General features: G+C 39.9%; 42 protein-coding genes (1 of these 42 cut by a window edge). 20 read left to right on the forward strand and 22 right to left on the reverse strand.

What is annotated here, in order from left to right; translation table 11 throughout:
• The 3 genes from DVR12_RS22925 to DVR12_RS22935 form a co-directional block, all read left to right on the forward strand.
• Positions 1–1,859: the 3' portion of a hypothetical protein gene (locus tag DVR12_RS22925; RefSeq protein WP_116978145.1), read on the forward strand. Its footprint begins 733 nt before the window's first position; 1,859 of the gene's 2,592 nt are visible here — the last part of the coding sequence; the start codon falls outside the window, past its left edge; it ends in the stop codon at positions 1,857–1,859.
• A 288-nt stretch (positions 1,860–2,147) separates the two neighbouring features.
• A complete protein-coding gene (locus DVR12_RS22930) occupies positions 2,148–3,170 on the forward strand; it encodes a helix-hairpin-helix domain-containing protein (RefSeq protein ID WP_116978146.1) in 1,023 nt (340 codons plus the stop codon).
• Between the two features lie 698 nt (positions 3,171–3,868).
• Positions 3,869–4,324, forward strand: coding sequence for a hypothetical protein (locus DVR12_RS22935; RefSeq protein ID WP_116978147.1), 456 nt, complete (start codon positions 3,869–3,871; stop codon positions 4,322–4,324).
• Positions 4,325–4,381: 57 nt separating this feature from the next.
• Here DVR12_RS22935 and DVR12_RS22940 read toward each other — a convergent pair whose 3' ends face one another.
• From DVR12_RS22940 to DVR12_RS22950, 3 genes are all read right to left on the reverse strand, one after another.
• Entirely contained in the window at positions 4,382–4,801 is a 420-nt protein-coding gene (locus DVR12_RS22940; protein ID WP_116978148.1) for an SH3 domain-containing protein, read from the reverse strand.
• 27 nt (positions 4,802–4,828) lie between these two features.
• Positions 4,829–5,320, reverse strand: a complete 492-nt coding sequence (locus DVR12_RS22945) for a BON domain-containing protein (protein WP_116978149.1) — start codon at positions 5,318–5,320, stop codon at positions 4,829–4,831.
• A gap of 202 nt (positions 5,321–5,522) precedes the next feature.
• Positions 5,523–5,996, reverse strand: coding sequence for a hypothetical protein (locus DVR12_RS22950; protein ID WP_116978150.1), 474 nt, complete (start codon positions 5,994–5,996; stop codon positions 5,523–5,525).
• A 234-nt stretch (positions 5,997–6,230) separates the two neighbouring features.
• On the opposite strand from DVR12_RS22950, the gene DVR12_RS22960 reads away from it, so the two are divergent.
• From DVR12_RS22960 to DVR12_RS22975, 4 genes are all read left to right on the forward strand, one after another.
• Positions 6,231–8,765: a hypothetical protein gene (locus tag DVR12_RS22960; protein ID WP_116978152.1), complete on the forward strand. Its 2,535-nt coding sequence runs from the start codon at positions 6,231–6,233 to the stop codon at positions 8,763–8,765.
• Between the two features lie 4 nt (positions 8,766–8,769).
• Positions 8,770–13,242 carry a TonB-dependent receptor plug domain-containing protein gene (locus tag DVR12_RS22965; RefSeq protein ID WP_158563347.1) on the forward strand — a complete coding sequence of 1,491 codons (4,473 nt, stop codon included), beginning with the start codon at positions 8,770–8,772 and terminating at the stop codon, positions 13,240–13,242.
• A 90-nt stretch (positions 13,243–13,332) separates the two neighbouring features.
• Complete coding sequence (locus DVR12_RS22970) at positions 13,333–14,574, forward strand: alpha/beta fold hydrolase (protein ID WP_158563348.1); 1,242 nt, start codon at positions 13,333–13,335, stop codon at positions 14,572–14,574.
• A 74-nt stretch (positions 14,575–14,648) separates the two neighbouring features.
• The gene (locus DVR12_RS22975) at positions 14,649–15,671 is read left to right on the forward strand and encodes a sterol desaturase family protein (protein WP_116978155.1); all 1,023 of its coding nucleotides are present in this window, start codon (positions 14,649–14,651) and stop codon (positions 15,669–15,671) included.
• 108 nt (positions 15,672–15,779) lie between these two features.
• Here the strand turns inward: DVR12_RS22975 and fabF are convergent, their stop codons facing one another.
• The 3 genes from fabF to DVR12_RS22990 form a co-directional block, all read right to left on the reverse strand.
• Positions 15,780–17,021 carry a beta-ketoacyl-ACP synthase II gene (fabF, locus tag DVR12_RS22980; protein WP_116978156.1) on the reverse strand — a complete coding sequence of 414 codons (1,242 nt, stop codon included), beginning with the start codon at positions 17,019–17,021 and terminating at the stop codon, positions 15,780–15,782.
• A gap of 11 nt (positions 17,022–17,032) precedes the next feature.
• Positions 17,033–17,587 carry a TetR/AcrR family transcriptional regulator gene (locus tag DVR12_RS22985; RefSeq protein WP_116978157.1) on the reverse strand — a complete coding sequence of 185 codons (555 nt, stop codon included), beginning with the start codon at positions 17,585–17,587 and terminating at the stop codon, positions 17,033–17,035.
• 106 nt (positions 17,588–17,693) lie between these two features.
• A complete protein-coding gene (locus tag DVR12_RS22990) occupies positions 17,694–20,915 on the reverse strand; it encodes an AsmA family protein (protein WP_116978158.1) in 3,222 nt (1,073 codons plus the stop codon).
• Positions 20,916–21,029: 114 nt separating this feature from the next.
• Between DVR12_RS22990 and DVR12_RS22995 the strand changes: the two genes are divergently transcribed.
• Complete coding sequence (locus tag DVR12_RS22995) at positions 21,030–22,013, forward strand: glycoside hydrolase family 43 protein (RefSeq protein WP_116978159.1); 984 nt, start codon at positions 21,030–21,032, stop codon at positions 22,011–22,013.
• 141 nt (positions 22,014–22,154) lie between these two features.
• On the opposite strand, the gene DVR12_RS23000 is transcribed toward DVR12_RS22995, so the two are convergent.
• The 5 genes from DVR12_RS23000 to DVR12_RS23020 all read right to left on the reverse strand — a co-directional run bounded on the left by DVR12_RS23000 (position 22,155) and on the right by DVR12_RS23020 (position 26,651).
• Positions 22,155–23,126: a helix-turn-helix transcriptional regulator gene (locus DVR12_RS23000; RefSeq protein WP_116978160.1), complete on the reverse strand. Its 972-nt coding sequence runs from the start codon at positions 23,124–23,126 to the stop codon at positions 22,155–22,157.
• 17 nt (positions 23,127–23,143) lie between these two features.
• Complete coding sequence (locus DVR12_RS23005) at positions 23,144–24,220, reverse strand: FecR family protein (protein ID WP_158563349.1); 1,077 nt, start codon at positions 24,218–24,220, stop codon at positions 23,144–23,146.
• Positions 24,221–24,290: 70 nt separating this feature from the next.
• Positions 24,291–24,848, reverse strand: coding sequence for an RNA polymerase sigma factor (locus DVR12_RS23010; protein ID WP_116978162.1), 558 nt, complete (start codon positions 24,846–24,848; stop codon positions 24,291–24,293).
• 329 nt (positions 24,849–25,177) lie between these two features.
• Complete coding sequence (locus tag DVR12_RS28045) at positions 25,178–25,306, reverse strand: hypothetical protein (RefSeq protein ID WP_262511930.1); 129 nt, start codon at positions 25,304–25,306, stop codon at positions 25,178–25,180.
• A gap of 16 nt (positions 25,307–25,322) precedes the next feature.
• Complete coding sequence (locus DVR12_RS23020) at positions 25,323–26,651, reverse strand: DEAD/DEAH box helicase (RefSeq protein WP_116978164.1); 1,329 nt, start codon at positions 26,649–26,651, stop codon at positions 25,323–25,325.
• A gap of 127 nt (positions 26,652–26,778) precedes the next feature.
• On the opposite strand from DVR12_RS23020, the gene DVR12_RS23025 reads away from it, so the two are divergent.
• A complete protein-coding gene (locus tag DVR12_RS23025; RefSeq protein ID WP_116978165.1) occupies positions 26,779–27,705 on the forward strand; it encodes an NADP-dependent oxidoreductase in 927 nt (308 codons plus the stop codon).
• On the opposite strand, the gene DVR12_RS23030 is transcribed toward DVR12_RS23025, so the two are convergent.
• Positions 27,702–28,118, reverse strand: a complete 417-nt coding sequence (locus DVR12_RS23030; protein ID WP_233522448.1) for a winged helix-turn-helix transcriptional regulator — start codon at positions 28,116–28,118, stop codon at positions 27,702–27,704. The two genes, DVR12_RS23025 and DVR12_RS23030, sit on opposite strands and share 4 nt — an antisense overlap.
• Before the next feature lie 94 nt (positions 28,119–28,212).
• On the opposite strand from DVR12_RS23030, the gene DVR12_RS23035 reads away from it, so the two are divergent.
• The gene (locus tag DVR12_RS23035) at positions 28,213–28,920 is read left to right on the forward strand and encodes a DsbA family oxidoreductase (RefSeq protein ID WP_116978166.1); all 708 of its coding nucleotides are present in this window, start codon (positions 28,213–28,215) and stop codon (positions 28,918–28,920) included.
• A 66-nt stretch (positions 28,921–28,986) separates the two neighbouring features.
• Here the strand turns inward: DVR12_RS23035 and DVR12_RS23040 are convergent, their stop codons facing one another.
• Both DVR12_RS23040 and DVR12_RS23045 read right to left on the reverse strand, forming a co-directional pair.
• Positions 28,987–29,790: a class I SAM-dependent methyltransferase gene (locus DVR12_RS23040; protein ID WP_116978167.1), complete on the reverse strand. Its 804-nt coding sequence runs from the start codon at positions 29,788–29,790 to the stop codon at positions 28,987–28,989.
• 72 nt (positions 29,791–29,862) lie between these two features.
• The gene (locus DVR12_RS23045; protein ID WP_116978168.1) at positions 29,863–31,344 is read right to left on the reverse strand and encodes a sodium:solute symporter; all 1,482 of its coding nucleotides are present in this window, start codon (positions 31,342–31,344) and stop codon (positions 29,863–29,865) included.
• A gap of 213 nt (positions 31,345–31,557) precedes the next feature.
• Between DVR12_RS23045 and DVR12_RS23050 the strand changes: the two genes are divergently transcribed.
• Positions 31,558–32,493, forward strand: coding sequence for a bifunctional helix-turn-helix transcriptional regulator/GNAT family N-acetyltransferase (locus DVR12_RS23050; protein ID WP_116978169.1), 936 nt, complete (start codon positions 31,558–31,560; stop codon positions 32,491–32,493).
• Here the strand turns inward: DVR12_RS23050 and DVR12_RS23055 are convergent.
• Positions 32,490–32,948, reverse strand: a complete 459-nt coding sequence (locus tag DVR12_RS23055; RefSeq protein ID WP_116978170.1) for a DinB family protein — start codon at positions 32,946–32,948, stop codon at positions 32,490–32,492. The two genes, DVR12_RS23050 and DVR12_RS23055, sit on opposite strands and share 4 nt — an antisense overlap.
• 196 nt (positions 32,949–33,144) lie before the next feature.
• Between DVR12_RS23055 and DVR12_RS23060 the strand changes: the two genes are divergently transcribed.
• On the forward strand, positions 33,145–34,782 hold the full coding sequence (locus DVR12_RS23060; RefSeq protein ID WP_116978171.1) for an acyl-CoA carboxylase subunit beta: 1,638 nt from the start codon (positions 33,145–33,147) through the stop codon (positions 34,780–34,782).
• A gap of 61 nt (positions 34,783–34,843) precedes the next feature.
• Complete coding sequence (gene rnhA, locus DVR12_RS23065; protein ID WP_116978172.1) at positions 34,844–35,308, forward strand: ribonuclease HI; 465 nt, start codon at positions 34,844–34,846, stop codon at positions 35,306–35,308.
• Positions 35,309–35,521: 213 nt separating this feature from the next.
• Here the strand turns inward: rnhA and katG are convergent, their stop codons facing one another.
• Positions 35,522–37,801, reverse strand: coding sequence for a catalase/peroxidase HPI (gene katG / locus DVR12_RS23070; RefSeq protein ID WP_116978173.1), 2,280 nt, complete (start codon positions 37,799–37,801; stop codon positions 35,522–35,524).
• A 377-nt stretch (positions 37,802–38,178) separates the two neighbouring features.
• On the opposite strand from katG, the gene DVR12_RS23075 reads away from it, so the two are divergent.
• The 4 genes from DVR12_RS23075 (at position 38,179) to DVR12_RS23090 (ending at position 45,561) form a co-directional block, all read left to right on the forward strand.
• The gene (locus tag DVR12_RS23075) at positions 38,179–38,727 is read left to right on the forward strand and encodes a hypothetical protein (protein ID WP_116978174.1); all 549 of its coding nucleotides are present in this window, start codon (positions 38,179–38,181) and stop codon (positions 38,725–38,727) included.
• A 96-nt stretch (positions 38,728–38,823) separates the two neighbouring features.
• Positions 38,824–40,539 carry an aspartate-alanine antiporter gene (gene aspT / locus DVR12_RS23080; RefSeq protein WP_116978175.1) on the forward strand — a complete coding sequence of 572 codons (1,716 nt, stop codon included), beginning with the start codon at positions 38,824–38,826 and terminating at the stop codon, positions 40,537–40,539.
• A gap of 433 nt (positions 40,540–40,972) precedes the next feature.
• Complete coding sequence (locus DVR12_RS23085; protein ID WP_116978265.1) at positions 40,973–44,059, forward strand: SusC/RagA family TonB-linked outer membrane protein; 3,087 nt, start codon at positions 40,973–40,975, stop codon at positions 44,057–44,059.
• A gap of 11 nt (positions 44,060–44,070) precedes the next feature.
• The gene (locus tag DVR12_RS23090; protein ID WP_199417181.1) at positions 44,071–45,561 is read left to right on the forward strand and encodes a RagB/SusD family nutrient uptake outer membrane protein; all 1,491 of its coding nucleotides are present in this window, start codon (positions 44,071–44,073) and stop codon (positions 45,559–45,561) included.
• Between the two features lie 189 nt (positions 45,562–45,750).
• Here DVR12_RS23090 and DVR12_RS23095 read toward each other — a convergent pair whose 3' ends face one another.
• A complete protein-coding gene (locus tag DVR12_RS23095; RefSeq protein WP_147323528.1) occupies positions 45,751–46,599 on the reverse strand; it encodes an AraC family transcriptional regulator in 849 nt (282 codons plus the stop codon).
• Between the two features lie 107 nt (positions 46,600–46,706).
• Between DVR12_RS23095 and DVR12_RS23100 the strand changes: the two genes are divergently transcribed.
• The gene (locus tag DVR12_RS23100) at positions 46,707–51,155 is read left to right on the forward strand and encodes a beta-L-arabinofuranosidase domain-containing protein (protein WP_116978178.1); all 4,449 of its coding nucleotides are present in this window, start codon (positions 46,707–46,709) and stop codon (positions 51,153–51,155) included.
• Here DVR12_RS23100 and DVR12_RS23105 read toward each other — a convergent pair.
• The gene (locus DVR12_RS23105) at positions 51,145–51,729 is read right to left on the reverse strand and encodes a methyltransferase family protein (RefSeq protein ID WP_116978179.1); all 585 of its coding nucleotides are present in this window, start codon (positions 51,727–51,729) and stop codon (positions 51,145–51,147) included. The genes DVR12_RS23100 and DVR12_RS23105 overlap by 11 nt on opposite strands.
• A 97-nt stretch (positions 51,730–51,826) precedes the next feature.
• On the opposite strand from DVR12_RS23105, the gene trxA reads away from it, so the two are divergent.
• A complete protein-coding gene (gene trxA / locus DVR12_RS23110; protein ID WP_116978180.1) occupies positions 51,827–52,123 on the forward strand; it encodes a thioredoxin in 297 nt (98 codons plus the stop codon).
• Between the two features lie 73 nt (positions 52,124–52,196).
• Positions 52,197–53,291, forward strand: coding sequence for a glycosyltransferase family 4 protein (locus tag DVR12_RS23115; protein ID WP_116978181.1), 1,095 nt, complete (start codon positions 52,197–52,199; stop codon positions 53,289–53,291).
• A gap of 467 nt (positions 53,292–53,758) precedes the next feature.
• Here the strand turns inward: DVR12_RS23115 and DVR12_RS23120 are convergent, their stop codons facing one another.
• From DVR12_RS23120 to fbaA, 4 genes are all read right to left on the reverse strand, one after another.
• Positions 53,759–54,907 carry a tetratricopeptide repeat protein gene (locus DVR12_RS23120; RefSeq protein ID WP_147323529.1) on the reverse strand — a complete coding sequence of 383 codons (1,149 nt, stop codon included), beginning with the start codon at positions 54,905–54,907 and terminating at the stop codon, positions 53,759–53,761.
• Between the two features lie 10 nt (positions 54,908–54,917).
• Positions 54,918–55,355, reverse strand: a complete 438-nt coding sequence (smpB, locus tag DVR12_RS23125) for an SsrA-binding protein SmpB (protein ID WP_116978183.1) — start codon at positions 55,353–55,355, stop codon at positions 54,918–54,920.
• Positions 55,356–55,449: 94 nt separating this feature from the next.
• A complete protein-coding gene (gene accD, locus DVR12_RS23130; protein WP_116978184.1) occupies positions 55,450–56,298 on the reverse strand; it encodes an acetyl-CoA carboxylase, carboxyltransferase subunit beta in 849 nt (282 codons plus the stop codon).
• Positions 56,299–56,535: 237 nt separating this feature from the next.
• A complete protein-coding gene (gene fbaA, locus DVR12_RS23135; RefSeq protein ID WP_116978185.1) occupies positions 56,536–57,603 on the reverse strand; it encodes a class II fructose-bisphosphate aldolase in 1,068 nt (355 codons plus the stop codon).
• Positions 57,604–57,671: the final 68 nt, after the last annotated feature.

Below are 57,671 nucleotides of genomic sequence, written 5' to 3' on the forward strand. Positions count from 1 at the left end.
TATTTACACATGATAGCCTCGCATCTAAGGCATTTGATGAAAAGCAGCAATTTGTTAGATGGCGCTATGTGAATAATGACAGTAAAGTAGTTAGGCAGGTAGTACTGGGAAATATCTATACTCCAACTATTGCTTCCATTTTTTATCCGATTATAGGTGTACAGGTAACCAATACTCCAACAACTTTCAGACGTGCATTCGGGTCTTATACTTTAAGTGATTATACTGAACCAGGTTGGGTTGTAGAGCTATATGTTAATAATGGACTTGTAGATTATACTACAGCTGATGCAGGTGGTTTTTTTACCTTCCAGGTACCTATGGTATACGGTAACTCAATGGTTCGCTTACGATTTTATGGTCCCTGGGGGGAAGAAAGATTTAAAGAACAATATATTACTGTTCCCTTCAACTTCACTCCTAAGAAAGAGCTGGAGTATGTGGCCAGCGCAGGGATTGTGGAAGATGACAGGAGAAGTCGGTTTGCCAGAGCCCAGGCAAGCTACGGATTAGCCAATAGTATGACTGTGGGAGGTGGAATGGAATATCTTTCTTCCATTGCCGACAGAAAAGGAATGCCTTTCATATCGGCCTCCGCAAGACTTACCCCTAGCCTTATTCTCTCGGCTGAATATGTGCCGGATGTAATTGCACGTGGAATATTGTCTTTCAGAATGCCGGCCAATTTCCAGCTGGAAGGCTATTACAGTAACTATCGTAAAGGGCAGCAAGCCATCATTTACAATTACCTGGAAGAAAGAAAAGTAGTGCTGTCAAAACCCATATCCGGAAGAAGGTTTACCATTTTCAACCGCTTAACTTTTGATCAGCTGGTATTACCTGGTCCAAATTACAGCATTGCAGAATGGCTGATTTCAGGTGCCATAAATAAGTTGGGAGTTAATATCAGTACTTATGGTTTGACGGTTGGTAGCGAAAGCCCCTTTATTTATTCCAACTTTGCAGTTACCTATCGTATACCTGGCGACGTTATAATTACGCCTCAGGTTCAGTACCAGTATACAAATAGCAGCTTCATCGCAACCAGGCTGGATGTAGGCAGGTATATTTTTAAACATGGTTACCTGAATGCCTCCTATGAGAGGAACTTTAAAAGTGAAATAACAAACGTAGGAATTGGGTTGCGTTATGATTTCTCTTTTGCTCAAATTGGCTTTTCCGGCTGGAGAGGAACTAATATGAATACCTATGTAGAATCGGCAAGAGGTAGTTTTGTTTACGATGGAAGCTCGAAAAACGGTAGTTTTAATAATCGTTATAGTGTAGGCACCGGTGGCATAGTTCTTATTCCATTCCTGGATCTCAACAGAAATGGAAAACGTGATAAGGGTGAACCAAGGGTGCAGGGATTAAGAGCACTTTGCAATGGTGGTAATATTATTCCCGACTCAAAGGATACTTTAATAAGGATCCTTAATCTGCTACCGTATGAACGATATTATGTAGAACTGAATACCAGTAGTTTCGATAACCTGGCCTGGCGCCTGTCCAAAACCTCAATGAGTATTTTCATCGACCCTAATCAGCTGAAAGCGGTTGATGTACCACTATTGGTAATGGGCGAAGTATCTGGTAAAGTAGAAGCACCTTTACAAACCCGCCTTACCGTTTACATTTATAATGAAGACGGAACAATTGCAGGGGAAACTCAAACAGAACCTGATGGTTCCTTTAATTATCTGGGGCTTGCACCTGGTAATTTTACCGCCAGATTAGATGTTCAGCAGTTGGAAAAACTGGAACTGGTTCCTGAGAGGGATAAACTAACTTTTACGATTAAACTAAAAACAGAAGGCGATGTCGTAAATTCATTAGTATTTAAATTAGATAAAAAATAATATATTTACCCTTGATATACTGAAACATTTTTGAACTATCAGTGCAGCGAACTATACCGAAAATGCCATCTGACAAACATGCCAGGAACCTATTAATCCTGATTAAAGCCCTGTTGAATTCCTCAATCTGCAGTCAACTTATCACATTTATTGGTATCAATAAATATCATTACTGTAGGTCATGATAAATTTATCCTATGCACTTATCGTTAGGAAATCCTATAGTAGAATCATAAAAACTATAATCAATAGAACAGACAACATACAAATATTCAAACGATCTGTAACATGAACTTTAAAAAGACAGCGGGATTAGTATTAAGTATTTTTTTAGGAATCTTTCCTTTATTAAATCTGTTAGCTGCCTCAATTTTTACCTTCTTTAGTAAGAAGAAAGTCTGGGCGCTTACCTTTTTAATTGTTGCAGTACTAACGTTTATATGTTCAAGAATATCAACCTTCCATTCCACCAATGAAAAATCTGCGAAACGACTGTTTGTACTGGCCTTCCAATCTAATCTCAGAAATGTAAGAATTACCAGTAAGACCGCCCTGAATGCCGGTGATTTGGAAAAGGCGCTGAACGATGTACTGGTACTGACTTCCGAACAGGTTATTAAGATGGATAATAAGGTAGGTGGACTCCTTGCCAACGCAAAAAACGGTAGCCTAAACAAAAAGGAGGTGGAAGCCTTTCAGGAGCTGAACGCAAAATTGCATAGTTATTATCTGAGTAATATACCATTCCGTAATGGAACTGGTAAATATGATTTTACAATTATTGAGGCTGAGGATAAAGATTCATTTATATCTAACAGCTCCGCTAAGTTTTTGGAAAAATATATAGATGCGGAAACGGGAACATTAGAATCGATTTTTGGCTTTTTCTATTTCTTTGGTTATGCTTTTGGACTTGTTGGATCAATACATTTTGGAAAGAAGTTGTTTACCTCAAGTGGTGAAAAAACGTTTGATGAACCTATGATTCAAGCATCTGGTAATACCAGTTATAGTCCTGAAAATGCAAACTATCATAGCAGGGAAGATATACAGGTAGGAGTGCCTGATCAACCTGGCATGATCATCAACATAAATATTGCTGATGAATCAGCTTTAGTAGCATTACCAGGCATCAATCGAATTTTAGCGAAGAGTATAGTTAGTGAAAGAAATTTAAATGGTTATTATAAAAACCTGAGTGATTTAAAAAATCGTATGAGTCTTTCGCTGGAGCAGTATAGTAAGTTATTGCCATTAACTGAATTTTATATTGAACCGGCAGGTGGAAATAAACCTGGTAGAGTAGTTTAATTTTAAATAAATAGGAATACATATACTTGAATTTTTTTCTGTAAAGATCTAGAATCCCTTGCTGGCGAACCAGGAAGTGGATTAGTGCCGCTCCTGTAAAAGAGTAACAAGCATGGCTTTGCAGTCATGCTTTTTTAATGATTTTTTTAACAACCGGTTGCAATTAAAATCCTGAATCGTTGAGCTAAGAAATATTTTTATTGATAGTTTATACATCAAGCCGCTTATATATTTAAAACTGGTTTCAATTTTTTCTTTCAATCAGTCTTGCATTGTGGATTGGAAATAATTTATTCTGATTAAATGAATTTTTTTTAAAAGAAAAATGAATTAGGTGGAAGGGTATTTGGAATGGATAGATAAATTAAGTTGTTGTGAAACTGTTTGTGGTGGCATGTTTGATGGGAATTGTATTATTTTTTTATATTGATTTTCATTTTTCCAAATCAGTTTTTTCTGAATTTTTTATATTGATATTTTTAGTTAGCACTGCAATCACTATGCAGTGATTTTGATGAGGTTAATTAATTTAATTGGTTGATTTGCAAAAAAAATAGAAAATAATTTGCTTGTTATTTTGTGGAATATATTTATCTTCAATCCTCGTTTGAAAAAATTTGGACCCCTGCCTTCCTGAATTAATTTTTTAACTATTAAAGACTGTTTGGTTACTATTTTTTAACGATTAAACCTCGTGTATGAAATTCAACTTTAGATGCATTGGCTGCCTGTTTGTGTTTTTGCTGGCTGCTGGTATGCATTGCACGTATGCTCAAAGTGAAACTAAGAATCTGTCTACATTGGCAGAAAAGGACTATTGTTACAACGAGAAGAACCCTGGAAGTAATAAGATGATCTGTGACGAATCGGGCATTCAATCAGAAATGCATAATCCATCAGAATTTACGACAATTGATAACCAGCAATTCCAGCCGATGAACAAATCGTCCAAACCTAGTGCTCATCATTCGGGACCTGTTGTTATGGAACAAAGAGCCAGTTCAAGTATTTTGTTACAACAAAATGCAATTCTGGACAAGTATGTTTACCTGAACAGATCAACCAGGGACACGGTCACTGTCTTTGTAGATATCTACAGCAGAGGATCATTGATGATGCCGGTGGGAGTAAAGTATTCCGGCGAGCAGAATTAAAGAGAAAGGGATATAGGTTGATGCCTATATCCCTTTTTAATTTTTATCGAATTGTAATCAGACAGGTTGTAAATATTGAGCATAAGCATATCCTTCAGCCCCACCATCTGTACGAATCAGCCACCATTGCTCATTCATTTTACTGATTAATGTAACTATCTCTCCATGCGCTGCTTTCCCAACAATCGGTTGGTCGGTTCCCGGACCCTTACGAATATTAAGATTAGACGATTCTGTTACAACTTTCAATTTAGCTCCGGATACTGCCGTGGCCACCTGAATATCCATTACAACATCTCCTGTAAGAAAATTGGGATCTATCTTACCATAAATATCCCATAATTTATCCTTTACATCACCGCTTGGCGCTGTACCATTAATGTGCAATACCCCATCCTGTTCTGCAACTTGCAGATTGGATACACCAGATGTCTGCGCAGTATCTATCAACTCTTTATATTTATCCTGTAACGCCATAAATGTTTTAGTTTAAAATGGATTAACTTATTTTACTTTTAAACCTTTTGCATCCACCTTTTTAGGATGCAATGCATCTAATGCCATCTTTAAGGTTTTCCAACGACTAGCTTTTTCTTCTCCGGTAACAGTTAACACACCATCATTCACGTCTACTTTTACTCCCGGAAAATCTTTCACTACATCTGCGACCGCCATTCTGAGTGAATCGTCCGCAGTTACCGCAACAGGTGCTGTTGGTGGAGGAGCTGGCGGGGCAACCATAATGTTGTTGGTAACACTCTTTACGTCTTTTACAGACTTAGCCGCATTCTCTGCAGCCATCTTCTCGTCATCAGTGCTTACAGTACCAGATAATGTTACTACACCGTCTTTTACATCGGCTGTAACTCCCGGAATCGATTGAACAGCTGTACTAACAGTATTCATAATCTCCGAATCTTTCGGTTTGCTCTTACAAGCAATCATGAAAAATAGCCCAATGGCCATGATGGAAGTGGTCAGGTGCCTGAGGTTCATAGTTGTACTGAGGTTTTAAAGATGAAAAATTACTATTTAAGTTAAGTATCTTTTTCCATCCTGCAATCAAACAGCAGCCACTTATTTGTGAATTAATATTAGTGGACCGAATCATGAAAAGATAACTGTAAGTAATATACGTGGTAACAAAAAAGAGCAGGAACTACCTGCTCTTAATATTTTGAAATGGTAGAGTATGCTATTACTTCCTGATTAACAGTACCCTTCCTCTTTGTAAAATAGGGGCAGACGGAATACTACTTACCAATTTAAGACCTTCCGGTACAGTACTTAAATAATTATTATTGATCTCATCCAGGTTCCAGGTCTCTGTCAATTGTCGCAAGCTATCTAATATCAATAACTTCTTTTCCCTTGGATAATATTCCCAAAAGCACTTCCTCGTTTTTAAACTTAAATCTATTGGCGCAGTAACAGGAGAGGTAGGAATATCTACTTTGGTAACAAATCCCGAATGATCTTTATTCAACACATAATTAATCCTGCCATTAGATTTAATACTATCGATATTTATTGCCGTCCAACTTCCATTTACTTCCATCTGTACACATGCCGAATAGGAGCCACTCAACTTATCTTCATCTGAGGTCTTATCCTTCTTACAGGAGAAACATAATGAGGTTACTGCAAGTAAAAGCACAGGTTTTAGGTACATAAACAATGATTTTATGCTACAAGGATACAGCATTGGACTGAAAAAAAGACCTACTAAAAAATATTTTTTTTCGATTTATGGAATCCTGATTTTTCATGCATCATGCAGGCAACAAGCCCTTCCAGGGATAACCAAAATCGTAAATCATGAAAAGTTTAATTTTTTCCGGATAGTTAAGAGAGTTATTACTCCTACTGTTTAAACACTATATTGCTAAATCCTAAATAGCATACCTTGAAATATCTATTGGCTCTACTTTTATTACCGGCTTCCATTTTAGCCCAGGAATCAAAACCGGTCGAACATATTAAATCCGATGCCTACAGGCACCTGATTGCCAGAGATTCCGCTTCACATTACTCATTCTCTGCATCTCCGGATACTTTTAAAATAAAAAGATTCCCGGAAATGAATGGGCCTATACGACGCATTACATATTCAGGGAAATCAATCGATATCCATTCCCAATACCCATATCAGCTTAGAATTAGTGGTAGTTATAATTCCGACATTGCCATCAGAGCAGCCGGAAAACAACCCGGATTGCAGCAGTCCTATTCTCAGGGTCGTTCTTCTTCCAACGGTTTATTGTGGCAAGGCCCTGAAACTAACGAATTGTTTAGCTACGGACCCGCTCTGAACAACCTGGAATATGATGGCAAACCATACCTCTATGATGAAAAAGGCAGCCTGGTTGCCACTGGTAAGGGAAACGGAAAAACTGTAGTTCCTTATTCCAATAATGTTTTCAGAACGGCAACTTCCATCTCTCAGAATTTTAATATCATGGCCCGTTTAATGAATTACAATACATTGGAACATGAATTTAAACTGGGATTTTCCAACATCAATGAACAAACTTATATTCAAAGTAATAATAATGCACTTACTGCTTTTAATACCTCCTATCTGGCCAAAATTAAATGGCTGACTGTTACGGCTAAATATCGCCGCAGTACAAGCAGCTACTCAAATAGTAATAATAACGGCTTCCTGAACAGGGTATTCCAGGATAACATTCTTACTCCTCCAAGCTTCGATAACTCTCAGGGTTATACGTTGAATAACGGACAACGTAGCTACAGCAAAAATGCAAACAACCCTTTCTATTTGTTGGAGGATAATGATAATTACCTTAGAAAAAATTACCAGCAGGCTAGTCTGCTCCTCCAGAGAAACTATTATCAGAAAGTCAAATATTCACTCCTGCAATCCTGGGAAAACAACACCGATAAAAGTAAAGAATCCTATAAGCCCTTTTCGGCCTATTACCCTAATGGCATTAGCTTTATTAGAGAAAAAAGGGATAAATCCTATGAGCTGAACGGTGCTGCTGAATATAGCCCGAAATATACTGACGGAGATTTTAATTCTCAGTTAAACTTCGATTATAACCTTTCAAATGTTCAATCAAACATTAATATCTCTCCGTACAATAATTATCACTATCAAAGAACGGCCAATGAATCGAGATTTTCTTTTAGAACTACCTATTCGCCGGAATATAATAATAATGTTTCATTGACAGTTGGAAACAGAACTTACTTCTCCAATACAACAGATCAGACATTCTTATTTCTACCACAGGTTACATTGGAAAGCAATTATAAGCTTGCAACAATATCAAACGGAGACCTGATGTTATCACTGAATTTAGGGTATAGTGATGTGGTTTCTGAACGATTAATCACTCAAAGCTACGGCTATTCAAATCTTACAGGTACTTCAGTTGCTGCCGCCTCTTCCTACTTTCCCGTTACTGAAGCATTGTCTTTCGATCATCTCAAAGCTTCCAGATATAAAGATGCTACGGCATTTTTCAGTGTCAGACATTACAAAATTCTGGACTTAGGGGTCAATTTGTATTCCAAAAATATTATAAATCAAGTGGCTCCTATCCTGAATGGCAGTCAAATCAACCTCGCCAATATCGGTAATCAAAATATTAAAGGACTTGATATTTCAGTTAGCCGGGATGTTACCTATAGTTCTAATAAATTCAAAACCCGTCATTCTCTGATTTTTACCACCTACAAATCAAAGGTTACTAAAGCCGACCATAATTTCCTGGCATTAAATGGGTTTAGTGATGTTCATACCACCTGGATCGAAGGCCAGCCGATGAACTCAATTGTTGGTACCGCCTGGATTAGAGATGGCAACGGAAATTTAGTGATTGGAGATGATGGCTATCCTATGCCTCAAAAATCAATGCAGATCATTGGTGATCCCAATCCCGAATTCATCCTGAAATATGATAACCTGATTTATTATGGCAGATGGTCTTTAGGTGCAATTCTGGAGTGGAAGAAAGGAGGAGAACAATGGAACGGTACACAGGCAATGATGGATTATTACGGTGTTTCTGCTACCTCCGGAGCACAACGAAATGTAAAAGGTTATGTTTTTCAAGGTGTTCATACCGATGGCTCTCCCAATAATACACCTGTCGATTTCTATGACCCAAATGCCTCTGTTTATGCTAATCGCTGGGTGAGATACGGACCAGGTGGGGTAGGAGAAGCCTATATTCAGAAAGCAGATTGGTTAAGATTGAATAATATTCATCTGAACTATTATTTCAATTTCAGAAAAATAATCAGGAAACTGGAAACGGGAATCTACGCGCGTAATATTTTGTTATGGACTCCATATAAAGGGGTAGACCCAGCCCAGTTATTATTTGATCAGCCTGGAACCCAGGGGTTGGATTATTTCAACCTGCCTGGACTTAAATCAATCGGTATTAATGTATCCATTCAATTTTAATTCTATGATCCGCCATATATTTCTCTATTGCTGTTTTATTTTCTTCCTTATACCCGGTGCTATAGCTCAAACCTGGAACTATAGTTTTTTCAAGGAGAAAGTTTATTTACATACCAATCACGTATTTTTTCAACCGGGAGATAATGTTTACTACAAGATTTATCTGGTAAATGCTCAAACCCAACAACCTTCCATTGCCAGTAAGGTAGTGTATGTTGAAGTTTTAAATCCTTCGGGAAATGTTATTAAAAAACAGACTTATAAAACGGATGAAGGATATGCCGAAGGATCATATGAATTCGGAGTTAACGATGTTGGCGGGATTTATAAGCTGAGAGCCTATACTTCCTTAATGCGTAATGAGAATGACAGTACTTTTTTTATGAAGGAACTTACACTTCAAAAAGTAATTTCTCCACGCATACTGATGAAGCTCGAATTTCCGAAAAAAGGCTATGGGGCCGGAGATGAAGTGATAGCCTCGTTTTCTGTCCGGAGCCTGGATAATAAACCTCTTGCGCATCACTTAGTAAACTATGATGTGGCCATCGCTGGAAAAAATTACTTAAGTAAAATAGATTCATCTGATGTTGATGGTAAACTGAATCTGAGGTTCAACCTTCCTCAAACTTTAATCACTAATGATGGATTGCTGAATATAACGGTGAAGCATGACGGATTTACAGAAAGTGTTTCCAGAAGTATTCCGATAGTTCTTAACAACATAGATCTGCAACTCTTACCGGAAGGTGGTACTTTGGTCGCCGGATTACCTGCTAATATTGCATTTAAAGCGGTTAATGAATTCGGGAAACCAGCCGATGTAAGCGGGGAGGTGATCAACAAAAATGGAAAAACTGTTGCCTCCTTTATTAGCTATTACGGTGGAATGGGGCAGTTTAATTTTACACCTCAGTCCAATGAACAGTATACTGTGAAAATTACTCGTCCGCAAGGCATTAGTAAAAGCTATGCTTTCCCCGCTTTTTCTCCGAACGGAATGGTAATGCAATGGCAGCAGGAAAATACAACACTCAAACTTACTATTCATTCCACCCTTGATCAGGAAGTTTCCCTGGTAGGAACTTTAAAAGATAAAGAATATCTGCGCCGCAACCTTACCATCAAAAAAGGAACGCAGGCGTTCGACCTCGATGCAACTGCCTTTCCTGCTGGCATTGCCCGATTTACCTTGCAAACCGGAAAAGGACTTCCACTGGCAGAGCGACTGGTATTTGTTAATCAGCATACTACTCTACAGGTAAAAGTAACGCCAGACAAACAATCCTACCTGCCAAGAGAAAAAGTACGTTTATCGGTAAGTACTACGGATGAACATGGAAAACCCGTTCCTTCCAATTTGTCATTATCTGTTGTTGATGATAAATTATGGACTTATGCTGATGATAAACAGGATCATATCCTTTCCTGGCTGCTAATGAGTTCCGAATTAAATGGCCATATAGATGACCCTGGATTCTATTTCAGAAGTAATGAACCGAAAGCTAAGCCTGCATTAGATCTTATAATGCTCACCCAGGGCTACCGGTATTTCGATTATACTGCTGATGTGCTGAAAGACAAAACCCTGAAGTTTTTCCCGGATGAAAACAGGGTAATCAGCGGGATTATAACCAATAAGCATAATGTACCCGTTAAAGGAGAAGTATTTTTGATCAATCTCTCCAATAAAACAAAGGCATTAAAATTAACAACAAAAAATAATGGTGCATTTTATTTTCCTAACCTGAACTGGGCCGACAGATATTATCTTATTGCCAGTGCAGTTGGAAGAAAAGAATCTGTAAGTATACAGCTTACCCTGAATGGATTTGGTCCGGGTATCAACTTTATAGATAAGGATAAGTATGTAGTAGTGGCCAAAGAAATGCCGGAATTGCAAAAAAGCCAGTTAGACAAATGGATGGATAATTTTGGGAAGAACGATAAAAGATTGGAAGAAGTGGTAGTTGTTGGATATGGAGTAGTAAAGAAAAATGACCTATCGGGAAGTGTTGCAGTATTTACAGCTAAAGATATACTAACTCAATCTCAAATTACTGATGTATTGCAAGGCAGGGTTGCTGGTGTTACTATTTCAACACCACAGCAACAAGGCGCTCCTGGTACGGATATCAGGATCAGAGGAAATGCCGGCATTTCGAATAATTCAAATCCACTTTATGTTGTAGATGGGGTGCCAACTACCGCTCCATTATCTGAGATTACAGCAAATGATATAGTTAGCATCACCGTTTTAAAAGATGCAAAAGCTACCTCACTTTATGGTTCAAGAGCAGCTAATGGAGTGATCATTATTGAAACCAGATATTTTAATGAGGGAAGAATCAAAGTGGCTTTAGGAAAGCATAACAAATACTCCACGCTTACAGTACCTTGGGAACAGGCCGATTTTTCTGTTGCCCGCCGATTCTATGCGCCGGTCTACAGATCCCTGAAAACTCAGACCCGTACCGACTTCAGAGAAACAATCTATTGGAATCCGGTTGTTGAAACAAATGAAGCAGGAACTGCACAACTGGAATTTTATAATTCGGATGCCACTACTACTTTCAGGGCTATTGCTGAAGGTATAGGCTGGAATGGTAAACCCGGCAGAACTGAGTCTACCTGGGCAACTGAAAATCCGATTCAACTGGACGCTAAAATTCCAGATAACCTTACAGTTGGTGATAAAGCTATGATTCCGTTAGTCATTAAGAATAATGGACTGGATGATCTGATCCTGAATATTAGTCTGGGCCTTCCAAATTTCCTTTCAGCCGGCAATTTCCAAAGTACCTGCCTGATACCTGCATCAACAAGTAAACAAGTCATCTTACCGGTCGATGTGGTGAAAGCAGGAGGAGATAATATTAAGATCACGGTTGGAGATCTTTCTGTTAAAGAATCTGTTTCTCTTCCAATAAAGGCAATTGAGAGAGGATTCCCGATCATTAAAACCATTGCAGGAGATCAATCTACTATTCAGAAATTCAGAATCTCCAATATGGTGCCTGGTAGTATGAACACATCTGTTAGAATCTTTACTACACTGGAAGGACAATTGCTGGATGGTATTGAAAATATGTTGCGGGAACCCCATGGGTGTTTTGAACAGACTTCTTCATCCACCTTCCCAAATATTCTGATTCTGAAATATCTGAAGGAAACCGGCAAAGCAAACAAGGAAGTGGAGGAAATGGCTATGAACTATATTGAGGCTGGTTATAAAAGGCTGATAAGTTACGAAACACAGGTGGGGGGCTTCGAATGGTTTGGACATACGCCGCCACATGAAGCATTAACAGCATATGGATTACTGGAGTTTATGGAAATGAGCCAGTTCCTGAATGTAGATAAAAAGTTGCTGAGCCGGACACGTGAGTTCTTACTAAGTAGGAGAGATGGAAAAGGTAAATTCCTGCTGGCTTCCGGAGGGTACGACAGGTTTGCATCTGTACCAGATGTAGTTGCCAATATTTATATAGTCTATGCACTTTCCCAGGCTGGTGTAACTGCCGAAATAGAAAAAGAATATGAAACAGCTTTTAAAGACGCTATAACATCTGACGATGATTATAAATTGGCGATGATGGCTTTGGCTGCAAGTAATATGAAGAGGGAGAATGATTATGACAGATTGATGTATGCACTTAAGGTACATGAAGAAAAGTCGGGCCTCTCAGCTAAAACTTCTGTAGTAAATTCAAGGGATAACTCATTGATGATTGAAACAAAAGCGCTCTATGCAATGGCATTATGCAGGGCTAAAACGCCAAATGTTGGTAGAATTGCTTTAATAGTTTCAAATATTCTGGGTGCTAAGACTTATTATGGGTATGGAAGTACACAAGCCACAGTACTGGCATTGGAGGCTATAGTTGAATACGCTAAATTAAGAGGTTCGATGGCAGAATCTAAAGTTACACTTTCTGTAGATGGTAGTGTAATTCAACCTAAGCAACGTTTATCCTTTGCCGAGGGAGAGCATATTTTTAAAGCCGATTATCATACCAAAGAAGGTGGAACTCCATTTAGTCTGGAAGTTGCATATACCTCCACAGTGCCTGAAAATAGTGAGGCAGCCGTACTGAAACTTAATACAAAACTCGCTGAATCCAGGGTACGTGTAGGCGAAACAATTAGAATGAAAACTACTATTCAGAATATCAAAAATGAACTGCAACCAATGTCTATAGCTAAGTTGGCTGTACCGGCAGGATTGTCTGTTCAACCCTGGCAGCTTAAGGAGTTGATTGATAAAAAGGAAATAGCCTATTACGAACTGTTTGATGGGTACTTGGTAATTTACTGGATGGGATTTGCGCCAAATGAAATAAAAACTTTGAACCTTGATTTGAAAGCTGATGTTCCCGGTTTTTATCAGGCAAAAGCCAGCAATTGTTATCTATACTACACTCCGGAGCATAAATTCTGGAATCAGGGCCTAAGTATTGAGGTTCAACCTAGATAATTTGTTCCTTATCCCTTGGATCGGAGTATGGTGGCTACCCAAAATACTCCGATCCTTTTTTTATATTTCTGCCTTAGTAAATCTTATACAATGAAACGATTCCACCTGTTATTAGTTTTTTTACTTGGAATGCTAAGGCTAACAGCTCAACAAAAAGATCAGGTAGCAAATCAATTTTTTACTTTTCTTTCTGAAGGGAAGTGGGAAGATGCATATACTATCCTGAGTCCTAAATCCCAGACAAAAATATCTGTAAAAGCTTTAGAGCAACTATGGAATAATATCGGTAAACAATATGGGCCTTGGAAAAGCTATAGCAGCGATAAGGTTGAAAATGTAATGGGCAAAAGCAGGTTATTAATATCAACCAATACTTTTGAATACTATTATGTAGATTTTAAAGTATCAGTTAACAGTGAAGAGAAAATAGAACGATTTTCTTTGCATGCAGTGAATTCAATTCCATTAAATGGTGATGTTTTGGACTCAGTTACTATTGCGGGGGGCAAACTCTATGGGTCATTATCGTTACCAACGGGAATTAAAAAATGTCCTGTTGTGTTGATCCTCCCCGGATCTGGTCCTACAGATAAAGATGGAGATTCTAAACTTTTACTACCCGAATATAATCATGCCTATCAATTTTTAGCTAAAGCATTGGCGGAAAAGGGAATTGCTTCATTACGTTTCGATAAGAGAGGAATTGGAGCCAATAAATCTTTTACGGATCCGGCTCAGTCTACTTTAGATAATTATGATAAAGATGCAATTACCTGGTTAAAGTATCTTAAACAAAATAGCCGGTTTTCAGACGTTTATATAATGGGGCATAGTGAAGGTGGAGTTATTGCAATTGATGCGGCTTTAGCAGAACCGGTAAAAAAAGTGGTACTTTTAAGTACACCCGCCGAATCACTGGAAAACCTATTGGTGAAGCAATTCAAACCCTATGTGCATGATTCAGTTGTAAAAACAATTCCGGTAATATTCCGGCAATTATCGAATAATGAGCAACCTACAGTGCCTAATACCCTGAACTCTGTTTTTAATAAAGGTTCTTTTGATTGGTTAAAGAGCCACAATGGTGTAGTACCGGCAGATCGACTGGCAGAGCTCCGTAATACCCAGGTGATTATAATAAATGGAACAATTGATACAAACGTGCCGCCTGCTCAGGCAGAAATGCTGCACAAAAGTCTTCCATCTTCCAAATTGCTGCTAATCCCAGGAATGTCTCATTTGCTGCGTATGGAGTCGGATAAGGAATTCATTGCTATCAGGCCGTTAGCTTCTGAACTTATTAGTGCTGTGTCTGCTTTCCTTAAAAAATAGAGATTATATGCTTTGTATGGACAAAGTTCTTATATTTGTTCATACAAAGTATTCACAAACGAAATCTCTACGTTATGGTTGTTGTACAGACCTTGTGGCATGAGATCATTTCCTTTCTTGGGATCTCACAGATTATTGAAGTGTGCAAAACAGGAGACTATAGGGTTCTACTAACCTTTAATGGCATTCTCTCGCTCATTTCTCCGCTTATCCCGTTATTATTGCTGATTGAGATCGGCAGAGCTATTTTTTACAAGAAGTTTAAGATTGAAGATTACAAAATGCCTTTCTTCATCTTTGTAGCCAACAGATTTATCTCAAGATTCCTATCCATTGCCGCTGTGGCTTTCTGTATTGGATTGCTGGAAAAATATGCACTGATTCCAACTACCATGACCTGGTACTGGTTTATCTACGGATATGTAATCTGGGAGTTTTCTCACTTCATCTATCACTACTTTGGTCATAAAATCAGGTTGTTTTGGTGTTTGCATTCTACTCATCATGCCCCTGAATCGATGAATCTTTCTGTTACTTATGCTCACTTCTTTCTTGAAGCACCATATGCAGATGTAATTCGTACCAGTATTTGTATTCTGATGGGAGTAAATCCTCCTATGTTGTTTCTCATTATGTTTATTGATGGAACCTGGGGATCATTTATTCATGTAGGTGAAAATCTGATTAAAGATGGCCGGCTTGGATTTCTGAATAAAATTATTCTGACTCCTTCTCATCATAGAGTACACCATGCAAAAAATCCATTGTATATGGATACTAATTTCTGTAACCTGCTCAACGTCTGGGATAAAGTATTCGGAACATTCCAGAACGAGAAAAGGGATATGAATATTGAGTATGGAATCAGTCGCGAAATCAATCCCAACAATTTCTGGGATGTTTATTTTGGAGAACTATATTATTTGTGGAAAGATATTGTAAAAGCACCTGGCATTAAAAATAAGCTGCTTTATATAATTATGCCTCCCGGATGGAGCCATACGGGAGACCATAAAACTGCGAAAATAGTAAAGAAAGCTTTCTTGGAACAAGAGAAAGCACAACCAGTTCCTATGACTAACGTTAGTGCTTTATAGCACAAACTACTAATCGAAAAACTACAGGGGTTGTATCAAAAGTAATTTTACCTGATGGAACATAATTCTTATAACCTTCAGATTGCTTTTGATACACCCCCTTTTTCTTTATATCTTTTTGAAGATAACTATTCCGTTATGTCCACCAAACCCGAAAGTATTGCTCATAGCAACATTCACGGTTTTTTCCAAAGCCTGGTTTAAAACAATGGGCATTGTTTCAGGGATGGCGGCATCCAATTGCCGGGTATTAATAGTAGGAGGGATAATACCGGTTTGTATGCTCATTACACTGGCAATAGCTTCTACGGCACCAGCAGCACCCAGTAAATGTCCGGTCATGGATTTGGTGGCACTGATATGTAAATTAGCCGGTGCTGCTCCAAATAAGTCTCCGATCGCATGAATCTCACTCAGATCACCAACCGGAGTAGAGGTAGCATGGGCATTTAAATAATCTACATCTTCCTTGTTTAATCCTGCATCTTTTAATGCAAATTCCATAGCTCTGCGGGCTCCTAATCCTTCAGGATGAGTAGCCGTCATATGATAGGCGTCTGCTGTCATTGCTGCCCCAACTACTTCTGCATATATTTTTGCTCCTCTGGCTTTTGCATGCTCATACTCTTCAAGAATTAATGCTCCTGCACCTTCTCCCATCACAAATCCATCTCTGTCTACATCAAAGGGTCTCGACCCGGTAGCCGGATCATCATTACGGACCGACATAGCTTTCATGGCACAGAAACCTCCAACAGATGCCTGAGTAATAGGGGCTTCCGATCCACCTGTCACAATCACTTTAGCCTTACCTAACCTAAGATAGGTTAAAGCATCCATGATGGCGGTGTTGGTGGTAGCACAGGCAGATACCGTCGTATAATTAATTCCCATTAATCCATACTCAATTGAAATCATACCAGATGCCATGTTGGTAATCAGCTTAGGTACAAAATATGGACTGAACCGTGGTTGATATCCTCCTGTCACATATTCTGTGACCTGCTCTTCAAATGTTAGCATTCCTCCTTGTCCTGATCCCCAGATCACTCCTGCATCAAATGGATCCATGGTCTTGAAATCTATTCCTGAGTCAGCCACTGCCTGTGCAGCTGCAACCAGCGCATATTGTGTAAAGGGATCTGTCTTACGGATCAATGCCTTATCCAGCAACTTTGTAGCATCAAAGTCCTTGAGTTCACATGCAAAGCGGGTACGAAATTTTTCAGCATTAAAGTGAGTGATTGTAGCAGCTCCACTTTTGCCATTAATCAGGCTATTCCAGAAATCATTCAGGTTATTTCCGATCGGAGAAACGGTTCCCATTCCTGTTATTACTACTCTTTTCATAGTATTAAATATTAGCTGCGCAAATCCTCCAGCAATTGATTGGTTATTTGCTGAAAAACTGCTGGCCCCATTATTCGTGCCAATAACAGGGATGATTGTAAATTAGTAATGATGATTAATGCACGGGTTGAAGCAGATCCCTCAAATTTGAACAATGCCTTAGCTCTTCCGGATTCCAGACACTTTGTTAACCATTCAAGTAGATTGGCCGACATCTCCTGCACTTTTGCCTGCATCGGAGCTTCCAATGTTTTAAAGTCAGTAGCAAACGATGCAACGAGGCAAATATTATCCTGCTTATTATGCCGGTCAAAAACTGAAAATAGTTTCGCTATCTGCTCATCCTCCGGACTATTACTCCACTCCCGCGTTTTCTCCAGAAACTTTTCAATTTCCTGATCTATCACGGCAATGCCTAAATCCATTTTTGCCGGAAAGTGATAATGCACCGCTGCATTCTTTATCTCCAATGGACCAGAAATATCTTTATAACTAAATGCATTGTATCCCTTCTTTCTAACTAGTTGATCTGCCGTTTCTACTATCTTTTCTTTTGTCTCTGCCATGATCTTAATTATAAGACTAAGTTACTTACTAATAAGTAAGTAATCAAAATATAAATCTATCAATATATAAAAATTAATTATAAAATATTGATAATCAATAAGTAAACTAAGTGGTTTTCTTGGCTTTCTTTAATGCAATTTTATATTTTTCAGGGGTTCCGCTCACATTTACACTCATAAACCTCACTTTTTTATCCTTATCTCTGTATTCAATTTCATCCACCTGGTCTAAATCCACTTCTTCCTGCTTTCTTCCAAATAAAGCATGAAAACCTACCTGTGTAACCATTTTCATTGGAATGCGTAGATAATAGTCCATTTTCAGATCGAGCGACTGTGTGCCGGAAACTTCTATATATCCTAATGAGGAATTGATATTCATATTAGGGATTTGTAAAACCCCATTTTTCAGGGTGAGTTTATTCCTTAATGTATCAAATCTAACCTTTCTCAGGTTTTTGTCCTTAAAGTACGACGACATAGCCTGCATAGGTCCAAAGTCGATCAGTGTACCATCCTTGATCTCTATATCCAACTGCGATTCTGTTTCACTTAATACCGGGGTCAGATCAGGATGTAATCGAACATAACTTTTAATATGGCCACTTAATACACCCTGCAGATTATTGTTCAGAATCATATCCTGCCCGAAGTTATCGAACTTGATCAGCATTTTGGAAAGGTCTACATGCTCAATCGTAAGTCCACTCCTGAAATAGAGCTTATTAGGATCAGCTGCATTGAGTATTCCCCGCATAGCAATTCGTCCACCTGCCAATTCTACTGTTAACGTATCAAACTTGATCTTTTTATCTTCCCGCATGTGCGCAGTGGCGAGGATATTTTTCAACCATAGCTTTTTGTACTTAACCTTCCCGATGTTCAACTGTGTTTCGAAAGCAGAAAACGGAATACTGAATACATTAAATCCTGCTGCATGCAGCGAGTCATTTTCTTTGACTGTAGTTTTTTTAACAGGGGCTGTGGAGGCAACAGGGGTATGATCGCTGAAATCGTAATTCATTAACTCATCTATATCCAGCATATCGGATTTAAAACGGAAATAGTTGCTACGGGTAGCCAGCGTATCGGATTTGCGACGTCCTGTTGCATAGCGCATGTTCAGATCAAAATCTGTTCTTCCTATCTTACCTATCAAACTATCAATAACAATAAATTTATTATTACCATATTTGATATGTCCACTTACCTTATCTATTTTTATCGGATGTTGCTTTAAACTACCAGAAATATTGGCAATACGTGCGTCAACTTTCTTAAATACTGTATCATATTTTAGATTGATTTTAGAGCGCAGCCAAACATTTCCTGCTTCTTCATACCAGTAGCCTTGTGGTATAAATTTTCTGCCCCTTGGCCCAATGAGATCATTAACGGCTAAGCGTGGTGCCTTAAAGTCGAAAGCGATTTCAGTGTTACCTTTTTTGATTTTATCGAACCAGAATTTATAATTATTCAATCTGGCCATCAGCGCAAATCCACTGCTGTCAATATTTCCGCTAAAATTTGAAACTCTCAGACTAGTATCATTTATCACTACAGCTGCATTAAATCCATGTAAGGCATGCGGGTATTCCTGGAATTTGGCATTCAGATCTGCAATTTTAAATGTGCCTTTGGGCAACGGATTAGCATGTAGCAATTCATTGACGGAAGTTTCCAACGCCAAACCAATATTAAACCCGGTAATCACCTCTTTGCTTAAAACCGCATGGGCTGAATCAAATTTGAACAGCTCATTCAATTTTAACTGCCTGCTGGATGCATTAAAAGTAACAGCTACCGGTTTATCCTGTTTATGAAACAGGGCCGGAACATCACTGATAGTTCCACTTGCGAAAATATCAGAACTTCCCACACGGAATCCAACTGAATCGAGTTTGAGCCGGCCTTGCTCTACCAGGGCATGGATATTCATGTTTCTAACCGGCAGATGATAACCCGGAATATGAAACGCCAGATTTCTGACAGTTAATTCGCTTTGTACTCCCTCTTTCAGTTTGGCCAAACTTTCTTCAGGAACACGCATATCTACCATCTCGCGGAAGTTCATATTCAACTTAATTTCTCCGCTAATTTGCTCCAGATCCTTAATACCTAAAAACTCACCGATGAAACGCAAATTCAGTTCAGAATAAACCTGCATAATGATCTGCGGATCATTGAAGTTTTTCATGATGAAATTCCCTTTAAAGGTACCGGTACCTGGTCGGGCATTAAGATTGAGCACATGCAGCTCTGAAGTTTCAAGATTATGTTTGGCTCCATTGGTATAAAATCCTTTAAAGCCCAGCTGATCAACCTTTCTATCTATTTTTTTATTCTGAAAGAAAACGTCTTCACATCCAAAATGGAATTCCATTAATGGCAGTTCATTTTTACTGACAGGTCCTTTTACGATTCCATTAAAAAAAATGCGGCCATCATGTTTGTATTTATTCAACATCACAGCTATATCCTCCGGTACGAAAGCGAAGAGCAGGTTCATATCGGGTTTGTCACCTTTTACCTGCAGATCTACATTTTTCTGACTTACGGTTCCTTTTACAGACAAATCTGCATCTTCCAGCTTAATCGCACTTTCTTCTAATGTCAGCAGTTTCTTAGGCTGGTCGTATACTGCACCTATCTTCAGTTTAATATGTTTATTGCGAAAGAGGGAACTATCTTTTAATCCATTGATATCCAAAATCAGCTGGCTATCCATATTGATGGCAATCAGAGTAGAGTCCATAGAAAAACCGGCCTTTACTCTCTCGATACGGGAGCCTACCGTATAGCCAGTAGAGGCATCGTGATAGGTAACATCAATATTTTTCAGGATGATCTTTTTCAGATCCAGATTCAACGCTTCCGTAGTAGAATCGGCGGTGGCAGCGGTACTGGTGTTTTTGATCTCGTGGGCTTTGATAATATCTACATCTCCGTTTGCTGCTCTTTCTACATGCACTTTACCGTTAGCCAAAACGATGATCCTTACATTATAATGTTGTTGCAACAGGTCGGGTAAACTAAAACCAACGTATAATCGCTCTAATTGATAAAGCGGTTTCCCGGTCATTTGCTTGTTGGCAAAAAACTTAACATCGTGTAGAGCGATGGAGATATAGGGGAAATTACTAAATGGAGAAATACTGCTGTTGGCTATTACTAATTCGCCCGGTAACTGCTTATTCAGTTCTTTCACGGCCATTTGAGTGAGCCTTTCCTGTTGGCTATACAGGATGCCTCCTGCAATTGTCAGTAATAAGATAAATACCCCGGCAATTATTAATAATAGTCTGATGATCTTTTTTCCTTTCTTCATAAAGATGGCCTTTCAATGGGCTAAAAATATATAAAAAATTGCTGTTGGGAGTATTAAGACTATGATCCGAGCTATTTTTTATTACTTTTAACGATTCATTTTAATTGTAGTTACATGAAAAGTTGGATTCCACTGCTTTTATTAGCAGGAAGTACGCAATTTGCAGCTGCTCAGAAAGTTGAGAAGAAAGAATATTCTGGTAATCCCGTATTTCCCGGTTGGTATGCCGATCCGGAAGGGGTAATATTTGGGAAGCAATATTGGATTTATCCGACTTATTCGGCTCCTTACGAGAAACAGGTTTTCTTTGATGCATTTTCTTCCCCCGACCTGGTAAACTGGACTAAACACTCCAATATTCTGGATACTTCGGCGGTAAAATGGGCCAAAATTGCAATGTGGGCTCCGGCTATTTTAGAAAAGGATAAACGCTATTATCTGTTCTTTGGGGCTAATGATATTCAAAACGATCAGGAAGTGGGAGGTATTGGTATAGCGGTGGCCGATAAGCCACAGGGGCCGTATAAGGATTATTTAGGGAAACCGCTGGTAGATAAAATCATTAACAAGGCACAACCGATCGACCAATACGTTTTTCACGACAATGGCAAGTATTATCTTATCTATGGAGGATGGCGACATTGTAATATTGCTCAGTTGAAGCCCGATTTTACAGGTTTCATTCCGTTTGAAGATGGAACTATTTTCAGGGAAATTACTCCGGAGAAGTACGTAGAAGGGCCAACTATGTTTAAAAAAGATGGAAAATACTATTTTATGTGGTCTGAAGGTGGTTGGGGTGGCCCGGATTATAGTGTAGCTTATGCTATTGCAGATTCACCAATGGGGCCATTTAATAGAATAGGAAAAATCCTGCAGCAAGACCCGAATATAGCAACAAGTGCTGGTCACCATTCCGTGATCAAGGCTCCCAAAGAGGATAAATGGTTTATTGTTTACCATCGCAGACCATTAACAGAAACAGATCGTAATTCCAGGGAGACTTGTATAGATAAAATGGAATTTGATAAGGATGGGTTAATTAAACCAGTAATTATTACAAAGGAAGGAGTTAAAAGAACACCTATTCGTAAGTAGAAATAATAAAAGATGTATCAAAAATAATTCCTACCCGAATAAGCTCTGGTAGGAATTACTTTTGATACATCCTGCTTTTAAATTAAAAAGTGGTACTCAGCAGCAGCCTAACGCTGCCACTGGGTGACCACTTCTAAGGGGTTATTGTACATTCAGAAAAAAGTTTAGGTTACAGCGATAATACTCCTGAAACTCTTTTTTCAGGGTTTCATAATCAGGGAATCCTGTTTTATTGGCAACATAGGTGAATGTATGTTGCTCTTCAGTAAGTAGCTTAAATGCTATGTTCATTCTTTCCTGATAAATCAGATCATCAACAGGTGTATAGAACATTTGTTGGAATGGTTCCTCTAGAAATTCAGGCACAACTTCAAATTTTTTGCAAAGTGCCTCCTTACTCTTTGCTTCTACCGGATTCTGAAGAATGTAATCAGCAATTTCCATTAACTGTGTTACATATGTGCCGTGCAACATAATAGGAGCCGGCGTTAGGAGGTAGTGCAGATAGGTAAGGAAATAGTTTAGTGCATTACGGTAGAGATATTTTTCGGCGAGATCACCAACCAGTTTACAGTTGATGATTCGCTTCATGATATTATAATTTACTTTGTTTGTCTGATAAGGATGTGGGGGAGGGGTAAATGAATGAATTTCGTTATGATTAAATTCAACTTTTGGATTTAGAATTTTAAACAGCGGAAATTTATCTATAATATCGAATAGATAGAAGCTATCGAAATTTACATGAAAATCCATGATATACTCTCTTACAGGAAAGGCAGCCGTAAGTTGAGGGTGCGTAGGGAGTGATATTTTCAAAGGCATCTCCTCTGTATGAGAATAGAATCCTGAGATGCAGGCTGGTACGATGTCTTTATCTGTGATAATGGATGTTAGCTTAGTACCTTCACTAAGGTGTATGAGGTGATAGTAAATAGAAAATTCTCTGAATTTTATTTTTTGATCCAGAATAATACCGTTGATATCAATATCCGAATAATACTTAGCATAAGGCATCAGGGCGGAATGTAAGTAAACAGGAATTTTTTCAAGATTGATATGCAACTGATCATTCCTATTGGCAAGCAGGTATTTCTTTTTAATTTCCTTCATGATACCTTATTTGAGTTTTATTTAAGATGCAGGGTGCTGTCTGCATCAAAATAATAATCTGTACCCGTAGTAGCTTTTACGCCTTCCAGCAAGAAGCTGAGAGGTGTACTTTTATCCAACAATGCACTGAATTTGCGTTTCGACAGTTTAGGATCGTCCAGTACTGCTTTTACTCCATACCATCTGAAGATAGCATCACATACTTCATTGAGCGGAGCTTCGGAGAGACTGTTCAAGCCTTTTTGCCATCCTAATTCTACGGAAGCGTTAAAAGGTTGGGTATGTAAGGAGGCCTTAGGGGCATTAAAGATTGCCTGTTGGCCGGGTTTAACTATAACTTCCTTGTTTCCTGCTTTCACTTTCACTTTACCTTCTACCAGGCATACTCTGATTTTTGAATTATCATAAGTATTGATATTAAAGCTGGTGCCTAGTACTTCCACGGCAGTATGAGGTAAATGTACCTTAAATGGTTGGTGCTCCTGTTTTGAGATTTTCAGGTATGCTTCCCCGTTTATGGCGATTTCTCTTTTCGAAGCATCGAATTTGGAGGGGAAAGTGATGGTAGTAGTAGCGTTTAGGTTTACTACGGAGCCATCCGGGAGTATTACATCGTATTTTTTGCCTGCAGGCACCTGTATGGTGTTATTACCTTCAGGTAAGTGACTGCTGGAGTTGAGATATAGTACATTATTTTGATTGGCAATCTGTTGGCCGGCTATATTGAGAACGGTGGCGGAGCCATCGAGTTGAATAACCTCCTGGTTGGCCAGCTTGAGGTAGACGTGTTTCTCATTATTAACGGTAGCAACAGCGATTGGTTGCTTAATTTCTTTTTTCCATGGAGCCAGTTTCCAGGTTGCCATGGCGGCAGCGCCTAAAATAGCGGCGGCCACTGCCCACGGGAGCAGCACCTTATATATTGGTTTTTTCTTTTTGAAGTCAATCACTTCCAGCCAGGGAGCCGGAGGTGGAGGAACAAAGGTAGCGGAAAGTTGCTCCCATTTTGATCTTACCAATGGATCTTCTTCGATCAATTCCTCTAACCATAGATCATCCGCTGCGGAAATTACTCCCGCTAGCTTCTCTGTCATTAGCTTGTATATTTCTTCGGCGCTATTCATGTACACTCTATAAAACCGGTTTTTTAAGTAGGCGGGGTATTCAGGAAAGCATTTTTTTTAAAGAAGCCCTTAAAGTTCTCAGGGCACTGGCAACCTGTTTTTTCACAGTTTCTTCACTGGTCTGCATTACAGCTGCTATTTCTTTACGTGTTTTATTTTCCTGGTAAGCCAGCCTGAAAGCAAGTGATTGTCTTTCCGGTAGTTTTTTAATGGCTGTTTCAAGTTGGTCTTTTAATTCATTGTTTTCCAACCTGCTATGTTGAATTGTATAAGTTTCTGGTAAAGTAATCTCTTTTAATCGCTTAATACGTGTAGCATCTTTCGCCAGCTTGTTCAGGCATCGGTTACGGATACTTATATAGAGGAAGTTTTTTAATTCAGCAGAACTATTGAAATCGATTTTAGAGCCGACATCTTTATGCCAGAAATCAATAAATAAATCCTGTGAAAGCTCCTGTGCCTCAATCTCATCTTTTAACATCGAATAGGCAGTAACGTAGAGCCAATGACGATAGGTGTCATAGACGTATTGGAAGGCAGCAAGGTTGCCGTCTCTCAATTGTGCAAGCAATTCAATATCGTTGATAGATGCACTCATGATAAATTAAATTGAAAAGAAGTCAGGTCGTACAACCCTTTGTTGTAGGAATAAATTTCGCGGTTTGATAAAATAGTTAAACTCAATTCATGACCTTAAAACAAAAAAACGGAAATAAGGTTGAGACAGACAATAGAAACCCAACAAATTTAACATAGGGCTCACCGCCTATATTTATATTCGTTTCTGCGCCCGGATTGGTTTTTTTATCCTACCATCTATTTGTTAATGATTTGTTATTCCAAAATCAAAACGTTGTACTTTAATCACATGACTTTTAAAATGAAATATATTTTCTCAAAATATTCCAGGGAGTTGCAGGTTTATATTTATTCTTTCAGTTTTATCAGCTGATCTGTGGATACATCAGTTATAGCGCTAGTCTTAAATGCATGGCTTTCTCCTCTCGGATGCGCAATATAAATATTGTCTGCATTTTTCCAAGCAAAGCTCACCATAAGTATTTTGAAAAGATTATTTTTTAGGCTTCCTTTTCTTAGGCTTGCCATACTTCAGCATCATTTTGTCTTTGTGCGAGACCTTTTGATTGGTTTTCATGTTTTTGGCTTTCTTCTCATGAAAAGCGGGTCCTACATCCGTACGTTTAGGGGCTTTCACCAAAGTATTACGCATAAATACCTTTGGCTTCTCATCTTCTGTTAGCACTTCAGATATTACTAAATCGGCCGGTAAAGATTGCTCAGGAATCTGGTAATTCATTAGGGCTTCTATCTTTTCCAGATTTTCCAGCTCCGACTCTTTCGTCAGCAAAATTGCAATCCCCCTCTTATCAGCTCTACCGGTACGGCCTATACGATGTATATAATTTTCCGGGGTATCAGGGGTGTCAAAATTAATAACGTGTGAAACTTCCGAAATATCCAGACCTCTGGCTATAATATCGGTTGCAATCAGAAAACGATAAGTGCCATTCTCAAATTGCTTTACAGTATTGAAACGATGATTCTGTTCTTTATTAGAATGGATAATTCCTACTTTGCCCTCAAAATCTTTCACCAGCTGCTCATACAGATCATCTGCCAATGCCTTGGTACCCACAAAGATCAGCGTCTTAGTCATATCCGGAGTAGTATCGATTAACAGCTCCAGTAAATTGACCTTAGTAAAAAAATTAGGAACCTTATATACGCTTTGTTCTATGTTTTCGAGTGGAGATCCTGCCGGTGCTGCTTCTATTTTTGCCGGATTGTTGAAGTGCGTATCAATAATTTTCTCTACATCTTCTGTCAATGTAGCTGAGAAAAGCAGATTTTGCCGTTTGTCTGGCAATAAATCCATGATATTATTTAACTGGGTACGAAATCCTAAATTAAGCATCTCATCTACTTCATCAATTACTAACTGCTTAATTGATTTCACTTTCAGGGCTCCACTCAATATTATATCATAAAGCCGGCCAGGAGTGGCAACCAGAATATCCAGTTTGTCCTGTACAGCCTCCATCTGAGGATTCATATTTACTCCACCATAAACGCCCATTACCGATACGCTCATGTATGAAGTCAGTTCTTTCACCGACTCAACTACCTGCACTACCAGTTCCCTTGTTGGTACCAGTATCATCACAGTTGGATGCTTTTCTTTGGAAAACTTGAACATGCGCAGAATAGGCAGCAAATAGGCAAAGGTTTTACCAGTTCCCGTTTGCGCAATCCCACAAACATCCTGCCCGGACATAATTACAGAAAATGCCTTTTTTTGAATAGTGGTAGGCTGTTGTATTCCTAATTCGTCCAGCGCGTTAAGTAAAGAAGTATTCAGGTTTAAATCACGAAAAGTCATGCGGCTACTATAATATGAAACCGCAAAGGTAAAGAATTAATAATCACCATCCACCAGATGTATGACAGAATAATTACCTATCTTCCTGTCTGGAAATGGCTTTATTATAAATGTAAATCGTGATCTCATGAAAAACTTGCATGTTCCCGCTATTTGTATTCACTCTTATGGAGGCCCGGAGCAATTGCAACTGGAAGAAATCCCTGTTCCCGTTCCGGAAAAAGATCAGGTACTTATTAAAATAGTAGCCAGTGGAGTAAATCCTATCGACTGGAAAACCCGGGAGGGATTTATGCATCATCCTTTACCCTACATCCCGGGTGTTGAAGCTTCAGGCATTGTTACCGCTGTAGGAGAAGGGGTGTTTGGAAAAAAAGTAGGAGATGAGGTGTATGGAGCAGTAGATGGTTCTTATTCGACATACGCTGTATCTCCGTCTGAACTGCTGTTCAGAAAGCCGCCACAACTTTCGTTTGAGGAAGCTGCAGCTATGGGAGGTGCCAAAACCGCCTGGGGTGCGCTTTTTGAAGTAGGTGAACTGAAAAAAGGCCAACGGATCTTAATTCATGCCGCCGCCGGAGGAGTCGGACATTTTGCCGTACAATTAGCCTACCACGTAGGGGCCTATATTATTGCTACTGCCAGCGAGCCGAATCTGGATTTTGTTGCTTCCCTGGGGGCTAATGAGGTGATAGATTATAAAGCCGCCCCTTTTGAAACACAGGTAAGCGATGTAGATATTGTTTTGGACGCTGTAGGAGGAAGTACAACGGAAAGATCCCTCAAAGTATTAAAGCCTGGTGGTATGCTAATTTGCCTGGTTCAATATCCCGATCAGGAAAAGGCCAATGCCGCTGGGGTTCATGTTGCCTGGGGTGGTACTAAAACCCTGGCTGCTATGAGGGAAGTTCACAACCTGTTGGATAAAGGACTGATAAAACCCTACGTGAAAAAGGTTTTCAATGGCCTTGCTGCCGCCGCTGAAGCGCAGGAATTCAGTAAAAACGGCGGCCCGGGCAGAGGTAAAGTTGTACTGAGGGTCAGTGGCGATTAATCCTCGCTACTTTTTCCCAACATCTTCTTCCTATGTTGTGTACCCCAATTCTGTAATGCAACAATTACCGTATTTAATGTGGAGGCATACGGAGTAAGGGTATATTCTACAGAAACAGGTTGACTATCATAAACAGTTCGTTTCAGCAGTTTATGTGTTTCCAGGTCTTTCAACTCCTTGGATAAGACCTTAGACGTAATTTTAGGAATACTACGCTCTATATCCCTAAACCGCTTATGTCCTCTTCCAATAGCTATTATAATTGGCAATTTCCATTTCCCACTGATCACGTCCAAAGCATCCCGAACCGGTATAATAACCTTATGGCAGTCTGTATGCTGCTTATCCAGCATCTTTTTGCATTCCTCACTAATTTCAGCAGGTGGATTTATTATTGATGTGCTTGTTGTCATGTGCTTACCTTTTGTAAAGCAGTTTCCTTAAGATAACTGCTTACTTTTTGATAGCAAAGATATAACTTTGTAAACAGAACATAAATTAATAAGCATGAAAGTTGAAATTTGGTCAGATATAATGTGCCCGTTTTGCTACATCGGCAAGCGGAGATTTGAAGAAGCTTTGGCTACCTTCCCTGAAAAAGATCAGATAGAGGTGGAGTGGAAAAGTTTTCAGTTGAATCCTTATCTCCGTACCAAGCCAAATAAAGATGTATATGATTATGTGGCCGAAATGAAAGGCCAGTCGAGAGAATGGTCTGTTTCTATGCATGACCAGCTGACTCAGACTGCCAAGGAAGCCGGACTCACCTATAATTTCGATAAGGCAGTAATTGCCAACTCATTTGATGCTCATCGCCTGATTCAACTGGCGAAGAAGCACGGATTAGGGGATGCTGCGGAAGAACGAATTTTCTATGCCTACTTTACAGAAGGAAAAGATATCAGTGATCTCAATATTCTGGAGGAATTAGGAGTGGAAATTGGATTAGATAAAGCGGAAGTTAATGCTGTGCTGAATTCTAAAGAATTGGCAGAAGCAGTAAATGCCGATGTAAATGAAGCACAACGCCTGGGAATTCGTGGTGTTCCCTTCTTTGTTTTCGACAGAGCTTACGGGGTATCAGGAGCCCAGCCTGCGATCGCTTTTACAGAAACGCTTAAGCAGGCTTTCGGTGAATGGAAAACAGCCAATGCACTTAAAACTCCGGATGGACTAACCGGTCAGGTTTGTACTCCGGATGGTGAATGTAAATAAGACATTTTGTAATAAACAAAGGGCTCAAAAGTATTTCACTTTTGAGCCCTTTGTTTTAATATATTCTTACCCTTTCTTCACAGCCATCAAGGAATAAACCATTGGTAACTTTCCTTCCATGCCTTTGATCTGCCATTTTCCCGGATGTATTTCAACCGTATTGGCAAAGCAGTTATATGGAGAATAATCGAATTCATTAAAGAAAGAAATACTTAAGCCTGCTTTAATCAGGGCATTCTGTATTTCTGAAATTGGATGATTCCAGCCGTATTCTTTTCCCTTCAAAGGAGCGCTTTTATCGGCGTAGGTACCTTCCTGATCTGTTGCAATTACTTCAGTATTAAAGTAAGAATAGTCAAAACTCTGGAAGGTATCACCAAACATCCAGATTACCGGATGAAAGTCGGCTATATAAAATCTGCCTCCTGGTCTTAGAAAATGTGATATTACAGATGCCCATCTATCGAGGTCTGGTAGCCAGCCAATAGTTCCGTAGGATGTGAACACAATATCATATTGCTGGTGCAGATTTTCTTTCAGATCATATATATTACTGCATACAAAGGTTGCAGGAATTTGCAATTCATCTGCGAGTTGCCGGGCCTGTTCAATAGCCTTATCAGATAGATCAGCACCTGTTACAATTGCTCCTTCTCTGGCCCATGAAAGGGTATCCATTCCAAAGTGACATTGTAAATGCAGTAATGATTTACCTTTTACTTCAGTAAGTTCTGTTAGCTCTATACTATTAAGAGAAGTTGTACCCGCTTTAAAAGCAGGTACATTATAAAATTCAGAATTTATATGGGTCGCAACCCGTTGGTTCCAGAGCGATTTATTTGCTTCGAAATATTGTTTTTCTAAATCCATTGGTTAAGCTAATTTCTTCTTATCATTCAAAATGGAATTTATTTTGAATAATAAGCATGATAAAAGGACCTATCAGCTATTTTGACCAATAACCTTTACCATATTTTCATAATCCTTCTTCTTCGAGATCATCAACAATCCCAGATAAGTCAAAAATCCATTAATAATCAACAATTCCAGCCCGATTTGGAAATCACCAAACAAGACAGACTGGTATTTGTCGATCAGGAAACATAATAATGGTGCTGCAATACAAACTATAGGAACAAGCTTGTCTTCCACCACTCTCTTACTTAAGATCCCAAAAGAGAACAGACCCAGTAATGGCCCGTAGGTATATGCCGCAACTCTTAGAATTACGTCGATCATACTTTGGTTATTAATCCATTCAAACAGCAGCACAAATAGGAGGAAAGTGAATGCCATCAGCAAGTGAATACGCTGACGGATTTTTTTCTTTGTTTCTTCAGACCAATCGTTTCTTCTTTGTAATCCTATTATATCAATACACAGAGAGGAGGTAAGCGCTGTCATGGCACCATCGGCACTTGGAAATAGTGCTGAAATAAGTGCGATGATAAAGATTACCGAAATAACCGGGGGCATATGATTTAATGCAATAGCAGGGAAGAGTTTATCACCTGTTTCAGTAACTCCCTGACTGCCACCATAGATATTTAGTAAACCTCCCAAAAAGAGGAATAATCCAATTACCAGGGTCATGATAAACGCTAAAGTGACCATGTTTTTCTTTGAATCCTTCAGTGTTTTTACAGAGATATTTTTTTGCATCATTTCCTGGTCCATCCCGGTCATTGTAATAGTAATAAAGGCTCCGGCCAATATCTGTTTCACAAAGAATAGTTTGCTGTTCGGGTCAAAGTTAAACACGGTGGTAAGCCCTTTTTCGTGCATAACAGAGAAACTTTGTCCTACACTCAGATCCATAGTTTTCAGGATATAAATGGTACAGATGATTAACCCTGCCAGCATACACGTGGTTTGTAACGTATCCGTATATACGATGGTTTTAACCCCGCCTTCATAGGTATACAGGAGAATCATCAGCAAAATGATCAGTGTTGTAAGCCAGAACGGAACTCCGAAGCTGGAAAGAATGGCATCCTGCAGAATCCTTACTACCAGATAAAGTCGGGCTGTGGCTCCGAGGGTCCGGCTAAGTATAAAGAAAGATGCTCCCGTTTTGTAAGAGTGTCTTCCAAACCGGGTATCGAGGTAATTGTAAATGGAAGTCAGCTGCAACCGGTAATATAGGGGAATCAGCACAAAAGCAATCGTTACGTATCCGATAAAATACCCTAAAGTAATTTGCATATAGGTAAAGGCATGTGCCCCAACAGCCCCGGGTACGCTTACAAAGGTTACTCCGCTTAATGAGGTACCAATCATCCCGAATGCTACCAGCATCCAGTTACTGTTACGGTTACCAATGAAGAAAGATTCGTTGTTGGAATTGCGGCCGGTATACCAGGCTACAATTAAAAGAATTACAAAGTAGGCAATGACAAATGAAAATAATAATCCTGGCGACATAAATCAGTTTTAATCAAAAACGCTTTTGTTGTGCTAATAAAACACTATCCATGTGGTGAGTAGCAAAGATAATATCTTAAGCTTTTGTTCCCATAGAAATTAATATTTACAACTTATTCAAAATCAATGATCAATAAAAATAGTTGATCAAGTCAAGTAAATTATTTGATTCAGTCAACTATTTTAATAACTTTGTTTGATAAACAGATTCCTATGTCCGAAGATGTAAAAATTATCCGGCAAATCCGACACTTTAACCGTTTCTATACCGGCACCATTGGTTTGCTGAATCAACATATCCTGGAAAGTAATTTATCTCTTTCTGAAGTTAGGGTACTCTATGAAATATGGCAACAAGATAAAACCACCGCTGGTCAGTTAATCACTTCCCTGAAAATTGATGGTGGCTACCTGAGCAGGATGCTGAAGAAGTTTGAAAAGAAAGGATGGCTGAATCGACAGCAATCCTCGACCGACGGCCGTACATTTTTTATCCATCTCTCCGCTGCCGGAAAAAGATTAATTACCAGTCTTGATGAAAAGTCAGCTGCCGAAATCAGTACGCTGGTTGCCCCATTGTCGGATACTCAGCAGGAACAGGTATCTGGAGCTATGCATACGATTGAAGAGCTGCTTTCTGGTGAAACAGCTGCAAATGCGGCCCCGGAAATACAAATCCGTTATACCCTGCAACCTGGCGACGTAGGATATCTCATTTATCTGCACGGGCACCTCTACGCCCGGGAGTCTGGTTACAACCTCGAATTCGAAAGTTATGTATGTAAGACCTTCTACGAATTCCTGCCTGGTTACAATCCCGCAAAAGACAGAATGATTCTCGCCACTGTAAATGGAAAAATAGTTGGTTCTGTCGCAATCCTTGCTTCTTCCAGGCATCTGGTTCAACTCCGCTGGTTTTTGGTACATCCGGAGCTAAGAGGACAGGGGCTGGGAAAAAGATTATTGGAAGAAGCGATCAACTTCTGTAAAGAAAAACATTATCAGAAAATCTATCTCATGACAACCAGTATGCAGCATACTGCTATTGCGCTTTATATGAAACTTGGATTTAGAAAAACAGGTGAAAAATTCCTGCAGCTCTGGGGGCAACAGCTTTATGAGCAACGTTATGATATGGAACTCATTTAAGCATATTTGCTTAATAAGGTGATTTGTCCCAGATGATAGGCATCATGTTCGGCCAATCCCTGCAGATAATAGATGGCAGGATGTTCGGTTCCCGGAAAGGTATCATAGATCTCTGTTGCAGGAAAATTCCTGATAGCTGTAGCTATCAGATCAAAAGAATGTTTGAGCCGGTGAATGGTATGTTGCCAGTTTTCTTCTCCATGGTTCTCGGGCATATAGAAATCAGGCAAATCTCCATCCTGCTCCAATGGCTCATTATAAATTCTGCGCAATACTCTCTGATGCCAGAAAATAACATGATTCACCAATTGCCAGATTGAGTTGGATTCATCCAATGTTTTGATAGCTTGCTGTGCATTCACTCTGGATAGTTGTTCTGTAAACGTAACTCCTAACCATGGCTCGCCGCGATAAAGGTTTTCTAAAGACTTTGCCAGATGTTCAGTTATCGACATATAGAGGTATTTAAAATTTTATAAAAGTTACCTTCTCTATTTGTATGGTGCAGGCAGTCTGCTATTGAAATCTGCATAAAAAAGAAAAGAAGCTGACGAATAATGATATTCTTCTAATAACATTTCGCATGCGTTTTCCTTACTGTAATTTACTGAATTCTTTCCCTTATTTTTAGATAACATAAAAACCATCGTTATGGATCAGCAGCAATTGGACGCTAATAAGAATAAAGATGCAATGCGCATGGCTATCAGCACTATGAAACAACGCCTTGGAGTAATAGAACAGGGTGGGGGAAAGAAAAGTCTTGAAAAAGTAAGACAAAGAGGAAAACTGACAGCGCGTGAGCGTATTGAATATTTGATAGACAAAGATTCTCTTTTTACTGAAATAGGTGCTTTTGCAGCATATGATATGTATGAAGAATACGGTGGATGCCCTGCTGCTGGTACTGTTGGTGGCATCGGATATATCCATGGCCGGCAATGTATGATTGTGGCCAATGATATGACAGTAAAGGCTGGTGCATGGTTTCCTATGACCGGCAAGAAAAATCTCCGTCTCCAGGAAATCGCCATGGAAAACAATTTACCGGTTATTTACCTGGTAGATAGTGCTGGTGTTTTTCTGCCCATGCAGGACGAAATATTTCCCGACAAAGAACATTTTGGAAGAATATTCAGAAACAACGCTCGTATGAGTTCAATGGGCATTACTCAGATTGCTGCAGTTATGGGTAGTTGCGTTGCCGGTGGAGCCTATTTACCAATTATGAGCGATGAAGTATTAATGGTGGAAGGTAATGGTTCTATCTTTCTCGCTGGCCCATATCTGGTTAAAGCTGCTATTGGCGAAGAAGTAGATGCTGAAACCCTGGGCGGCGCTGTTACTCATACCGAAATCTCAGGAATTGCAGACTATAAGTTCAAGACAGATCAGGAATGTCTCGACAGAATCCGCGAAATCGTAGATAAAATAGGGCATAATCCCGAGGCCGGATTTGATCGTGTACCGGCAAAAGCCCCGTTGAAACCCACATCTGAGTTGGATAGTGTATTACCTGCCGATAATTCAAGACCTTATGATATGCTTGAAGTAATTGAACGATTGGTAGATGATTCGGTATTCGAACAGTATAAGGAAGATTATGGTAAAAGCATCTTATGTGGCTATGCACGTATAGATGGATGGGCAGTTGGTATTGTGGCAAATCAGCGTAAAATTGTAAAAAACCGTAAAGGTGAAATGCAGATGGGTGGCGTAATCTACAACGATAGCGCCGATAAGGCCGCCCGGTTTGTAATGAACTGCAACCAGAAAAAAATCCCACTGGTATTTCTGCAGGATGTTACCGGCTTTATGGTGGGAAGCAGAAGCGAACACGCAGGTATTATTAAAGACGGAGCCAAACTGGTGAATGCAGTTGCTAACTCCGTTGTACCAAAAATTACTATCATCATTGGCAATTCATATGGCGCTGGTAACTATGCCATGTGCGGAAAAGCCTATGATCCCCGCTTTATTTATGCGTGGCCTTCTGCTAAAATAGCAGTAATGGGTGGAGAGCAAGCCGCAAAAACACTCCTGCAAATCCAGGTAGCTTCCCTGAAAGCAAAAGGGCAGGAGATCACACCAGAGGAAGAATCCCGTTTATTAAAGGAAATCACCGATAAATATAATGCACAAACTACTCCATACTATGCAGCAGCAAGGCTTTGGGTAGATGAAATTATTGATCCAACGGAGACACGTATACGAATTTCTGAAGGAATCAAGGCTGCTAACCATGCTCCGATTACTACTCCTTTTAATGTAGGAGTTTTTCAGGTATAACCTTACCAGGCCCATGTAAGTGCAAAAAACCTTTTATATTCGCGTTTCTTTAATTTGAAACATGGCTGAACTTGTTGTATATACTGATGGGTCATCAAGGGGAAATCCTGGTCCTGGTGGGTATGGCGTAGTATTAATGTGGGGTGCCCAACGCAAAGAGTTGTCACAAGGCTACAGAAAAACTACTAATAACCGGATGGAATTACTGGCTGTAATTACAGCCCTGGAAGCCCTGAAACGGGATGGTCTTCAACTCACCATCTTTACCGATAGTAAATATGTTGTAGATAGTATTGAAAAAGGATGGATTTGGGGCTGGATTAAAATCGGTTTTAAAGGTAAAAAGAATAAAGACCTTTGGCTAAGATTTATTCCCCTTTATCGTAAGCACCAGGTGAAAATGCAGTGGGTAAAAGGACATGCCACCAACGTTTTTAATAATCGATGCGATGAATTGGCCACTCAGGCAGCCGATAGCGGACATTGGCTGGTAGATGAAGGATTTGAAAATGATACTGAAAATTAGTTCGGGTAAAACAGATCTAAAAAGCATTTCAGTTGAAAATCCCAATCTTTAACAAAAAGGAATTTTTTATAAATAGAAAATATCATTGTTAATGAAAAAGGGATGTAACAAAAGTAATATAATGGTTATGAGAATTAAGTAAATAAAAATCCTCTCCATCAGCTACCCGAATAAGATCAGGTAAAAATTACTTTTGATACATCCCCTTTAAATTTATTTAATCAGGTCAAATCTGTCTGCATTCATCACTTTATTCCAGGCGGCTGCAAAATCTCTTACGAATTTTTCGCTGGCATCTGCACTACCGTAGACTTCTGCAATAGCTCTCAGTTCTGCATTGGAACCAAATACAAGATCAGCGCGGGTACCCATCCATTTAGCCTGACCTGTTGCACGATCGCTACCTGCGTAAACTTCTTTTCTCTCGTCTACAGCTTTCCACGCGGTTCCCATATCCAGAAGATTTACAAAGAAATCGTTGGTCAGTTGACCCGGACGACTGGTAAATACTCCATAATTAGAGCCATCATGATTGGTGTTCAGTACTCTTAATCCACCTACTAATACTGTTAGCTCAGGAGCGGTAAGTGTAAGTAACTGAGCCCTGTCTATCAGTAATTCTTCTGTGGAAGCAGGAATACCAGATCTGCGATAGTTTCTGAAACCATCTGCAATTGGTTCGAGGAAGCTGAATGATTCCACATCTGTTTCTTCCTGAGAAGCATCCATACGGCCCGGAGTCACAGGAATGGTGATAGAATGACCACCATCTTTCGCTGCTTTCTCAACACCGGCTGCACCAGCGATTACAATCAGATCGGCCAGCGAAACTTTGGTGCCATCATTTTTAGAGGCATTGAAGTCTTTCTGGATTCCTTCCAGCACATTCAGTACTTTCTGCAGCTGAGCAGGGTTATTTACTTTCCAGGATTTTTGTGGAGCCAGGCGAATACGTGCACCGTTTGCGCCACCCCGTTTGTCGGAACCCCGGAAGGTTGATGCGGAAGCCCAGGCTGTTGATACGAGTTCGGATACACTGAGTCCTGATGCCAGTATTTTAGCTTTCAGTGCGGCAATATCTGCGTCTCCAATCAGTTTATGATCTACTGCAGGGATATGATCCTGCCAGAGAAGTACTTCTTCTGGTACATCTGGTCCGAGATACCGGGCACGTGGACCCATATCGCGGTGTGTTAACTTAAACCATGCACGGGCAAAAGCGTCTGCAAATGCATCCGGGTTCTCCAGGAAATGACGTGATATTTTTTCATATTCTGGATCCAGTTTTAACGACAGATCCGTTGTCAACATGGTTGGTCTGTGTTTTTTGGATTTGTCGTAAGCATCCGGAATAATGTTTTCGGCTTTTTTGGCTACCCATTGGTTTGCGCCAGCCGGACTTTTAGTTAATTCCCAGTCGTATGCAAACAGGTTTTCGAAGAAGTTGTTGCTCCATTTAGTAGGAGTGGTAGTCCAGATAACTTCAAGTCCGCTGGTAATGGTATCGGCACCTTTACCGGAATTGTAATCATTTTTCCAGCCGAGGCCCTGCATTTCCAGGCCAGCAGCTTCAGGTTCTGCACCTACGTGAGTAGCAGGGGCTGCACCATGGGTTTTACCGAAGCTGTGACCGCCTGCAATAAGGGCTACGGTTTCTTCATCGTTCATGGCCATACGACCGAAAGTATCACGAATATCTTTAGCGGCAGCAATAGGGTCTGGATTGCCATCCGGACCTTCAGGATTTACATAGATCAATCCCATCTGAACTGCTGCCAGAGGTTTTTCCAGATTACGGCTATGGATGAAACCATTGGGATCATCATCGGATACCAGTACTGCATGATTTTCAACTACGCCATGAGAACCGTGAGCATAACGGATATCGCCACCTAACCAGGTAGTTTCAGATCCCCAGTATACAGATTCATCTGCTTCATATACATCTTCGCGTCCGCCGGCAAATCCGAAGGTTTTGAAGCCCATAGACTCCAGCGCTATATTTCCAGTAAGAATCAACAAATCAGCCCATGAAATATTGCGGCCGTATTTCTGTTTGATAGGCCATAGCAGTCTGCGGGCTTTATCAAGACTTACGTTATCGGGCCAGCTATTGAGTGGCGCAAATCTTTGTTGTCCGGCTCCGGCGCCACCACGACCATCATGAATGCGGTATGTACCGGCGCTATGCCAGGCCATACGTATAAAGAGCGGGCCATAGTGTCCGAAATCGGCTGGCCACCAGTCCTGAGAATCGGTCATGAGGGCATGCAAATCCTTTTTTACGGCTTCCAGGTCGAGTTTTTTAAAGGCTTCAGCGTAGTTGAAATCTTTATCCATCGGATCAGATAAAGAAGAGTTCTGGCGCAGAATACTCAACTTAAGATGGTTGGGCCACCAGTCTGTATTTCTGGTTCCGCTGCCTGCAACAATGCTTTTCATTGTACCATTGTGGAATGGACATTTGCTGATGTCGTTAGATTCTTTTTCCATTTTTATAGGTTTATGTATTAAAAGAATACTTGCCCGCACGGAGTGCAAGCAGGGCCATAAAATTAGGATATTGGGGAAATAGTCAAAATTTATTAATTCTATATAAAAATAAATATTCTCTATACTTTGGTTCTGGACTGCATTCTTATCTAATTTAAATTAAATACCTCTACAATACTAAATTGAGCTTAAATTTTTTTAAAAGGAAGCTATGATAAGGGATTTGTCGATAAAAAATGCAGCACAATTATTAATTTAGAAACATTCGACTGTAGTGTTTGTTTAGTCTCCTGCTTTTGATTTTAGAAGACAATTTTTAGTTATTCTTATTTCCCGGAGTAAAATGGCTTACCAAATGGTAGCAAGACTAATAACTTATGAAGCAACTTATTTATTTCATTTTCCTTTTATTGTTTAGTGTATTGATTAGCTGCAAAATCAAGCCTGATTCATCAATGAATGATCTGGAATGCATTAATGGAAATGACGATAATATAGAAAGTACTAATAAACAGTTATCCGCAAAAAATTACAATTATCAACCTGCAAAAAAATTAGAGCTTAAAAAGAACTCCTTAATAGATTTACAATCTGCCCATCTACATTTGGGAGAAATATCCGACAGTGATGAAATGGCATCAGAGTATAAGAAATGGAATTTATCCTCATCAGAAATTTTAACAATTTTGAGAAATGGAGAGGCGATTAACTCTCATGATTTTTCATATTTGTATTATGTTTTGCCCTGTGAAATGAGAGGATCAGCTATGATTGATAGTAGTATGTATTCATTCAAAATAAATGCTGGATCATATTTTATCCTTTCAAATGCTGATACATCGTATTATTTTGGATGTAGCAATATAAAATGTAAGAAATATTTTCTGATGACAGGAGGATCTCCTGTCAGAGATCTTGGGCAGTAATTATTATCTATAAATAGCTGAAATTATCCATTCCCATCAGCCCATCGAACTAATCGGCCAGCTTGTTTGTAGTATAAGGAACCTTAATCTTCGTTTATGCTTCCCTGGCTACTGGAAACACTGCGCAAGTACCCCGAAATAGCAATAATGCTTACTCTACTGTTAGGATTTGCCGTAGGAAAAATTCGTATTAAAGGCTTTACGCTAGGTACAGTAACCGGAGTATTACTGGTTGGTATTCTGATAGGTAGCTGGCATATCGATATTCCTAGTCAAACCAAATCTGTTTTCTTTCTTTTCTTCCTTTTCTGTACGGGATATGGAATTGGCCCCCAGTTTTTTGCCGGACTTAAAAAAGATGGCTTACCAATCGCATTATTTTCCTTTATAGTATGCTGCAGCAGTTTGCTCCTGTGCTGGGGAATTGCTTCATTACTTCATTTCGAAACCGGCACTGCTGCCGGATTCATGTCGGGCTCCAATACCTGTTCTGCCATTATCGGGGTTGCATCTAATACGATAAATGAACTAAACATAAGCGATGACCAGAAAAATACGTTTATAAATCAGATTCCCGTTGCTTATGCGGTGACTTATATTTTCGGTACTGCCGGTACCAGTTGGTTCCTCTCCGTTATAGGCCCCTGGTTTATGTCGGGCAGCCGCCAGAAACTAATTGAGGAAACAAAAGAACTGGAAGCTAAAGTTAGCGGCCCTGCTGAAGAAGAAGAAGAAAATATTAAGAACGCCTACGACCATGTTGCATTCAGAGCCTACCTCGTAAACGCAGACCTTACTGGCAGCGAAGGAAAATCAATAGGCCAGATAGAACAATTGTTTCAAGACAAAAAAAGAATACTCTATATACTGCGGGTCAGACGGGAAGGAAAGGTTACAGAAGCAAGCCAGGACTTTATCGTAAAACCAGGCGATATCATTGCCATAGGTGGACAAAGAGCTGCTGCTATTGCCTCCGGATCTTTATTGGGGAAAGAAGTAGCCGATTCAGAACTGCTGAATTTTCCGGTGCAAACAGTTACTGTAATTATTTCCAACAGGGCTGCCTGGAACAGGTCTTTAAGAAACTTTCTGAAGCACCCCGAATTTCACGGAGTTAGTATGCGAAAATTAACCAGGGCAGGGGTGGAAATACCGCTTAATGCCGGTACTATCTTGCGTAAAGGTGATATGATTGAATTAGTAGGCATTCAGGTAGAATTGGAAAAAGCGATCAATGTCCTGGGCTTTAAGGAAAGGGGTGGTGTAGAAACAGATATAATTTACCTGGCTTTAGGTATTGTTTTAGGTACTTTATTTGGAAGTTTAAGCGTCCATGTAGGTAATGTGCCAGTAGAACTTAGTACGAGTGGGGGATCGCTGATTGCCGGTCTGTTTTTTGGCTGGTTACGTGGTGCCTATCCGCGTTTTGGATATATTCCTCCAGCCTCCCAATGGGTACTTACTAAGTTAGGATTGCACATATTTATTGCAATTGTTGGATTAACTGCCAGCGAAGGTTTTCTGACTGGTCTGAAAACAGAAGGACTTACCCTGTTTCTTGCAGGTGTAGTGTTGAGCCTTTCGCCAATGGTATTGGCTCTTTTTCTTTCTAAATATGTATTTAAATTCCATCCGGCAATTGGGCTGGGAGCTTGTGCAGGAGCGCACGACGAGTCGGCTCCCTTATTAGCAGTGCAAGATGCTATAAATAGTAAAGTGCCGGCATTAGGTTATACCGTAGCATATGCCGTTGCCAATATCACATTAACTACTTCAGGTGTTATTATCGTTTTGTTGATGCATCATGGTTAGTATTCCACTCATTATTTTTATTCCTTTAAAAACTAATACAGTGGCTTGTTTTTCGTTTGATGAATAAATTTATTTTAACTTTTTTAACATTTATTTTGTTTTTGTTTAGGAAAGCATATAGCTTTGCGACCCATTAGTCTATAGGATTAATAGAGTAGATAAAAACGGAACAATAATAATAGCTTATGGAAAAAATGACCCAACCATTTTCAATGATTAACAGTTGTTGTTGCTGCGTATAACAGCCACAGTTTATTGACCGTAGTATAGTTAGCTGTACCTGGCTGACTATTGTGTAGTTGCTGTTTCCTGAACTCCATCTGTAACCGGTTTCAATTCAAATGGGAGTAAAAGCAATATGGGCTTGTTTAAAACAGGCTTGGATTCGTATACCCTAAAAAATGCATTTCGATATCACATTCAACAAACAATTATGTTACAACGACTAATCATCTTGTTTTGGCTATTCGGCCCACTGGCTGTATTGGCCCAATCACGCACGGTGACAGGAACCATCTATTCTGCCAAAGATCAATCCCCTCTTCCTGGCGCTACTGTAGTAGTAAAAGGTACCACAAACGGAACTGTTAGTGGTCCTGATGGTGCTTTTAAATTAGCAATCAACGACCCTGCTGCCACCACTTTAGTAATAAGCTTTATTGGCATGGTGCCGCAGGAAGTACCTATCAGTACTGTACCTTTAAATATCTCTTTACAATCTACAGGAAAAGATATTGACGAAGTAGTGGTGATTGCATATGGTACTGCAAAGAAAAGTACCATCACCGGTTCTGTAGCCCAGATCAAGGGCGATGAACTGGTGAACCGCCAGGTTTCAAGCGTCTCTAAAGCCCTGCAGGGCCTGGCCGCCGGCGTACAAAGTACTTCGGTAAGCGGACAACCCGGTACTGATGCCACTATCCGTATCCGTGGTATTGGTTCTATCAATGCTTCTTCAGATCCGTTATATGTGGTAGACGGGGTGCCTTATGGTGGTAGCCTGAATGCCATCAGTCCTTCCGATATCGAATCTATCAGTGTACTGAAAGATGCTGCTTCCAGTGCATTATATGGTTCCAGAGGTGCAAATGGTGTGATCATCATCACCACCAAAAGAGGAAAGAAAATTGGTAATGTTATAGACGTTCGCGTTAGCCAGGGCTTCTCTAAAAGAGCTGTAAAAGACTACGATAGAGTAAATACTGATCAGTACTTCGAACTATACTGGGAAGCGATTCGTAATGCAGGTTTAACCAATGGCCTTTCTCCTGCAACCGCTGCATCACAGGCCAGCAGCAGCCTTGTAAGACGTCTTGGAATTAACCCTTACGGCAGCGCATTTCCACAACCAGTAGGTACTGATGGTAAATTGGTTTCTGGCGCCAAAACATTGTGGGATAATAATTGGGACGATGCAATGCAACGTACGGGCCATCGTACGGAAGCCAATTTAAATGTTAGTGGTGCAAGCGATAAGTCAAGATATTTCATCTCTGGTGGTTACCTGAATGATCAGGGTATTTACCTCGCTTCTGGTTTTAAACGCTATAATATGCGTAGTAATATCGACCTGGATGCTAAACGCTGGCTGAAAATCGGAATGGGCCTCAGTGGAGCACATAGCGAACAGGAAGCCCCTCCGTCTGAAGATAGCCGTAGCGATAACTATGTTAACTACGGTCGCCTGATGTCGAGCTTCTATCCGATTTATCAGCGGAATCCAGACGGTAGCTACGTTCTTGATATCAACGGTAATAAAGTCTTTGATTTCGGTAGCTATCGCCCTAGCTCTCAAAACCCAAATACAAACCTAGTCGCAACTTCTGCAATTGATAAACATAACGTATCGCGGGATGATGTATCTGCCAGAGTATATGGTGATGCAACTATCTGGAAAGGACTGAAGTTTAAATCGAGCTACAATGCCGATTATACTTACCGCCAGACCCTCGATTATACCAACCCTACATTGGGCTTCGATGCTGAAGTGGGCGGTACAATTGAAAGACAGCATATCAGAACTTTTAGCTGGACTTTCAACAATATCTTTACTTACGAAGAAACATTCAATAATAAGCATCATATCAATTTACTGGCCGGACAGGAAGCATATAAATTCAAAAATACATTTACTGATGGAGAGAAATCCGGCTTCTCATTAATGGGCCTGGATCAATTTTCTGATGCTTCCCTGATCAAAGATTTACAAGGTTATACAGATACCTATTCACTTTCCAGCTACCTGGGTAGAGCGGAGTACGATTATGAAGGCAAATACTTTGCATCTGCTTCCTTACGTCGCGACGGATCTTCCCGCTTTGCGCCAGATCACCGCTGGGGTACTTTCTGGTCGCTTGGTGCTTCCTGGAAACTCACACAGGAAAACTGGCTGAAAAACAGCGATTGGCTCAATTTATTGACCCTCCGTGCCAGTTATGGTGCCCAGGGTAACGATAATCTTGGTGTGAATGCCTATTACAATTATTATCCATTGCTGAACGTAAACAGCAACCTGGGAGAAGGTGGAACTTACAGACGTTACCTCTACAATCCTAACCTGAAATGGGAAACAAACCTCAACCTTAATGTGGGTGTTGACTGGGGAATGTTTGAAAACCGTTTTGGTGGTACAGTAGAGTTCTTTGTACGCAAATCTAAAGACCTGCTCTACAGTAAGCCATTAGCTCCTTCCATCGGTTATGCATCCATCGATCAGAACATTGGTGCCCTAAGAAATACAGGTGTTGACGTTACCTTACATGGTGTACCGGTACGTAATTCCAATTTCAGTTGGGTGATTGATCTGAATATGACTCATTATGTTAATAAGATTACTGAACTGCCACAGAAGGAAATTATCAGCGGAACCAAGAAACTGGAAGTAGGTAAATCTATTTATGATTTCTGGCTTCGTCAATGGGCGGGTATTAATCCGGATAATGGATTGCCTTTATGGTATATTACCAATCCAGACGGCAGCAGAGGTACTACAAGCACCTATAGTTCTGCTACGCAATATTATAGCGGATCTTCATTGCCAGATCTCTATGGTGGTATTACCAATACCTTTAACTACAAGAATTTTTCATTGTCTTTCCTCCTTGTATATAGTCTGGGCGGCAAAGTCCTGGATCAGGATATGTTATTCCTGATGGGTACCGGTACTTCCGCTGGTCGCCCTTTCTCCACAGAAATGCTGGATCGTTGGACACCGGAAAACAAAAATGCAAATGTGCCTAAAATGACTACTATTCAAACCAACTGGACATCAGTATCCGATCGTTTTCTCTACGATGCTACTTATGCCCGTCTTAAAAGTTTGAATCTTACCTACAATCTTCCAAAAACATTGATGGAAAGAGCACATTTAAATAATATTCAGGTATACCTGCAAGGTGAAAACCTCTTTACATTCTATGCCCACAAGGGTATGGACCCTGAACAAACAGTTGGAGGAACAACCTATTACCGCTATCCGGCTGTGAAATCAATTTCTGCTGGTATTAATCTGAGCTTCTAAAAATTACAAACATGAAAAATCACTTTTTTCTGGCAATAATAGTAGTGGTAGCACTGGTAGCCTGCAACAAGAGCTTCCTGGATACCAAACCTACGAATGCAATTCCCGACGATCAGGTTTTTAATTCTGCCGATAATATTGAAACCGTAATTAACGGTACCTGGTCCTATATGTTTGAGGAGTTCTTTACCTATGCAGTGCCTGGCTACAAGTCTATAGACCTGACCAGCGACGCAATGGGTAGCGATATAGCTGTTACCCAGTCATACGGTTTAAGAGATGCCTACGCATTTACAGAAATGGTGGATAATACCAAAAATCGTGTTAACGCTTTCTGGACTATTCTCTATAAAGTAATTGATAACTGTAATAATATTATAGCTAAGGTAGATAATGCTACTGGTGATGCCGGCAAAAAGCAACGTCTGAAAGGCCAGGCATACGCGCTTAGAGCTAATTGCTACCTGAGGCTCGCTTCTCTTTATCAGTTTAATCAAACTGGCTCCGAAAAGGCAGTTCCTATTTACACAGAACCTTCTGGTCCTGCTTCTGAAGGTAAACCAAGAGCTACTGTTGCCGAGGTATATGCCCAGGTAATTGCAGATCTGAAATTAGCTATTCCTCTGTTACAGAATTATCAGAGAAATCCAACTCAGAAGTGGAAGATAGATGCAAATGTAGCAAATGGATTATTGGCCAGAGCCTACTTATATAACCGCCAGTGGTCCGATGCCATTACAGCGGCTGTAGCGGCTCGCCAGGGGTATACCCTGATGTCGGGCGATGATTACAACAAAGGATTCAATGATTTGAATAATGTTGAATGGATTTGGGGGCATGGACAAACGCCAAATCAAAGTAACGCCAGCTACAATTTTCACTACCTGGATGTTTCTTCTCCTGCATCGTATTACCAAAGTTTTATGGCTGATCCGTTTTTCAAAAACTTCTTTGATAGCAGTGATGTGCGCTTTAAACTGTTCGATTGGGATACTTTACCAGACCAGGAAGGATATCTGCGATATAAGAAGTTCAGATTCCGCGATCCTAGTGCTTTAATCGGAGATCTTGTACTGATGCGTGCCGCTGAAATGTATCTGATAGAAGCAGAAGCATATGCACAGTTAGGAAATCCTGGTAAAAGTGCCGCCGCACTAAATGCATTACGTGATGCAAGAAGTGCTACACATTATCAGGGTGCCGGTTCCTTGATGGATACCATCCTGATAGAACGTCGTAAAGAATTATGGGGAGAAGGTTTCGCTATTTCGGATATCATTCGTACGGGCGGTACCGTAGTCAGAAAACCATTCCTTGCATATAACGGAGAAGATAGTATTATCAGCGTACCCAGGGGAAATGGTACTTTTGTAGAAGTAGCTGCCCAGGGGCATCTGACGCTCAGACAACCAGATGGAAATCCTTTTACGCCTTATAGTAAATATTATCTGTTTGCAATTCCGATATCAGAAGTTCAGAATAATCCTAACCTAAACAAATAAGCATGGAAAGGGTGGCGCTAATGTGCCACCCTTCTTATTTTTTGATGTTTATTTCAGTTGTATCTGACGGTTAATAACGTTTTTCGAAGTGGTTTTTTAATGTAGCAAATAGTGTTTCACGTTCAGTAGCCGTTGATTTGTTTGCCATAGTATAAAATAACTTAATTAAATATCCTGACAACGGAATGGCTATGAGATCTGTTTATGATATTTCAAAGGTGAAATCCGCATCCGTTGTTTGAACTGCCTGTTGAAATAGGAAACATTGTTAAAGCCGCTTTCATAGCATATTTGAGCAATCCCGGAATTGGATGATCTCAATAATTCACAGGCATAACTGATCCGCAGATCATTCACAAATTCAGAAAGATTTTTCCTTGTATGTTTCTTAAAATATCTGCAAAAAGCAGCAGGAGATAAATGGGCTATTTCGGCAACATCCTCTAATAATACATCCTGCCGGAAATTGTCGAGCAGGTAGTGATATACTTTATTCATTCTTTCTGTGTATTTGAAAATATTAACGGAAGAATGATGTTCTGTAGATAATACTTCAAATTCATCTGAACGTGAAAGTGTATTCAGGATACTAAGCAGGCAGGCAGCACCTTCCACTTCGTCTGCATGTACCATTTCCTGAAGTTTTTTTGCTACTTGCTCTCTTGTATTTCCATTAAACGAAAGGCCATAACGGGAGCGGTCAAACAATAACTTAATCCATCTGAATTGCGGAATGTTGAATAGCTCCGGGCCCAGACAGTCTTCCCGAAATTGTAATACGATTTGATGAACCTCCCTGTTGCCGGGTAAATGTTTGTTATAAAAGGTATGAGGAAGATTAGGGCCAAAAAAGCAAAGATCATTAGGATAGAAATTGGCAATTGAATTACCTACATATCTCTCCCCATTACTTTTCATCACAAAAATTAGCTCATATTCGGGATGAATATGTAATGGAAAATCATTGTAGGGAAATTGTTCTTCCTTGACAATAAACAACTTATCACCTGTGATGATTTTTTCAACAAATAGCTTCATTATATCAATATTGTACAAAATCTTGGCAATTGCCTGCAAGTATTATGGTGCTTTTACCTATACTTTTGGCCTAAAATAACATTTTTCTGACCTAATTGATAGCTGATATGCGCCGATTCCCATTTCCTGTGCTTTTGATCCTTTTAGTATATGCTCCTAAAAAACTATCGGCACAGGAACATGCTAAATATCCTGTTACCCGTGTACCTCTGCAAAAAGTTAGAGTTGATGATCCCTTTTGGTCGCCCAACCTTAAGAAATGGGCTGATATAACGGTAACGGATGTATTAAATAAGTTTCAGGGAGATTATATCCCAGACAGGGATGATCTGATAGCAGAAAAAAACGCTACTGGCCGCACCCGCGATGCATTTCAGAATTTTGATCTGGTTGCTCAGGGAAAGAAGAATTCAGGGGGAAGCGATGGCCCTCCCTGGTATGACGGACTTATTTATGAAACAATCAGTGGTGCATCCGATCTGTTGATTACCCATCCGTCACCTTCTCTCGAAAAAAGATTAGATAGCTGTATCAGAAGGATCGCGGCTGCCCAGGATGCCGATCCGGATGGTTATATCAATACCTGGACAACCCTCAATCACAACAATCAGCGCTGGGGCACCAACGGAGGTAACGATCGTTGGCAACACGATGTATACAATGCAGGAATGCTGGTGGAAGCCGGAGTACATCATTACAATGCCACTGGCAAGGTGAATCTCTTGTCTGTGGCAGTTAAAATGGCTAATTATATGTGCAGGGTAATGGGCCCGGCTCCCAAATATAATATTATGCCTGCTCATGCCGGCCCTGAGGAAGCTTTTCTGGAGCTTTATCAATTATTCCATACCCAGCCTGCATTAAAGAAGAAATTAAATATTCATGTTTCGGAAGATGATTATTTTTTATTGTCGAAATACTGGATTGAAATGCGCGGCCATTACGCCGATGCTGATGGCTCAAGACTTCGTACTTCCTTCGGAAGCTATAACCAGGACCATTTACCGGTGTTTCAGCAAAAAACGATTGAAGGCCATGCTGTGCGTGCAACTTTACTCGGAACTGCAATTGCTGCTACCGCAGGCTTAAATAGTAACAGTAATTACATTCAAACTGCAGATAATTATTGGAATAATATGATTGGCCAGCGTTTATTCATAACCGGTGGACAAGGTGCCATTGCCAACGATGAAAAGTTTGGAGATGATTATTTTCTTCCCGAATCTGCGTATCTCGAAACCTGTGCTGCCGTTGGGGCCGGATTCTTTAGTGAGCGTATGTTTGAGTTGAAAGCGACGGGTAAATATATCGATGAATTTGAACGGGTACTTTATAACAATATCCTCTCCGGTATTTCTATTGATGGCAGGCATTATAATTATGAAAATCCCTTGATCTCAATTAATAATCAGCGCTGGTCATGGCATAGTTGCCCTTGTTGTCCACCTATGTTCTTAAAAATGATGGGGGCTTTACCTTCATTCATATATGCCACAGATTCTACCGGTTTATATGTCAATCTATTTATCGGAAGTACAGCTACCACTAAAATTGGAAATACTCAGGTAGCTATAAAGCAGCAAACAGCTGGTCCATGGACGGGCAAAACGAAAATTACTTTATCTACCCAAAATCCTTCCGTATTCAATCTTCGCATTAGAATTCCCGGATGGGCCAATGGAAAGGAGAATCCTTTCGATCTATATCAATCTAAAACAACAGACAGTGTAAGTTTATTGGTTAATGGTCATAAAACCGCTATAAATCTTGTTAATGGCTATGCAGCAATTAACAGAAAATGGAAAACCGGAGATCAGATCGAGTTGATTTTTTCTGTAAAACCAAGATTGGTATATCCTTCTGCAGCTATTAAAACATTGGAAGGAAAGGCTGCAATTGCAGCAGGTCCATTGGTCTATGCAATTGAAGATCGGGATGAATTGGAACATCCTGAGCTCAATAGTAATCCTGATTTTAATGTAGAAGCTGTCAATTCAGCATTGGGGGAAATAAATATTATTAAATCTACTTTCAAGGTGAATGGAATAGCTAAAACCCTTACCGCTATTCCTTTTTATTCAATAGGTAATAGAGGAAAAGCAAATCACACAGTTTGGTTTTCAGTACCCCATAACAACAATATTACTGTAGAAGCCAATAATGTACTAAATACAATCACCCCACATCTCTATGGTTCCAATATCGAGGATGTAAATCATGAAATTTACGGCGGTTTCTATGAGCAAAGGATTTTTGGAGAGAGCTTTGAAGAACCGGCAGTAGGTGTGAATTTCAGGGATTGGAAACGTTATACCGGATTCTGGACATCAAATGGAAGTGAAGTGGATGGAATAGCTATCAGGCCAGGCAGAAATACTACTCGTATTATGGGGCCAAAGAAAATTCGTATTGGGGTTGAACCAGACGAAAGTGCAAAATTGATTTATTCACCACTAATATTAAATAATGGTACTGTTTCAGTAGAACTTAAGTTTTCTGGCAATGGTAATGGAAATGGAGGATTATTACTGGGAGTGAAGAAGGCCGGGGCTGGTGCCGATAATTTTATTGGGTATGAAATTAGCCTCGCCCGTGACGGAAAGAAAATAGTTTTAGGATATCACAACAATAACTTTAGGCTTTTAAAAGAAGTACCTGTATCAGTTAATCCTGAAAGCTGGAACCAATTATCCGTCACCGTGCAAAATGAAAATTTGAATATTACACTTAATAATTCAGCAGAGTCGGTTCTGACTTGGAAAACAGATGATATTACAACTTTAAACGGTAACATCGGTATTCGTACCTGGCAATCGGATATCGATTTCCGTAAAGCTCAAATCAATAACAAGTATATCCCGCTTACCGTTCCGGAGCAACAGATGGTAAGCTATAATTGGGATGCTGTTGTTGGCCAGGATGTAAAGGCTTCTTTTGCAATTGATAGTGCAGAGGCTATGAATGGAAAGCAATCACAGATCATAGAATTTATTGCAGGTAAAGGTCGCGCTGGTATTGCCAATCGCGGGCTGAATCGCTGGGGTATTGCGGTACAGGAATATCATGAATTGCAAGGAAGTTTATGGATGAATTATAATTCATTGAAAGGCCCGGTTACTGTTGCTTTAGAGAGTAATGATGGAGCTATTACCTATGCAACCCGAGAGCTTAAGCCAGGAAAGAAGGGTTGGCAGAAGTACAGTTTTACATTTCAACCTACCAAAACAGATAACAATGCAAGATTTGTCATCTACCTGAATGGAAAAGGAAAATGCAGGATAGATCAGGTAAGATTGGCAAGTACTGCCAGCAACACATTTCATGGGTTGCCAGTGCGTAAAGACATTGGAGAAGCTATTCAACAGGAAGGTGTTAAGTTTCTGCGTTATGCTGGTACTATGGTTAATGCCCCGGAGTATAAATTCAGCAAAATGTTAGGGCCTGTAGATCAAAGACCTCCATATGCCGGACATTGGAATAAATATAGTACCAATGGTTTCGGAATCGAGGAGTTCCTGCAATACTGTGAAGCGGCTGAGATAGTTCCGGTTTTTACGATAAATATTGAGGAAAGCCCTGAAGATGTAGCTTATATGATCGAATACCTGAATGGTAATAGTCAATCAGCAGGAGGGAAGCAGCGAATGCTTAATGGTCATGCAGCTCCATATCAAGTTAAAAATATTGAAATTGGTAATGAAGAAGTGATTTTTGAGGGAGATGATGATCAGTTATACCAGCATTATATTGATAGATTTTTGTTGCTGGAAGAAAGTATTCATAGAAAAGATCCTGAAATTCAGTTGGTCAATGCTGCCTGGTGGAGACCCGGCTCACCTAATATGGAGCGCGTATTTAAAGCATTAAATGGCAAGGCGGCATACTGGGATTTGCATGTGGATGCAGACCAGGCCGATAGTGGAAATAGAACCTATAAAATACTTAAAGAGATGCAGGATGCATTCCATAGTTGGGATCAGAGAACTACTATGAAAGTAGCAGTTTTCGAAGAAAATGGGGGGCTACATAATCTGCAGAGGGCATTAGGGCATGCAACAAACCTGAATGCTATCAGAAAGATGGGTGATTTTGTGTTGACATCCACTCCGGCAAACGGGCTCCAGGCCGACGGCCAGAACGATAATAGCTGGGATCAGGGCCAGATTTTCTTTACTCCTGATAAAGTGTGGGGCCAGCCTCCGTTTTACGCTCAACAGATGGCGGCATCAGCGCATCAGCCTCTCCTGGTAAAGTCTGCAGTCAACGGTTCTCTGGATGTAACAGCCACCCGCAGCGAGGATGGGAATAAATTAGTACTTCACGTAGTGAATACAGCTAAGACAAGTAAAACATCAGAATTGGTAATACAGCAATTCATGAATCGCTTACCAACGGTTACTGTATATACATTAAAGGGTCAGCTGGCGGATGAAAATACAGTTGATCATCCTGAGAAAATAAAAGTACAGACCCGCGAACTTAAAGTGTCTGCAGATGAGAAATTAGAATTTACCTTTGAGCCTTATTCCTATACTATCCTGGAATTTAGTAGATAAATGGAATAACTCGTTTGGTATGCTTCATATAGTCTTCGTATTCGGTATTGAATTGTGAAAGCAATACTTTTTCTTCTACTTGCATCCGGTAAATGAATACTAGCAGTACCGGAACAAAGGCTACAATCAATGAATACCAGTTATTTATTGATAAGCCATAGCCAAAGAAAGAAAGCAAAGAACCAGCATAAGATGGGTGACGCAGATATTTGTAGAGCCCATCTTTTTTTATCAGATGCCCTTCCCGTATTGTTACCATTACAGTAAAAAGCCTTCCTAATTGAGATATCGCTGTAAAGCGTATTATAATTCCTATAACCACTAAGATCAACCCTGTATAATTGATAAAAACGCTGGGATAGATCAATGCATGTGTGAATGTAGCCACTGGCCATGCGGCAGCGGTACTGGCAATAATAACAAACCAGAGAAGGCCAAGGCTGCCTTTGTCTTGTTGCTTTTTGTCGGTATCACTTCCTCTCAATAATCGGTTGAGTAATATTTCAGAAAGTAACCAGCCAATGTAAATGGTATAAAATAGATACCCATTTTGGGCGAAAAAATTTGAAGACATAATTGTAAGTTAAACATGGGTTATATACTCAATATATGCAATATTTATGACACACTCAAAATGTCGTATTTTAGCAGTATAATTAAATGTTGATGCAATGGAAAACCTGCAAACTTTATTACAATCTGATACACCAGTGTTGGTCGACTGTTTTGCTACCTGGTGTGGTCCTTGTAAGATGGTTCCTCCAATTTTGAGGGAAATAAAAGATAAAATGGGGGATAGTTTAAGAATTGTTCAGATAGATATTGATAAAAACCAGCAATTGGCTTCCCAGTGGCAAATTAGTAGTGTGCCAACATTAATGCTTTTCAAGGAAGGAAAGTTGTTATGGAGACAAAGTGGTGTTGTTCCTGCTCATCAATTAATTCCATTGATAAAAGAGAAAATTTAGGGAAGTAATCCTTTAGAATTAAAGTAAATCTGGATAAATAAACCCAGATCTAATAAGCCTGTTATCATTTTTTATGCGCATTAAGAAAGCTATCCTTGTATCATTTAATGGAAAATCAAACGCGGGAGGGGTGGAGAGAGTCGTCTATTATCTTGACGATTATTTTCGCAGTCGTGGTATTACTACAAAAATCATTACGGCCGACCTGCTAATCAACCGCACACTTTTCGGGCGTTTGTTGCCACTGCTTTTCAGGCACCGGCATTTCAAAAAGCGGGAAATGATTTATATGTCACGCTATGCCAGCGCTTACTTATGGTGGGCCAGGCGTTCCAATCAATTGGTTATTACCCAGGGAGAATCATCGGCATATTATCCGGTAGATATAATGTTTTTGCATGGATGTAATCATGCCATGGAACTGGCTCAGGGGCATAAAAGAGATACGTTAAGCAGAAATGCCAAACTACAGCAAAAAGGCTGTGAAAATGCCAAACAAATCATCTCAGTTTCCAGACTGATAAAGTCGGAAATCATTCATTGGTTTAATACGCCAGCTGATAAAACAGATGTACTGTTCAATTGCGTAGATACCAGTATTTTTTATCCCCATCCCCGGACAAATACACCCGAACGAACATTGATGTTTGTAGGGCGCCCTGTTCCCGAAAAAGGCTTTGCTATTCTTCAGCAGATTGCCCGCACGATGGAGCAACATACAGGTTGGAGGTTACTCGTGGTTACCAATAAACCACTGGAAGTTGATTACTTCGAAGGATGTACGAAAGTAACTGCGATATCCGGACTTACAATCGATAATATCTCCCGGGAGGCTTATGCAAAAGCTGATATGCTGATCGTACCTTCTGTTTACGAAGGATTTGAGATGGTAACGCTGGAAGCCCTTTCCTCAGGTATACCTGTAATCGGAAATGAGGTAGGCGGAGTAAAAGAATTAACAGAACAGAATTTCCCCGCAGTTTTTCGCCTGCCACAAATAGCTGCTGATTCTCCAGCGCTTTTACAATATTTCGATTCTGTATTAGAGAAGTTTCAGGCAGCGATGACGCCTCAGGAATTGCATGAACTGGTGAAGGAAAGATTCGGTGTAGCTACTTATTTCAATCAGCTGGATGAGTTATTGCTGAAAAAGAGAGTAGACGAATAAAGGGTTGTATTTTTTGACTTGTATGCTATTAGGTTAAAAGAAATAAGCTTTGATTATGATTGATGAATTTCTTCTACTGTAGCTATTTAGACAAGAGGAACGAGCCCCGATTTTATTATCTTTATTGGATTGATAGATTTCCTTGACCGTAGACTGGGCAGGGGTAAACCCTGCCCCTACAGGATTTCAGCGAAACTATATTTTCAGCTGGTAGAAATATACCATGTTAAATGTCAATCTACTAATTTCAATTCTGTAAAGAAATAAATCTACAATATGGAAACAGTAATTCGCTGAAGCCCTGTAGGGGCGGGGCTTGCCCCCGCCCAGTCTACGGTCAAGGAAATCTATCAATCCAATAAAGACAATAAAATCAGGGTCTATTTCCTCCTGACCTAATAGCTTGAGTTTGCCCAGAATAATCTATAAAAAGAAAGTTTGTTACCAAAAAAATCTATAATTTCTTCTTATGGCAATCTTGTATAAAAAGTTTGCAAATCCCTGATCAGGTTTGCGTAGATAGGTTGTGTAAATGCGATGAAAAGATCTGCTGGAGGAGGTGGTGGGATATCTTTTCCACCCATCAGTTTTTTATCCTCATCACTTAAGGCGCGTTCATCACCTTTAAATGTTCCAAATTGATTACGCCAGGTATAGCTGCCGGGAAGTCGGTCGGTCCGTCTTAATTTTCCGGTAGCGGCATCGGTTATCTGATAATCGAGTAATCCTTTAGACACAACGGTTTTGGTAGTGATAAAGAGTGTAGCCTTTACTGTTTGAGTATAGTTGATCTCTTTACCTGTGCTGTCTTTAGTTGTTTTTACAATAATTTCCTTGGATACATCTTTTTGTAGTCGATCTACATATGTTTCACCGATTACGAAATCATAAAACCGGAGATCAATAAATTCATCGGGGCGAATATTATCCTGGTGAGCGAGGCCTTCGTCATAGAATCTGACAAAACGGTTTACGCTTCCCCGTTGCAGCTCGTTGATAAGATAGTCGCGAAACTGATTGGCGGTAAATTGATAATAGGGGGCCCGAACTTCAAGCTGACTTACCATTACATTTACAACACCGATCTGAAAGGCTTCGTCTCTGAGTTGTTCGGCATCTTTATAGTGATTAACTAATTTGAGGGTAGCTGTAAATTCGTCGTATGCGTTTCTGGCGCTTGCTTTGTCGTTTCTCCGAAGGAGGGAAACTCCGATATTATATCTGGCTTCTGCGGCGTTTTCCTGGGCTCCGGTGATAGCAGTGCTATAATCTTTAGGCTTAACCAGTTGAAGGGCAGCAGGAGAGCTGTGAATTACCTGATAGAGGTTTTGCATGGCCCTGTATTCATTGCGGACCGATTCCCATTTCAGGGTATTATTACTGCTGAGATAGGAGTTGACCCTGTTATCACTTTCCTGTTGGGCATGTTGGTAGGCCGTTGCTAACAAACGGTTGGCAGTTACATCTTTGGGTTTGCGCTGCAGCTTTTTTACAAATACTTTTACAGCTTCATCATACCGGCCTTTATTGTAGAGCTTTTCACCGGATTTACAGCTCAAAAAAAGCATTGAAATGGCAAAAACGTAAAAGAGTTGCCGGAGTCGGATCTTATTCAAGGGATATACTTTATTTGAATTGTCTTCTGAGTTCCCGATCAGCATCTCTGGATTTAATAGATTCTCTCTTATCGTGTAGTTTCTTACCTCTTCCCACACCTATTTCCAGTTTAGCTAATCCTTTATCGGAAATGAATAAACGTAAAGGAATGATGGTATAGCCTTTATCCCTTAATTTATTTTCAATTTTTCTTATTTCACGTTTGGTCAACAATAGCTTACGTTCTCTCAGGGGGTCATGATTGGAAGAGGTGCCGTGAGAATATTGAGCGATGTGCAAACTTTTTACATAAAGCTCTCCTTTGTTGAAATAGCAGAATGAATCGTTAAAACTCACTTTCCCTCCCCGAATCGATTTGATTTCGGTACCAAGCAACACCATGCCTGCAACATATTTATCTTCTATTGCGTATTCGTAATAAGCCGATCTGTTCTTTTGTTCTGCCATAATCTAGTATTGGGATTACAAATGACAAATTACGGATTTAAAAGCCAATCCAATGAAAGAGCTTCTAAATCCGTAATCAGTAAGGTTTGTAATATTAGTTTTTAAACAAGGAAAGCAATGTTGCCAGTCTTGTTTTCAGTTCTTTTCTATCCATTACGAAATCCAAAAATCCATGTTCCAGGAGGAAGTCGGCACTTTGGAATCCGGGAGGAAGGTCTTTTTTAATTGTTTCTTTAATGATTCTTGGACCTGCAAACCCAATCAATGCTCCGGGTTCTGCAATGTTAAGATCTCCCAACATTGCATAAGAGGCACTTACACCACCGGTTGTAGGATCTGTCATCAAAGAAATGTAAGGTAATTTAGCATCAGCCAGTTGCGTGAGCTTGGCGGATGTTTTTGCCATCTGCATGAGTGAGAATGCACTTTCCATCATACGGGCACCACCTGATTTTGAAATAATCATTAATGGCTTCCTATGTAAAATGCAATGGTCTATAGCTCTGGCAATCTTTTCACCTACCACAGAACCCATTGAACCACCGATAAAGTTAAAATCCATACATGCTACAACCAGATCATTCCCTAAAACTTTACCATCTGCAACCCTCATGGCATCTTTCAGGCCGGATTTTTTCTGCGCATCCTTCAACCTGTCGCCATATGGCTTAAGGTCTTTAAAGCCTAAATAATCTGTTGGGTAGATATTGGAAAATAGTTCTTCGAACTCCTTGTTATCAAATATGATATCAAAATACTCTGCAGAGTTAATGCGGTTGTGATAATTACATTTATCACAAACATAATAATGCTCCCTCAGATCCTTAACAGTAGTGGTTTTTTTACAGTTAGGACACTTATGCCACAATCCATCAGGTGCTTCTTTCTTTTCACTGGTGGTCGTAGAAATGCCTTGTTTAATTCGCTTAAACCAGCTTGACATATTTCACTATTAGATTAGAAAATAGTTGTGCAAGATACGAATTATAGAATAAAGCCAAAAACATATCGAAAAAAGCTTAAAGCATAATCCCACTAAGGTGAGGGGTAACTTTAACGTTTCTTTGCCCTCATCTATCTAAAAATACAAAAGCTACTATAGTGAAAGTAATAATATATATAAATTATATTATATTTTACCAACACTAAAGCAGCTTTTGTCTTATAATGTAGCGCCCGATTAAGCGTTTCTGTTAATACAGTTCAGGTCGCTGAACGCTTCTTCAAGTCTCTTAACAAAGGTTTCTTCACCTTTACGGAGCCAAACGCGAGGATCGTAATACTTCTTATTTGGCTTATCCGGACCTTCAGGGTTACCTAATTGTCCTTGCAGGTAATCTTTCTTTGCTTCGTAGAAATCATGAATACCTTCCCAGAATGCCCATTGCATATCTGTATCGATATTCATCTTAATTACTCCGTAACCCAGTGATTCTGCAATCTGGTGTTTTGGAGAACCACTACCACCATGGAATACATAGTATACTGGCTTAGCTTTGGTATTGAATTTTTGTTGGATATATTCCTGGCTGTTGTGCAGGATTACCGGACGTAATTCTACGTTACCTGGAGAGTAAACGCCGTGTACGTTACCAAAAGCCGCAGCTACAGTGAAACGAGGACCTACCTTAGATAAAACTTCGTAAGCATAGGCTACATCTTCCGGTTGGGTATATAATTTAGAGTTATCTACTCCGGAATTGTCTACTCCGTCTTCTTCTCCACCAGTTACGCCTAATTCGATTTCGATAGACATACCCAGTTTGTTCATTCTTTCGAAGTATTTATGCGAAATCTCAATATTTTCAGCAATTGGCTCTTCAGAAAGATCCAGCATGTGAGAGCTATACAGCGGTTGGCCATGCAGTTTGTAAAACTCTTCACCCGCAGTTAATAAACCATCGATCCATGGAAGCCATTTTTTTGCAGCATGGTCGGTGTGCAATACAACTGGAACGCCATAGTATTTAGCCACTTCGTGAACGTGCTTAGCACCGGAAATACCACCAGCTATATTGGCTTGCAGTTTATCGTTCGGCATACCTTTACCAGCAAAGAATTGTGCCCCACCATTGGAAAACTGAATAATTACCGGTGAATTCACCTTTGCCGCTGTTTCCAGTACCGCATTCACGGAGTTAGTTCCTACAACGTTTACTGCAGGCATTGCAAACCCGTTGTCTTTGGCATCGTTATACAGCGCATCCAGCTCTTCGCCGAATAATACGCCAGCTCTGTATTTTCCCATACTCAAAAATGTGTTTTAATTTTTTAGGAGAGCAAATATAAGGAGTTAAAAAGAAGATTTATAGCGAA

The sequence above is a fragment of the Chitinophaga silvatica genome (genome assembly GCF_003419895.1).
GTDB classification, from domain to species: domain Bacteria; phylum Bacteroidota; class Bacteroidia; order Chitinophagales; family Chitinophagaceae; genus Chitinophaga; species Chitinophaga silvatica.

Coding starts and splice junctions, on each gene's coding strand:
- DVR12_RS22945 (WP_116978149.1), bottom strand. CDS start 5,320: ATGAACCTCAGGCACCTGACCACTTCCATCATGGCCATTGGGCTATTT.
- DVR12_RS22930 (WP_116978146.1), top strand. CDS start 2,148: ATGAACTTTAAAAAGACAGCGGGATTAGTATTAAGTATTTTTTTAGGA.
- DVR12_RS22935 (WP_116978147.1), top strand. CDS start 3,869: ATGAAATTCAACTTTAGATGCATTGGCTGCCTGTTTGTGTTTTTGCTG.
- DVR12_RS23030 (WP_233522448.1), bottom strand. CDS start 28,118: ATGACAACAAGCACATCAATAATAAATCCACCTGCTGAAATTAGTGAG.
- DVR12_RS23000 (WP_116978160.1), bottom strand. CDS start 23,126: ATGAAGGAAATTAAAAAGAAATACCTGCTTGCCAATAGGAATGATCAG.
- DVR12_RS22950 (WP_116978150.1), bottom strand. CDS start 5,996: ATGTACCTAAAACCTGTGCTTTTACTTGCAGTAACCTCATTATGTTTC.
- DVR12_RS23005 (WP_158563349.1), bottom strand. CDS start 24,220: ATGACAGAGAAGCTAGCGGGAGTAATTTCCGCAGCGGATGATCTATGG.
- DVR12_RS28045 (WP_262511930.1), bottom strand. CDS start 25,306: ATGGTGAGCTTTGCTTGGAAAAATGCAGACAATATTTATATTGCGCAT.
- DVR12_RS23090 (WP_199417181.1), top strand. CDS start 44,071: ATGAAAAATCACTTTTTTCTGGCAATAATAGTAGTGGTAGCACTGGTA.
- DVR12_RS22975 (WP_116978155.1), top strand. CDS start 14,649: ATGGTTGTTGTACAGACCTTGTGGCATGAGATCATTTCCTTTCTTGGG.
- DVR12_RS23060 (WP_116978171.1), top strand. CDS start 33,145: ATGGATCAGCAGCAATTGGACGCTAATAAGAATAAAGATGCAATGCGC.
- DVR12_RS22985 (WP_116978157.1), bottom strand. CDS start 17,587: ATGGCAGAGACAAAAGAAAAGATAGTAGAAACGGCAGATCAACTAGTT.
- DVR12_RS23100 (WP_116978178.1), top strand. CDS start 46,707: ATGCGCCGATTCCCATTTCCTGTGCTTTTGATCCTTTTAGTATATGCT.
- DVR12_RS23115 (WP_116978181.1), top strand. CDS start 52,197: ATGCGCATTAAGAAAGCTATCCTTGTATCATTTAATGGAAAATCAAAC.
- katG (WP_116978173.1), bottom strand. CDS start 37,801: ATGGAAAAAGAATCTAACGACATCAGCAAATGTCCATTCCACAATGGT.
- DVR12_RS23055 (WP_116978170.1), bottom strand. CDS start 32,948: ATGTCGATAACTGAACATCTGGCAAAGTCTTTAGAAAACCTTTATCGC.
- fabF (WP_116978156.1), bottom strand. CDS start 17,021: ATGAAAAGAGTAGTAATAACAGGAATGGGAACCGTTTCTCCGATCGGA.
- DVR12_RS22940 (WP_116978148.1), bottom strand. CDS start 4,801: ATGGCGTTACAGGATAAATATAAAGAGTTGATAGATACTGCGCAGACA.
- DVR12_RS22970 (WP_158563348.1), top strand. CDS start 13,333: ATGAAACGATTCCACCTGTTATTAGTTTTTTTACTTGGAATGCTAAGG.
- DVR12_RS22995 (WP_116978159.1), top strand. CDS start 21,030: ATGAAAAGTTGGATTCCACTGCTTTTATTAGCAGGAAGTACGCAATTT.
- DVR12_RS23075 (WP_116978174.1), top strand. CDS start 38,179: ATGAAGCAACTTATTTATTTCATTTTCCTTTTATTGTTTAGTGTATTG.
- trxA (WP_116978180.1), top strand. CDS start 51,827: ATGGAAAACCTGCAAACTTTATTACAATCTGATACACCAGTGTTGGTC.
- DVR12_RS23045 (WP_116978168.1), bottom strand. CDS start 31,344: ATGTCGCCAGGATTATTATTTTCATTTGTCATTGCCTACTTTGTAATT.
- DVR12_RS22965 (WP_158563347.1), top strand. CDS start 8,770: ATGATCCGCCATATATTTCTCTATTGCTGTTTTATTTTCTTCCTTATA.
- DVR12_RS23095 (WP_147323528.1), bottom strand. CDS start 46,599: ATGAAGCTATTTGTTGAAAAAATCATCACAGGTGATAAGTTGTTTATT.
- DVR12_RS23085 (WP_116978265.1), top strand. CDS start 40,973: ATGTTACAACGACTAATCATCTTGTTTTGGCTATTCGGCCCACTGGCT.
- DVR12_RS23105 (WP_116978179.1), bottom strand. CDS start 51,729: ATGTCTTCAAATTTTTTCGCCCAAAATGGGTATCTATTTTATACCATT.
- DVR12_RS23010 (WP_116978162.1), bottom strand. CDS start 24,848: ATGAGTGCATCTATCAACGATATTGAATTGCTTGCACAATTGAGAGAC.
- DVR12_RS23040 (WP_116978167.1), bottom strand. CDS start 29,790: ATGGATTTAGAAAAACAATATTTCGAAGCAAATAAATCGCTCTGGAAC.
- DVR12_RS22990 (WP_116978158.1), bottom strand. CDS start 20,915: ATGAAGAAAGGAAAAAAGATCATCAGACTATTATTAATAATTGCCGGG.
- smpB (WP_116978183.1), bottom strand. CDS start 55,355: ATGGCAGAACAAAAGAACAGATCGGCTTATTACGAATACGCAATAGAA.
- DVR12_RS23025 (WP_116978165.1), top strand. CDS start 26,779: ATGAAAAACTTGCATGTTCCCGCTATTTGTATTCACTCTTATGGAGGC.
- DVR12_RS23035 (WP_116978166.1), top strand. CDS start 28,213: ATGAAAGTTGAAATTTGGTCAGATATAATGTGCCCGTTTTGCTACATC.
- fbaA (WP_116978185.1), bottom strand. CDS start 57,603: ATGGGAAAATACAGAGCTGGCGTATTATTCGGCGAAGAGCTGGATGCG.
- aspT (WP_116978175.1), top strand. CDS start 38,824: ATGCTTCCCTGGCTACTGGAAACACTGCGCAAGTACCCCGAAATAGCA.
- rnhA (WP_116978172.1), top strand. CDS start 34,844: ATGGCTGAACTTGTTGTATATACTGATGGGTCATCAAGGGGAAATCCT.
- DVR12_RS23050 (WP_116978169.1), top strand. CDS start 31,558: ATGTCCGAAGATGTAAAAATTATCCGGCAAATCCGACACTTTAACCGT.
- accD (WP_116978184.1), bottom strand. CDS start 56,298: ATGTCAAGCTGGTTTAAGCGAATTAAACAAGGCATTTCTACGACCACC.
- DVR12_RS23020 (WP_116978164.1), bottom strand. CDS start 26,651: ATGACTTTTCGTGATTTAAACCTGAATACTTCTTTACTTAACGCGCTG.